The 57,671-nt window shown below is 63.5% G+C and carries 55 protein-coding genes (1 of these 55 running past the window's edge); 29 read left to right on the forward strand and 26 right to left on the reverse strand.

The window, feature by feature from the left end:
- Nucleotides 1-191: 191 nt before the first annotated feature.
- Entirely contained in the window at nt 192-581 is a 390-nt protein-coding gene (locus P3L18_RS23320) for a helix-turn-helix domain-containing protein (protein ID WP_253193980.1), read from the reverse strand.
- A 43-nt stretch (nt 582-624) separates the two neighbouring features.
- On the opposite strand from P3L18_RS23320, the gene P3L18_RS23325 reads away from it, so the two are divergent.
- Nucleotides 625-1,017, forward strand: coding sequence for a VOC family protein (locus P3L18_RS23325; protein WP_276115377.1), 393 nt, complete (start codon nt 625-627; stop codon nt 1,015-1,017).
- A gap of 189 nt (nt 1,018-1,206) precedes the next feature.
- Here P3L18_RS23325 and P3L18_RS23330 read toward each other — a convergent pair whose 3' ends face one another.
- The 3 genes from P3L18_RS23330 to P3L18_RS23340 all read right to left on the reverse strand — a co-directional run bounded on the left by P3L18_RS23330 (nt 1,207) and on the right by P3L18_RS23340 (nt 3,100).
- Entirely contained in the window at nt 1,207-1,707 is a 501-nt protein-coding gene (locus P3L18_RS23330; RefSeq protein ID WP_276115378.1) for a flavin reductase family protein, read from the reverse strand.
- Complete coding sequence (locus P3L18_RS23335) at nt 1,704-2,216, reverse strand: NAD(P)H-dependent oxidoreductase (RefSeq protein WP_276115379.1); 513 nt, start codon at nt 2,214-2,216, stop codon at nt 1,704-1,706. Before P3L18_RS23335 ends, P3L18_RS23330 begins: the two co-directional genes overlap by 4 nt.
- 194 nt (nt 2,217-2,410) lie before the next feature.
- Nucleotides 2,411-3,100 (reverse strand): GntR family transcriptional regulator, encoded by a 690-nt coding sequence (locus P3L18_RS23340; RefSeq protein WP_276115380.1) that lies wholly within the window; start codon nt 3,098-3,100, stop codon nt 2,411-2,413.
- 339 nt (nt 3,101-3,439) lie between these two features.
- Between P3L18_RS23340 and P3L18_RS23345 the strand changes: the two genes are divergently transcribed.
- The 7 genes from P3L18_RS23345 (at nt 3,440) to P3L18_RS23375 (ending at nt 11,251) form a co-directional block, all read left to right on the forward strand.
- Entirely contained in the window at nt 3,440-4,552 is a 1,113-nt protein-coding gene (locus P3L18_RS23345) for an ABC transporter permease (protein WP_276115381.1), read from the forward strand.
- Complete coding sequence (locus tag P3L18_RS23350; protein ID WP_079929992.1) at nt 4,552-5,469, forward strand: ABC transporter permease; 918 nt, start codon at nt 4,552-4,554, stop codon at nt 5,467-5,469. Before P3L18_RS23345 ends, P3L18_RS23350 begins: the two co-directional genes overlap by 1 nt.
- Before the next feature lie 74 nt (nt 5,470-5,543).
- Nucleotides 5,544-7,157: an ABC transporter substrate-binding protein gene (locus P3L18_RS23355; protein WP_276115382.1), complete on the forward strand. Its 1,614-nt coding sequence runs from the start codon at nt 5,544-5,546 to the stop codon at nt 7,155-7,157.
- The gene (locus P3L18_RS23360; RefSeq protein WP_276115383.1) at nt 7,154-8,071 is read left to right on the forward strand and encodes an ABC transporter ATP-binding protein; all 918 of its coding nucleotides are present in this window, start codon (nt 7,154-7,156) and stop codon (nt 8,069-8,071) included. Before P3L18_RS23355 ends, P3L18_RS23360 begins: the two co-directional genes overlap by 4 nt.
- The gene (locus P3L18_RS23365; protein WP_276115384.1) at nt 8,068-8,841 is read left to right on the forward strand and encodes an ATP-binding cassette domain-containing protein; all 774 of its coding nucleotides are present in this window, start codon (nt 8,068-8,070) and stop codon (nt 8,839-8,841) included. Before P3L18_RS23360 ends, P3L18_RS23365 begins: the two co-directional genes overlap by 4 nt.
- Before the next feature lie 58 nt (nt 8,842-8,899).
- The gene (locus tag P3L18_RS23370) at nt 8,900-10,234 is read left to right on the forward strand and encodes an NtaA/DmoA family FMN-dependent monooxygenase (protein ID WP_079929985.1); all 1,335 of its coding nucleotides are present in this window, start codon (nt 8,900-8,902) and stop codon (nt 10,232-10,234) included.
- Nucleotides 10,235-10,276: 42 nt separating this feature from the next.
- Entirely contained in the window at nt 10,277-11,251 is a 975-nt protein-coding gene (locus P3L18_RS23375) for a hypothetical protein (RefSeq protein ID WP_276115385.1), read from the forward strand.
- Between the two features lie 402 nt (nt 11,252-11,653).
- Here the strand turns inward: P3L18_RS23375 and P3L18_RS23380 are convergent, their stop codons facing one another.
- Nucleotides 11,654-12,970 (reverse strand): aminotransferase class III-fold pyridoxal phosphate-dependent enzyme, encoded by a 1,317-nt coding sequence (locus P3L18_RS23380; RefSeq protein ID WP_276115386.1) that lies wholly within the window; start codon nt 12,968-12,970, stop codon nt 11,654-11,656.
- Between the two features lie 41 nt (nt 12,971-13,011).
- Nucleotides 13,012-14,583, reverse strand: coding sequence for an APC family permease (locus P3L18_RS23385; protein ID WP_276115387.1), 1,572 nt, complete (start codon nt 14,581-14,583; stop codon nt 13,012-13,014).
- 319 nt (nt 14,584-14,902) lie between these two features.
- Here P3L18_RS23385 and P3L18_RS23390 point away from each other — a divergent pair, with 319 nt between their 5' ends.
- The 4 genes from P3L18_RS23390 to P3L18_RS23405 are packed head-to-tail and all read left to right on the forward strand — an operon-like array spanning nt 14,903 to nt 19,241.
- Entirely contained in the window at nt 14,903-15,907 is a 1,005-nt protein-coding gene (locus tag P3L18_RS23390) for a phosphotransferase (RefSeq protein ID WP_276115388.1), read from the forward strand.
- Nucleotides 15,908-15,960: 53 nt separating this feature from the next.
- Complete coding sequence (gene fabG, locus P3L18_RS23395; RefSeq protein WP_276115389.1) at nt 15,961-16,755, forward strand: 3-oxoacyl-ACP reductase FabG; 795 nt, start codon at nt 15,961-15,963, stop codon at nt 16,753-16,755.
- On the forward strand, nt 16,755-17,537 hold the full coding sequence (locus P3L18_RS23400) for a GntR family transcriptional regulator (protein ID WP_276115390.1): 783 nt from the start codon (nt 16,755-16,757) through the stop codon (nt 17,535-17,537). Before fabG ends, P3L18_RS23400 begins: the two co-directional genes overlap by 1 nt.
- Nucleotides 17,538-17,582: 45 nt before the next feature.
- Nucleotides 17,583-19,241 (forward strand): hypothetical protein, encoded by a 1,659-nt coding sequence (locus P3L18_RS23405; protein WP_276115391.1) that lies wholly within the window; start codon nt 17,583-17,585, stop codon nt 19,239-19,241.
- Between the two features lie 399 nt (nt 19,242-19,640).
- Here P3L18_RS23405 and P3L18_RS23410 read toward each other — a convergent pair whose 3' ends face one another.
- The 6 genes from P3L18_RS23410 to P3L18_RS23435 form a co-directional block, all read right to left on the reverse strand.
- Complete coding sequence (locus P3L18_RS23410) at nt 19,641-20,708, reverse strand: PrsW family glutamic-type intramembrane protease (RefSeq protein WP_276115392.1); 1,068 nt, start codon at nt 20,706-20,708, stop codon at nt 19,641-19,643.
- Nucleotides 20,709-20,858: 150 nt separating this feature from the next.
- Entirely contained in the window at nt 20,859-21,050 is a 192-nt protein-coding gene (locus tag P3L18_RS23415; protein ID WP_276115393.1) for a hypothetical protein, read from the reverse strand.
- A gap of 65 nt (nt 21,051-21,115) precedes the next feature.
- Complete coding sequence (locus P3L18_RS23420) at nt 21,116-21,523, reverse strand: type II toxin-antitoxin system VapC family toxin (RefSeq protein ID WP_276115394.1); 408 nt, start codon at nt 21,521-21,523, stop codon at nt 21,116-21,118.
- Nucleotides 21,520-21,759, reverse strand: coding sequence for a type II toxin-antitoxin system Phd/YefM family antitoxin (locus P3L18_RS23425; RefSeq protein WP_276115432.1), 240 nt, complete (start codon nt 21,757-21,759; stop codon nt 21,520-21,522). The genes P3L18_RS23420 and P3L18_RS23425 overlap by 4 nt, the downstream gene beginning before the upstream one ends.
- Nucleotides 21,760-21,849: 90 nt before the next feature.
- Complete coding sequence (locus tag P3L18_RS23430) at nt 21,850-24,141, reverse strand: hypothetical protein (RefSeq protein WP_276115395.1); 2,292 nt, start codon at nt 24,139-24,141, stop codon at nt 21,850-21,852.
- Nucleotides 24,138-24,476 carry a hypothetical protein gene (locus tag P3L18_RS23435; protein WP_079929973.1) on the reverse strand — a complete coding sequence of 113 codons (339 nt, stop codon included), beginning with the start codon at nt 24,474-24,476 and terminating at the stop codon, nt 24,138-24,140. Before P3L18_RS23435 ends, P3L18_RS23430 begins: the two co-directional genes overlap by 4 nt.
- Nucleotides 24,477-24,762: 286 nt before the next feature.
- On the opposite strand from P3L18_RS23435, the gene P3L18_RS23440 reads away from it, so the two are divergent.
- The 5 genes from P3L18_RS23440 to P3L18_RS23460 all read left to right on the forward strand — a co-directional run bounded on the left by P3L18_RS23440 (nt 24,763) and on the right by P3L18_RS23460 (nt 30,366).
- Nucleotides 24,763-25,023 (forward strand): type II toxin-antitoxin system prevent-host-death family antitoxin, encoded by a 261-nt coding sequence (locus P3L18_RS23440; protein ID WP_014359059.1) that lies wholly within the window; start codon nt 24,763-24,765, stop codon nt 25,021-25,023.
- Nucleotides 25,024-25,278, forward strand: a complete 255-nt coding sequence (locus P3L18_RS23445; RefSeq protein ID WP_079929972.1) for a Txe/YoeB family addiction module toxin — start codon at nt 25,024-25,026, stop codon at nt 25,276-25,278. It begins immediately after the preceding gene.
- Nucleotides 25,279-25,399: 121 nt separating this feature from the next.
- The gene (locus tag P3L18_RS23450) at nt 25,400-26,896 is read left to right on the forward strand and encodes an arylsulfotransferase family protein (RefSeq protein WP_276115397.1); all 1,497 of its coding nucleotides are present in this window, start codon (nt 25,400-25,402) and stop codon (nt 26,894-26,896) included.
- Nucleotides 26,897-27,270: 374 nt separating this feature from the next.
- Entirely contained in the window at nt 27,271-28,437 is a 1,167-nt protein-coding gene (locus P3L18_RS23455) for a PIN domain-containing protein (RefSeq protein WP_276115398.1), read from the forward strand.
- 603 nt (nt 28,438-29,040) lie between these two features.
- A complete protein-coding gene (locus P3L18_RS23460; protein ID WP_276115399.1) occupies nt 29,041-30,366 on the forward strand; it encodes an alpha/beta hydrolase-fold protein in 1,326 nt (441 codons plus the stop codon).
- A gap of 27 nt (nt 30,367-30,393) precedes the next feature.
- On the opposite strand, the gene P3L18_RS23465 is transcribed toward P3L18_RS23460, so the two are convergent.
- Nucleotides 30,394-31,464, reverse strand: a complete 1,071-nt coding sequence (locus P3L18_RS23465; RefSeq protein ID WP_276115400.1) for a phospholipase D-like domain-containing protein — start codon at nt 31,462-31,464, stop codon at nt 30,394-30,396.
- Between the two features lie 88 nt (nt 31,465-31,552).
- Here P3L18_RS23465 and P3L18_RS23470 point away from each other — a divergent pair, with 88 nt between their 5' ends.
- Together P3L18_RS23470 and P3L18_RS23475 are read left to right on the forward strand one after the other, a co-directional pair.
- Nucleotides 31,553-32,164, forward strand: coding sequence for a DUF2510 domain-containing protein (locus tag P3L18_RS23470; protein ID WP_276115401.1), 612 nt, complete (start codon nt 31,553-31,555; stop codon nt 32,162-32,164).
- A 70-nt stretch (nt 32,165-32,234) separates the two neighbouring features.
- Nucleotides 32,235-32,699, forward strand: coding sequence for a hypothetical protein (locus P3L18_RS23475; RefSeq protein WP_276115402.1), 465 nt, complete (start codon nt 32,235-32,237; stop codon nt 32,697-32,699).
- Between the two features lie 275 nt (nt 32,700-32,974).
- Here P3L18_RS23475 and P3L18_RS23480 read toward each other — a convergent pair whose 3' ends face one another.
- Both P3L18_RS23480 and P3L18_RS23485 read right to left on the reverse strand, forming a co-directional pair.
- Nucleotides 32,975-33,388 (reverse strand): hypothetical protein, encoded by a 414-nt coding sequence (locus P3L18_RS23480; RefSeq protein ID WP_276115403.1) that lies wholly within the window; start codon nt 33,386-33,388, stop codon nt 32,975-32,977.
- Entirely contained in the window at nt 33,385-33,951 is a 567-nt protein-coding gene (locus P3L18_RS23485) for an ImmA/IrrE family metallo-endopeptidase (protein WP_276115433.1), read from the reverse strand. Before P3L18_RS23485 ends, P3L18_RS23480 begins: the two co-directional genes overlap by 4 nt.
- Nucleotides 33,952-34,039: 88 nt before the next feature.
- Here P3L18_RS23485 and P3L18_RS23490 point away from each other — a divergent pair, with 88 nt between their 5' ends.
- Entirely contained in the window at nt 34,040-34,606 is a 567-nt protein-coding gene (locus P3L18_RS23490) for a hypothetical protein (protein WP_276115404.1), read from the forward strand.
- Nucleotides 34,607-34,769: 163 nt separating this feature from the next.
- Complete coding sequence (locus P3L18_RS23495) at nt 34,770-36,545, forward strand: HNH endonuclease signature motif containing protein (protein ID WP_276115405.1); 1,776 nt, start codon at nt 34,770-34,772, stop codon at nt 36,543-36,545.
- Between the two features lie 22 nt (nt 36,546-36,567).
- On the opposite strand, the gene P3L18_RS23500 is transcribed toward P3L18_RS23495, so the two are convergent.
- The 3 genes from P3L18_RS23500 to P3L18_RS23510 form a co-directional block, all read right to left on the reverse strand.
- Entirely contained in the window at nt 36,568-38,205 is a 1,638-nt protein-coding gene (locus P3L18_RS23500) for a hypothetical protein (protein ID WP_276115406.1), read from the reverse strand.
- 119 nt (nt 38,206-38,324) lie between these two features.
- Complete coding sequence (locus tag P3L18_RS23505; RefSeq protein ID WP_276115407.1) at nt 38,325-38,735, reverse strand: hypothetical protein; 411 nt, start codon at nt 38,733-38,735, stop codon at nt 38,325-38,327.
- Nucleotides 38,736-38,782: 47 nt separating this feature from the next.
- The gene (locus P3L18_RS23510) at nt 38,783-39,418 is read right to left on the reverse strand and encodes a hypothetical protein (protein ID WP_276115408.1); all 636 of its coding nucleotides are present in this window, start codon (nt 39,416-39,418) and stop codon (nt 38,783-38,785) included.
- A gap of 139 nt (nt 39,419-39,557) precedes the next feature.
- Between P3L18_RS23510 and P3L18_RS23515 the strand changes: the two genes are divergently transcribed.
- Entirely contained in the window at nt 39,558-39,965 is a 408-nt protein-coding gene (locus P3L18_RS23515; RefSeq protein WP_276115409.1) for a hypothetical protein, read from the forward strand.
- Between the two features lie 9 nt (nt 39,966-39,974).
- On the opposite strand, the gene P3L18_RS23520 is transcribed toward P3L18_RS23515, so the two are convergent.
- The 4 genes from P3L18_RS23520 to P3L18_RS23535 all read right to left on the reverse strand — a co-directional run bounded on the left by P3L18_RS23520 (nt 39,975) and on the right by P3L18_RS23535 (nt 44,724).
- On the reverse strand, nt 39,975-40,235 hold the full coding sequence (locus tag P3L18_RS23520; RefSeq protein WP_276115410.1) for a hypothetical protein: 261 nt from the start codon (nt 40,233-40,235) through the stop codon (nt 39,975-39,977).
- A gap of 15 nt (nt 40,236-40,250) precedes the next feature.
- Nucleotides 40,251-40,478, reverse strand: a complete 228-nt coding sequence (locus P3L18_RS23525; RefSeq protein ID WP_276115412.1) for a hypothetical protein — start codon at nt 40,476-40,478, stop codon at nt 40,251-40,253.
- Entirely contained in the window at nt 40,475-41,455 is a 981-nt protein-coding gene (locus P3L18_RS23530) for a ParB N-terminal domain-containing protein (RefSeq protein WP_276115413.1), read from the reverse strand. Before P3L18_RS23530 ends, P3L18_RS23525 begins: the two co-directional genes overlap by 4 nt.
- 101 nt (nt 41,456-41,556) lie before the next feature.
- Nucleotides 41,557-44,724, reverse strand: coding sequence for an FtsK/SpoIIIE domain-containing protein (locus P3L18_RS23535; RefSeq protein ID WP_276115414.1), 3,168 nt, complete (start codon nt 44,722-44,724; stop codon nt 41,557-41,559).
- 721 nt (nt 44,725-45,445) lie between these two features.
- Between P3L18_RS23535 and P3L18_RS23540 the strand changes: the two genes are divergently transcribed.
- Nucleotides 45,446-45,820, forward strand: coding sequence for a hypothetical protein (locus tag P3L18_RS23540; protein ID WP_276115415.1), 375 nt, complete (start codon nt 45,446-45,448; stop codon nt 45,818-45,820).
- 40 nt (nt 45,821-45,860) lie between these two features.
- Here P3L18_RS23540 and P3L18_RS23545 read toward each other — a convergent pair whose 3' ends face one another.
- The 4 genes from P3L18_RS23545 to P3L18_RS23560 form a co-directional block, all read right to left on the reverse strand.
- The gene (locus tag P3L18_RS23545; protein WP_276115416.1) at nt 45,861-46,535 is read right to left on the reverse strand and encodes a TerD family protein; all 675 of its coding nucleotides are present in this window, start codon (nt 46,533-46,535) and stop codon (nt 45,861-45,863) included.
- Between the two features lie 1,025 nt (nt 46,536-47,560).
- Nucleotides 47,561-48,271, reverse strand: coding sequence for a TetR/AcrR family transcriptional regulator (locus P3L18_RS23550; protein ID WP_276115418.1), 711 nt, complete (start codon nt 48,269-48,271; stop codon nt 47,561-47,563).
- A 230-nt stretch (nt 48,272-48,501) separates the two neighbouring features.
- Nucleotides 48,502-49,200, reverse strand: coding sequence for a TetR/AcrR family transcriptional regulator (locus P3L18_RS23555; protein ID WP_276115420.1), 699 nt, complete (start codon nt 49,198-49,200; stop codon nt 48,502-48,504).
- 36 nt (nt 49,201-49,236) lie between these two features.
- Nucleotides 49,237-49,851 (reverse strand): DUF4916 domain-containing protein, encoded by a 615-nt coding sequence (locus P3L18_RS23560; RefSeq protein ID WP_276115421.1) that lies wholly within the window; start codon nt 49,849-49,851, stop codon nt 49,237-49,239.
- A 161-nt stretch (nt 49,852-50,012) separates the two neighbouring features.
- Here P3L18_RS23560 and P3L18_RS23565 point away from each other — a divergent pair, with 161 nt between their 5' ends.
- The 6 genes from P3L18_RS23565 to P3L18_RS23590 form a co-directional block, all read left to right on the forward strand.
- Nucleotides 50,013-50,987: a GDP-L-fucose synthase gene (locus P3L18_RS23565; protein WP_276115423.1), complete on the forward strand. Its 975-nt coding sequence runs from the start codon at nt 50,013-50,015 to the stop codon at nt 50,985-50,987.
- A 578-nt stretch (nt 50,988-51,565) separates the two neighbouring features.
- A complete protein-coding gene (locus P3L18_RS23570) occupies nt 51,566-53,068 on the forward strand; it encodes a sugar transferase (RefSeq protein WP_276115424.1) in 1,503 nt (500 codons plus the stop codon).
- On the forward strand, nt 53,068-54,369 hold the full coding sequence (locus P3L18_RS23575) for a UDP-glucose/GDP-mannose dehydrogenase family protein (protein ID WP_276115425.1): 1,302 nt from the start codon (nt 53,068-53,070) through the stop codon (nt 54,367-54,369). Before P3L18_RS23570 ends, P3L18_RS23575 begins: the two co-directional genes overlap by 1 nt.
- Before the next feature lie 1,766 nt (nt 54,370-56,135).
- Nucleotides 56,136-56,735, forward strand: a complete 600-nt coding sequence (locus tag P3L18_RS23580) for an SGNH/GDSL hydrolase family protein (RefSeq protein WP_276115434.1) — start codon at nt 56,136-56,138, stop codon at nt 56,733-56,735.
- 134 nt (nt 56,736-56,869) lie between these two features.
- Entirely contained in the window at nt 56,870-57,619 is a 750-nt protein-coding gene (locus P3L18_RS23585; RefSeq protein WP_276115435.1) for a WecB/TagA/CpsF family glycosyltransferase, read from the forward strand.
- A 42-nt stretch (nt 57,620-57,661) separates the two neighbouring features.
- A protein-coding gene (locus P3L18_RS23590; RefSeq protein ID WP_276115436.1) for a serine acetyltransferase crosses the window boundary here: on the forward strand, nt 57,662-57,671 show its 5' portion. The gene runs 479 nt beyond the window's last position; 10 of the gene's 489 nt are visible here — the first part of the coding sequence; its start codon is at nt 57,662-57,664; the stop codon falls past the right edge of the window.

Genomic DNA, 57,671 nt, shown 5'->3' on the forward strand with positions numbered 1-57,671 from the left:
CCAGCATCGGCACAGGCGGTCTCGAGGCTCGCCGCACGCGGCTCGCACCTCGACCGTCGGATGATGGCGGTTCCCCCGATGGTCGAGGTGCCCGAGCCCGCCAGGGCGAGGGCCTCGAGACCCGGTGAGACGATGGGAATCGGAACCACGTCAACTCCGGCGAATCCAGCGTGCTTCGTTCGGCATCAACGTCAGACGTCACGTGATGCGTGAGCCGCGCCGCCCTCGATCAATTCATCGAGATGTGCCCTGGACCAGGCGCACATGGTGTGCAGAAGGACGAGCAGCTCGGCGCCGGCGGTGGTGAGCGAGTAGTCGACGTGCGGACTGGCACACCCATGATCCCGCCGCGTGACCAGGCCGGAGTGCTCAAGCGTGCGCAGAGTCTGAGTCATCACCTTGTGGCTGACCGGACCGACCGATCGGCATACATCGGCGAAGCGTTTGGGCGGACCGTCGAGGTATTCGAGGGTTCGCAGGCCCCATTTGGTGGAGACGGCGGCGAACACCTCGCGGGCAATCGTCTGGGCGGCGAGCACGTCGGGGTTACTTTCGACGTCTGTAAGTGTGGTTACTTTCAAGTGCGTACTTCCCGGTGGGTGGCCGTGTTCCTAACCTCAGAGTATGTCGATTCTGAAAACCTATGCACGATGCTTCGTTGACGATTTGGACTCGGCGCTTTCGTTGTACGAGACGCTCGTCGGGCAGACCGCCGACCTTCGCTTTGAGTTCGAGGGAGCGTCGCTCGCCGCCGTGGGAGATCTCCTGCTGATCGGCGGTCCGCCTGAGGTGACGGATCGCTTCCGCGATACGGTCGGTCCGCTGGTTGTTGATGACCTGACCGAGACGATGGATCGCCTGCGAGGCTTGGGCTCGCAAGTGGTAGGCGGACCGTCGCGGAGCGCGACGGGCACGTTCGCTTATGTTCGTCACCCCGACGGAGCCGTGATCGAGTACGTGCAGTGGGATGCGGAGATCTTGGACAAGGTCAGGCTCAACGAGCGCGTCTGTCGGTAGAGTAACCGCTCCAACGAAACCAGCATCGGCACAGGCGGTCTCGAGGCTCGCCGCACGCGGCTCGCACCTCGACCATCGGATGATGGTCCCCGATCGCGGTGCCGATCTCTCCCCCCGATGGTCGAGGTGCCCGAGCCCGCTAGGGCGAGGGCCTCGAGACCCGCTGAGCTAACCAGTGTCGTTGCGCACTCAGGCAACGATCCTCGTGCACGACGACATGTGCCAGATGATCGGACGGATGCTGTGGTCACTGCCGACGCTGACGATCCGCAGCACGACGATGTCGTGGTCCCCAGCGCGATGAATGTTCTCGATGGTGCACTCGAAGTGCACCGGTGTTGCATCGAGAAGGATTGCGCCGGTGGGCAACACGCGAGTGCTCACGCCGGCGAGGCGAGCCGCCTTGTCCTTCGATGACAACTGCCGGATCGCGCCGGCCTGCTGCTCGCCGAGCACCGACACTCCCAGCGCCGGCGCCTCGCGCAGAACGGGCCAGGTGGTCGAGGAGTGCTGCACGGCGAACATGACCAGCGGCGGGTCCTGGGAGACGCCGACGGCGAACGAGGATGCCACGAGCACGGTGGGTTCGCCGTCGACGGTTCCGGCCAGTGCGACCACACCGGTGGGGAAGGCCGAGAAAGCTTTTCGCAGTTCGGTGGCGTCGAGGTCGGTGGTGGGGATCATGCTCATCGTCCTTCCGTGGCGAGGGTGGTGGCAGAGCGCAGGACGACCTGGCCCCAGCGTTCGATCCAGGTGGCAAACGCGTCGGCCTGGTCGTAGGACTTGTCCATCACGTAAAGCCCGGCCGCGGGGGTGATGGCACCCAATTCCACGAGAACGGGTTTGAGCAGCAGTTCCGGTGCCATGAAGTGCGCCGGGCCGGCGCCGAGCATCAGTGGGATGGCGGTGACCCCGCGCAGGCCGTCGGCGGTGGAGAACTGGTCGAGGAACAGCTTCAACAGCCCGGTGTAGGTGGCCTTGAATGTCGGGGACGCGATCACCACCAGATCGCTGGAGGCGAGGGTGCTCACCGCCTCGGCGACAGCGGGATCTCCCCACCCGAGCAGCCCCGGCCCCAGGTCCACCACGTCGATGACGTGGTCCGGCTGCTGCCCGGTGAGCTCGGTGGCCAGTCGGGTGGCCGCGTGCAGGGTGCGCGAGGCCGGTTTCGGATTCCCCGCGACTACGGTGACGATCACGTGGCATCTCTCCAATCTTCGTGACGGACAACTACTCCGAGACGAAGAGTGCGAGGCGACGATTAACCGTCGGTCACCTGATCGTTACGCCCCCATTGCGCGACTTCGCGCCGAGGACACCTCCGCCGACACCGATGACGGCGCTGGTCACCGCGTCAACGACGTCGGCGCCGACCCGATTGCGCCGCGGGCGATCACGCCACACCCCGATGATCGTGGCGGGTTTCGAACCGAACGAAGTCCGCGCGGAATCGATCGAACACGATCTGGAACGGCGCGCCGTCACTGGTGGTGTAGGTGATCTCGCGCATCAGCAGGGTGCTGCCGGCCGCGACGCCGAGTATCTGTCCGGTCCGCTCATCGCAGCGCTCGGCGCCGATCGACACCCAGGCGTCGCCGGGGTCGGTGCCGAAGAACTCGGCCGCGGTGCGTTCCATGGTCAGCGGTATGCCGGCGAGTTCGGTGGGATCGGCATCGTAGGACGCCGAGAAATAGGCACTGCGCAAACCGATGGTTTCACCGAATGCGTGAAATGTGTTCTCCACCAGCCGAACGTGGTCGTCGTGGATGTTCAGTCGGGTGCGGACCAGGGGGAGGTTGGGTACCAGTCGTTGTTCGCGGATCACGATCTCCACCGATTCTCCGCCGATCCCGGAGATCGCGGTGAGCTCCAGGCCCAGGTCACGGCGATGAACCCGCGTCCCGAGCCGCGGCCTGCGCACCAGGAATCCGGCATCGCTGAGCTCGTTGAGGGCGTCGCGGACCGCTGCTCGACTGGAGTTGAACATGCGGATGAGGTCCTCCTCGACGAGTTGGGTGTCGAGGTCGAGGGTGCCTTCGCGAATCGAGGCCAGGACGAGGTCGCGTACGCGTCGGGACGACACCTGTCGACCTCGGGCGGACCCGCCGCGGGCGCGTGGATGGTATTCGGTCGATCGTGTCATGACAGTCCCTCGAAAGCTCTGGACTCCGGTCCGGTTGTGCTGGCCCCTTGCAGGGAGTTTAGGGCCGAACCCGAGTCCTTGCGTTGTCAAGTAGTCGGGGTCACAGTCGGCGGAATTGCGCTCAGGTTTCCCACAGAAACACTCTGAACTGCACCGATGTGCGCCGACGCCGATGTGTCAGCGGCGCAATAGCCGAGTCACGAAAGCGCGCAGGAACCGAAACAAAGCGCCCCGAAGATCGTCGCATCGTCCTTGGCAACATCAATCGGGAGGGTGCCGGTGACCGCCGAAACCACCATAGTCATCACTGAGACGCAGGAGAATGCGCCGTCGCGCCACGTCTCCGGAGCAGTCATCGCACGCCTGCGCGCCAACCTGTGGATCGCACGTGCGGCGGGCACGGCGATCGTCAACTTCCTCATCTTCGTCGTCCTCGCGTTCTTTCTCGTCAAGATGATCCCGGGCGATCCGCTCGTGTCCGCCTCGGGTGGTCAGCTGTCCGGGGCGGCACTGGAGGCCGCACGAGACAGCTACGGCCTCAACGATTCCTGGATTTCGCAGTTCGGGACCTACCTGCACGGACTCGCCACCTTCGATCTCGGGAGCTCGATCGCCACCGGCCGCCCGGTCGCCGACGACATGGCCACCCGCGTACCGGCGACCATCGAACTCGTCGGATCAGGCTTGTTCTTCGGGGCGCTGGTGAGCCTTGCACTCTCGTATTTCGTTGTCACACGGCCCAAGAACCTCATCGCCGGTGCCGTGCGGAGCTACGCCCGGGCAGCCGGAGCGGTTCCCGAATACGTCATCGGCATCGCGTTCCTGTTCATCTTCTTCGCGACGTTGCACTGGGTGCCCGCGCCGTCGGGACGGCTCGACCCGTTGTTGATGCCACCGCCGCAGGTCACCGGCTTCCCGATCCTCGACGCCCTCATCGCCGGTGACATGCCGGCCGCGAGTTCCTATGTGGCACATCTGTTCCTACCGGTCGTCGTGATGGTCGTCGCGCACTCGGCGATCCTCGTCAAGACCTTGATCCTGGCCCTGGACAAGGAGATCGACAGCCCGGCAACACGTTTCCGCATCGCCTCCGGTGCCCCGCGCCGGACGGTACTGCTCAGCATCTATCGTCGCGCCCTGCCGACCGCGGTCGCGATGCTGGGCATGGTCTTCGGGCTCCTGCTGGGCGGGGCGGTGGTGCTCGAATCGCTGTTCGGTCTCGGTGGGCTCGGCCAGTACGCCGTCGACGCGGTGAAGGCCTCCGACGTCTACGCCCTTCGCTCGTTCCTCGTCGTCACCGCGGGGTTGTGTCTGGCCGCCTACTTCCTCACCGACATCGCCACCGGCCTCCTCGACCCGCGCCGCCGTTCCGCCCGAAAGCAGGAGATCTGATGACCGCCGCCGACCCCACTGTCACACCCGCGACCGGCACCCACGCCACCACCGATATCGCCATCCCGGTCGCCGGCGAAAGCCGACGTCCCACCGCGGCCGCCAGGGGAATCCTGCGTCGCTACTGGGGATTTCTGCCCTTCGGCGTCCTGGTGCTGCTGGCCGTGATCGGGCCGCTGCTCGCACCGCAATCGGCGACGATGGTCGTCGGCCCACCCTCGGTCGGTCCGTCGGGAGCGCACCTGTTCGGCACCGACTCCAACGGTTTCGACGTGTTCTCCCGCACCCTGACCGCCTTCCGCCTCGATGTCCTGATCGCCATCGCGGTCACCGTCCTCGCGACCGCCGTGGCGGTGCTCATCGGCACCTTCTCGGGGATGTACGCGACCTCGGCGGGCGTCCGCGGATTCCTCGCCTCGACGGTGGGACGTCTCATCGATCTCATCCAGGCGCTGCCGGTGATGATCGCGGGACTGGTGATCGTGTCGTTCTTCGGCCGCAACGCCGTGGTCATCACGATCGCACTGAGCATCGTGGTGATGCCGTTCCAGGCGCGGCTCATGCGCACCGAGGTGATGCGCACCCGCACCGACGGTTACGTCACCGCCGCCCGCATGAGCGGCGAAACCGAACTGCGCGTGGTGCTCCGACACGTGATCCCCAACTCGTGGGGGCCGATGCTGGAGAACAGTTCGGCGATCTTCGGCATGGCGATCATCTTCTGCGCCGGGCTCGGCTTCCTCGGCGTCGGGATCCCACTCCCCGAGGCGGAATGGGGCAACATGCTCTCCTCCGGCGCACCCGACGCCGCCGTCGGCCGCTGGTGGCCCGCCCTGTTCCCGGCGCTGGCCCTCGCCTACGCCGTATGGGCCGCCTCGACGTTCACCACCGCGGCAGGCGCCCTTCGCCGCCGCTGATCTCCCACACCGACAAGAGTCCACGAATCACGTTGCGTCATATCCCTGTTGAGAGAAAGCGAAGTAGTTCTGAGATGAAGATTCCCAAGAAGGTCGTACTCGGCCTGACCGCCATGCTCGCCTCGGCGATGGTGCTCACCGCGTGCGGTGGTGGGTCCTCGGAGGAGAGCGGCCTGGTCCTGGTGACGGCCGCGCAGCCGCAGAGCTTCAGCTACGAGACCAGTGCCACCGGTTATGAGTCGGCGGAGTTCTTCATGAACACCGGTGCCACGCTGATTCGCAACCCCTACGTCGCCGGCGACAACGGGATGGCAGCCCACCAGCAGCTGTTCAAGTTCGAGCCCGAGCTGGCCAAAAGTTATGACGTCAGTGCCGACAAGAAGGTCTACACCTTCCATCTCAACACCGCGGCAAAGAGCGTGGCGGGCAATGCCCTCGACGCCGACGACGTCATCTTCTCCTTGCAGCGCAAGTTCAAGGTCGACACCAGCATCATCCCGTTCATCAGCAAACCCGTCCTCACCGACCCCGACACCCAGGTCCGCAAGATCGACGACGCCACCGTCGAGATCTCGATCGCCGACCCCGGTTTCGGTTTCACGCTGCTCTCACTGCTCGCCAACACCCCGTACACCATCTACGACGCCAAGGTCCTCAAGTCGCACGCCACCGCCGCCGACCCGTACGGCGTCGAATGGTCGAAGACGAACGCCGACTTCGGTTTCGGGGCCTACAAGCTCACCGACTACACCCCGGGCCAGCAGATGGTCTATGAAGCCAATCCGGGATTCGCGCTCGGCGCACCCAAGGTCAAGCGCATCGTGCAACGCGTCGTCGCCGACCCGGGCCAGCGCAGCAACCTCGTCAAGAGCGGCGGCGCCTCCATCGCGACGCAGCTGCGGCCGGCCGATCAGGTCGCGCTCCAGCAGGCCAACGCCGCGCAGGTGTTCACCGTGCCCACCAACGCCTACGTCTACATCCCGCTGCTCACCACCAAGGCGCCGTTCGACAATCCGGCGGTGCGGCGGGCGTTCGCCTCGGCGGTGCCGTACGAGTCGATCATGAAGAACGTCTATCACGGTCGCCTGGGCCCGCTGACGTCGATCCTCAACGGCACACTGCCCGGCTACAACGCATCCGGATTGCAGCCCAACAGCACCGACCCGCAACGGTCCCTGCAACTGTTGCGGGACGCGGGAATCAGCACACCGGTCAAGTTCGCACTGACCGTCAACAACGCCGTGCCCGACCTGAAGGAGACCGCGGTCCAGATCCAGACCGCAGCCGCCAGTGCCGGATTCGAGGTCACCATCAACGAGGTCAACTCCGCGGTGTTCCAGGAGGGCTTGGCCAACAAGACCTTCCAGGCGTCCATGGGTCGTGACTACGCCGTTGTCCAGTCGCCGCCGTATGTGCTGTCGCTGTTCTACACCCCCGGATCGCCGATCAACTGGCCCGACTTCGACTACGCACCGCTCAACGACGCCATCGCCGCCGGCAACGCCGCCGGGGACCCGCTCTCCACGGCGGCGTGGACCCAATGGAACACCGCCACCCGCATCCTCGCCGACCAGATGCCGACGGTCTACGTCGGATACGTCCAGCCGCTGAACGCATTCGCCAACAACCTCAAGGGCTATGTGTTCCGCACCGACAACGTCATCGACTACTCGGAGCTCGAACAATGACACTCGATCACGCACCCCGGCTCGCCGCCAACATGCCGCACACCGACTCCGGCGCAACGCATACGGCCGATGCCCGACCCGACATGCCCGTCCTCGAGGTCGCCGACCTCACCGTCGCCTACCACGGTGCGGTCAAGGTGGAGCCGACCAGCTTCACCGTCCGGCGCGGTGAACGCCTCGCCATCGTCGGCGAGTCGGGATCGGGAAAGTCCAGCATCGCCAACGCGATCGGCGGATTCATCAGCCCGGAGGCGGGCACCGTCAGCGCGACCACGCTGACCTGCATGGGCCGTTCGCTGCTCGACGCTCCCGCCAAGCGCATTCCGGCGCGCCGGGAGGGGATCTCGATGATCTTCCAGGATGCGATGAGCAGCCTCGACCCGGTGTGGAGTGTGGGTAGCCAGCTCCTGGCCGTACTGCCGTCGGCGAGGCACGGGTCGCGGCGAGCGCGCCGCGGCATCGCCGAGGAGCGGCTGCGACAGGTCGGGATCACCGATCCGAGGCGCGTCATGGGTGCTCTGCCCGAACAACTCTCGGGCGGCATGCGTCAGCGGGTGATGATGGCGATCGCCCTGGCCGGTGAGCCGGAACTGCTCATCGCCGACGAGCCGACCAGTGCGCTCGACGTGACCCTGGCGATCACCGTGATGGAGTTGCTGACCGGTCTGGCCGCCGACGAAGGAGCCGCGCTGGTCTTCATCTCCCACGATCTGCCGCTGTCCCGCAAGTATTGCGACCGGATGCTGGTGATGCGTGCCGGGCGGATCGTCGAACACCTCGATCCCGAGCACGTCACCGACGCAACCGACCCGTATACCCGCGGGCTGTTCGCGTGCATGCCGACGCTCCAGTCGTGCGACCGTGACCGGCTGCCCACCGTCGACGACCTCACCCGCGCGGAGATGGTCGCATGAGCACCACCATCGAACTGGTGGGAGTCACCAAACGCTACGGCGGGGTGAGCGCACTCGACGGTGTCGACGCGCGGTTCGCCTCCGGAGTCGCCACCGGGATCGTCGGCGAAAGTGGTTCGGGAAAGTCCACATTGGGCCGGATGATCGTCGGCCTGTCCAAGCCGAGTGCCGGTCAGGTGCTCGTCGACGGCAACGATCTCGCCGAACTGCTGAAGTGGCGCACCCGTCGCACGGAGTATCTGCAGACCGTTCAGCTCGTCGCGCAGGACACCACCACGACGTTCGATCCGCGACACCGCGTGCGCAGCGCGGTCCGGCGGCCGGCTGAACTGCTTGGTGGGATGGACCGGCGGGCCGCCGATGCCGCGGTGGAGGAGATCGTCGACGAACTCGGTATCGACGCCGAACTCCTGGACCGCTATCCCGATCAGCTCTCCGGTGGTCAGCGCCAACGACTGTCGATCGCGCGGGCACTGGTGGTGCGCCCGCAGATCCTGGTGTGCGACGAGGCCGTCAGCGCACTCGACATCTCCGCGCAGGCGGTGGTGCTGAACCTCCTCAAAGGCTACGTGCGCACCCATTCGCTCGGTCTGGTGTTCATCTCTCACGGCTTGCCGGCGACCGGTTTCCTCACCGAGCAGCTGCTCGTGATGAACGCCGGGACGATCGTCGAATCCGGTTCGACCGCCACGGTTCTGAATCACCCGCAGCACCCGTACACCCAACAACTCGTCGAGTCCTACCGGCGGATCGACATGAGCGCCGCATGATCTCGCTCGTCGCCTCGACCGGGCACCACCACACACCGCAGAAGTAAAGGAGTAGACAATGTTTCATCTCGGATGGTTCCTCGGAGACGGATTCGGAATCCACGCGTGGAGTCCCGCCAACGGCGATGGCCCGTGGATCGGCTCCAACGCGACCGACTGGATGCGGCCCGACATCTACATCGACATGGCGCGCAGCCTCGAACGCGCCGGCTTCGACTACATCCTCATCGAGGACACGTCCATGGTCGAGGACTCCTACAAGCAGTCCGCGGAGACCTCGCTGCGACGCGGGTTCATGGCGCCGAAGAACGACCCAATGCCGTTGGTGCCGTTGATGACCCAGGCCACCCGGCACATCGGGATCATTCCCACCGTGTCGACGATCCAGTATCCGCCGTACCTCGCGGCCCGTGCCTTCACCACTCTCGATCACCTCACCGAGGGCCGCGTCGGCATGAACGTGGTGACCAGCGTGACCGACCGGGTCGCCCAGAACTTCGGATACGAGCGGCATCTCGAGCACGACGAACGCTACGACATGGCGATGGAGTGGATCGACGTCGTCCAGCAGTTGCAGGAGTCGTGGGAGCCCGACGCGGTCATCGCCGACCCGTACGGCGGCGTCTACGCCGATCACACCAAGGTCACGCCGATCGAGTTCGTGGGCAAGTACTTCAAGTGCCGCGGACCACTGAACACCATTCCCGGCCCGCAGCGCACCACCCCGGTGTGCTCGGCCGGTAGCTCACCCGCCGGCCGCGCGTTGGCCGCAGCCTACGACGACACCCAGATCGCGATCGTCCGCGACGCCGAGGCCGCACGAAAGTACCGCGAGGACATGCGGTCTCGGGTGACGGCACTGGGACGCAACCCCGACGACGTCAAGTTCTTGTTCATCGCCACACCCACCATCGCCGCCTCCGACGCCGAAGCGCAGGAACAGTATGCGGCGTATCAGGCGGCCCGGGCGTCGGACAAGGCGATCGAATACAACCTGTGGAACATGTCCTACACGTCCGGTGGGCGTATCGATTTCGGTGGGATCGATCCCGACACCAAGATCCGCGACATCGATCTGTCGAAGCAGAACGGGGAGTACACCTCGATCAAGGAACTCTTCGAGGGGCACGAGGACGAGACGCTGCGCGAGGTGGTCGCCAAGAGCCACCAGGTCAAGGACATGGGGTTGATCGGCTCGCCGGCGACGGTCGCGGCGAAGATGGGCGAGATCATGGAAGAGGCCGGCGGCGACGGATTCCTGTTCTACCTGCCGACCACCCGCCACAACTTCGCGTTGGTCGCCGACGGTCTCGCACCCGAGCTGCGGCGCCGCGGACTGATCCGGGAGGAATACACCGGCTCCACGCTCAAGGAGAATCTGCGCGCGTTCTGAGCCGGTCGGCGGTGGTCCAGCCGCTGTGAGGAGGGAGAGGGAATGGATGTCGGGCAGAACGCGGTTGTGGTCGTCGCCGACGACGACGCCACCGGCGGCGGTCATCTCGTCGTCGATGCCGGTGAGGTGTCGGCGCAGACGCTGATGGGTGTCGGTGCCGTGGGGGCCGGCAGCGTCAGCGTCGTGGTGACCGATGCGCGGTGGCAGCAGATCATGTCCGCAGTGGCCGGCGTCCATTCCCTCGATATCGCCGGCGTCATGATCGATCTCGTGCAGTCGGGGGAGACCGATACCGTGCGAGGCCGGGCCGCGACGATCAGCGCCATCGCCGGCGGCGGGAGCGACGTGCGGTTCTCGACACACGGTTACGTGAGGGTTCGTCACGGCGAGCGCCACGACGGTCCGTGGTCCGACCGTGCCGCCCTGATCGTCGGTCGCCGACGCTGGAAATCCGATGCGGTCGTCGTGAGCAGGCTCGGCAGTAGCAGGTATCCGGGAGAGCCGGCCCGGGGGAGCGAACTCCGCGAGATCGCAGGCGATCTCGGCTGCGACGTGTGCGTTGTCGACGACGATGTGCTGACAGCTGCGGATGACGACGTGGTGGGAACCGCGGTGCACGTGCGGCTTCCGCTGCCGCACGGCGAGTTCCGCGGCATCGGCTTCACCCTGGGCGCCGGCCGTGCCGAACACCTCGCGCTTGCCTGCGGTGCGCGCGCAGACAATGCCGGTCCGATGAGGGTGGTGGTGCACCGCGAATGCCCGATGGCCGATACCTTCGGCGCGCTCGGCTGTGACTGCCGCGACCGGCTCGACGCCGCCTTGATCAGCACGATCGCCGGCGACACCGACGTCGTTCTATACCTGCGCGACGCCGATTGGCGCTCGCTCACCCACTCCGTTCGACCAACCTGGACTCCCGACCACGTGGCCTCGATCCTGCGTCAGCTGGATATGTCCGCCGAGCACGGCGTTGTCATCACCGAACCAATCAGCCCGCCCGCCTGCCGCTCCGCATAGGCCACCCCTTCCCCCGATCGCCCCCCGGTGAGTCGAGAGGTTTCGCAACCCCCGTGGAACTGCGAAACCAGCGTCGGCGCAGATGGTCTCGAGGATCGCCGCACGCGGCTCGCACCTCGACCATCGGATGATGATCCCCCGATCGCGGTGCTGGCCCTTCCCCCTGATCGTCCCCCCCGATGGTCGAGGTGCGCGAGCCCGCTAGGGCGAGGGCCTCGAGACCCGGTGAGTCGAATGTTTCCGCAACCGCGTGGACCGACGAAAACTGCGTCGGTGCAAGCGGTCTCGAGGCTCGCCGCACGCGGCTCGCACCTCGACCATCGGATGATGATCCCCCGGTGGTCGAGGTGCCCGAGCCCGCCAGGGCGAGGGCCTCGAGACCCGGTGAGACGAAAACGCCACTCACCCCAGCACCTTCCCCAGCCCTGCACACAGCCGGTCGACATCGGCGGACGAGAACACCAGTGGTGGGCGGATTTTCAGCACGTTCGAGTCCGCCCCGCACACGGAGATCAGGATGCCTTCGCGCCGAAGGTCGTTGACGAGACGTCGGGCGAGTGTGTGGTCCGGACGGCGGGTGTGCTCGTCGGTGACGATCTCGACGCCGATGTACAGTCCGCTGCCGCGCACGTCACCCACCCTGTCGTCGTCGCGGGTGACGTCGAGGATGCCATCGAGGAGTTCGCCGCCGACGGTGGCTGCGTTCTCGATGAGCTTGTCCTCCTCGATGATGTCGAGCACCGCGGTGGCGGCCGCTGCCGCCACCGGACTCCCACCGAAGGTGTTGAAGTAGGGGACCTCCGTCGCGAAGGGCGCGAGCACCGTCGACGATGCGGCCATCGCCGCCACCGGAATGCCGTTGCCCATGGGTTTGCCCATGGTGACGAGGTCGGGGACCACCGCGTGCCGGTCGAAGCCCCACATTCCTGCGCCGGTCCGTCCGAATCCGGGCTGTACCTCGTCGGCGATGAACACACCGCCGGCGGCACGGACCGCTGCCACCGCGGGTCCGAGTAAGCGCGGGTCGACGAAGATCCCGTCGGAGGAGAACAGCGTGTCGACGATCAGCGCGCTCACGCCGAAGCCGGCCCGCTGTAGATCTGCGGCGGCCGCGGCAACGCTCGCGGCAAAGTACTGTGCCGCATCCACCGGTGTGAGCACATGGGTGTCGGGGATGGGCACGGTCCGGACGTGCTCGCCGACGCCGATGGTCGAGCTCAGCGACGGGGAGATCTCGGTCACCGCAGCGGTGTTGCCGTGGTAGGCATTGGCGGTGATGATCACCCCACGTGCGCCTGTGTACTGTGCGGCCACCCGCAGGGCGAGGTCGTTGGCCTCGGAACCGGTGCAACAGAACATGATCTGATCGATCCCGCCGGGCAACGTTTCCAGCAGCCTGATCGAATAGTCGACGATCCCCGAATGCAGGTAACGCGTGTGGGTGTTCAGCGTACCGATCTGCTCGGCGACGGCGCTGGCGACCCGTGGATGGGCGTGCCCCACGCAGGCAACGTTGTTGTAGGCGTCGAGATACTCGCGGCCGTCGGCATCGAACAGCCGGGTGCCCTGACCGCGGACGAGATGCACCGGGTCGTCGTAGAAGAGCCGGTAGGCGGGTCCGAGGACTCGCTCGCGGTCGGTGATGAGCTCGGCGATCGTGGGATCGACGGGTTGGGTTCCGTCAAAACTGTTGGAATTCATGATATTCGAGTAGCCCACGATCGCCGTGCCTTTCGGGTGTTGGAGTGGTTGGCTGGTGTTCAGCGTTCGTGGGCTTCGTGCAGGACGACCCGCCCGAGTTGGGAGTATCGGCGCGGAGAGCGGACCCGTAGGATCACCGCCAGCGCTATCCCGCCGATACCCACGACGCCGACGATGTACGGGATCGCATGGAACACCCAGTCGGTCGACGCGGTACCGGCGGCGAACGACGCGTTCTTCGCGAGTAGATAGATCACGTACAGCATGCCCAGCCCGCCCAGCAGTGGGGCGACCAGTGTTCGGAACCAGTTGGCGGTCTCCGGATGCTGTTTCTGCACATGGAAATACGAGATGACCGCGAATGCTGCGAGTGCCTGGACGATCATGATGGCAGTTGTCCCGAGCAACGCCATCAAACCATACAACCCGGTGTAGGGGTCGCGGCCGGTGACGGCGAAGAACACCACGATCACGGTGGCGACACCGGTCTGGATGAATCCGGCGATGTGCGGTGAGCCGTGCACCGAGTGCGCCGCGCCCAGCGTCTTGCGCATGCCGGGGATGACGTCCTCACGGCCGATCGCGTAGATGTAGCGGGCCGCGCAGTTGTGAAAGGCCAAGCCGCACGCGAAGGATCCGGTCATCAGCAGGATGTGGAACATGTCCACGGCCCACACCCCGAGGTGCTCACGCACCGGTAGGAAGAAGATCTCGCCGGCCGTGTTCGAATCCTGAGCCAGGGCAACGGCATTGTCGGGTCCGGTGCCGACGATGGCCAACCAGGACACCAGCACATAGAACACGCCGATGCCGATCACCGAACTGAGCACCGCGATCGGGATGATCTTCTTCGGATCCTTGGACTCCTCGCCATACATCGCGCTCGACTCGAAGCCCACCCACGACCAGAACGCGAAGAAGAGTCCGACGCCGGCCGATCCGGCCACGGCGATCGGTGATCCGCCGGCGCCGGTGACCGTGCCGCTCAGGCTGTGAAAGCCGTTGAGCGGGTTGAGCGATCCCCATGACCAGCCTTGTGGTCCGCCGCCGGTGGCGAGCACCGACACCGCGAGTAGCGTCAGCATGGCGATCTCGGTGATCAGTAGGACGCCAAGCACCTTGGCGGCCAGGTTGATGTCGAAGTAGCTGAGGATGGCGTTCACGGCGAGCATCGCCAACGCCAGGATGATCCACGGGATGTGCACACCGAAGAACGTGTTGAGCAGATCCTCCCCGAAGAACGAGAAGATGCCCACCAACGATGCCTCGAACACCATGTACGCCAACGCCGTCAGGAATCCCGCACCCAGTCCGACGATCCGTCCGAGCCCGTGCGAGATGTAGCCGTAGAACGCGCCGGTGGCGGTGATGTGACGTGACATGGCCGCATAGCCGACCGCGAACAGGGTCAACACGATGGTGGCGACCATGTATCCGGCCGGGGCGTAGGCGCCGTTGCCGAATCCGACCGAGATCGGCACGTTGCCGACCATCGCGGTGATCGGTGCGGCGGTCGCGACCGCCATGAACAGCACGCCGACGAGCCCGACGGCGTTGGGTTTGAGTCGCTGGACGGCGCTCGCGTCGGCGGGTGTCGTGGAGGTGGGCGGGGAATCGACGGTGTCGCTCATCGGAAGATCCTTCGCAACTGGCCTGCCTGGTGGCAGGGCGAGGGCTGGGAGTCGAATTGGTCTGGTTAGCGACTGTGGTGACCGGACCGATTGGAGGTGTCGTGCACGAGGTCAATCGACACGATCAGGAATTATCGGCACAGGAGTCGGCGCTGGTCAAGTGGTGAGAGCACCGCGGCGACAACATGTATTACGTGCAGATTGCCGATGTCGGGTTCGTGAAACGATTCGGTGAAGTGCTCGCTATTTGGTCTGTTCTCCGGTTGTCGAAGACCGCGTGCTCGCTCATCCTGAGCCGATGCAGGAGGCGACGGCTCAGATGAGCGTGCGGACCGAACTCGCCGACGGCTACCGTGCGTTCGCGGTGGCGGCGGCACCGCGGTACGGGTTCAATCGGGCGGATGTGCAGCTGCTCAGCATCAGCGAGAACGGCACCTTTCTCCTCGAACAGGACGGCCGGCGGCTGGTGATGCGCGTGCACCGACCGGGCTATCACTCGCGTGAGGCCATCGAGTCGGAGCTGGCGTGGATGGCCGCGCTTGCCGAATCGACGACGATCTCCACACCGGGAGTCGTTGCTGCGCTCGATGGTTCGCTGTTGACGCCGATTCGGCTCGCTGACGAGCGGCGCTTCGTCAGTGCCTTCGAGTTCGTCGAGGGCGTCAACGGCGAGGACCCGACCGCCGACGTCGGCTTCCGGGATCTCGGGGTGATCACCGCCCAGTTGCACGAGCACGTCGAAACCTGGCGGATGCCGCCCGGATTCACCAGATTCCGGTGGGATCTCGACGCCACGCTCGGCCCGCAAGCGCGCTGGGGTGACTGGCGTGCCGCACCGGGTCTCACCCGCGATCAACAGGTTCGGATCGGCCGCGCGGTCGACACGCTCTCGGCCCGGCTCGACACCTACGGTATGGGCCGCGATCGCTTCGGACTCGTGCACGCCGATCTCCGGCTCGCCAACCTCATGGTGCACGACGCAACGATCACCGTCATCGATTTCGACGACTCCGGATGGTCCTGGTATCTCGCCGATCTCGGCGCGGTGGTCTCCTTCGTCGAACACACGCCGCAGGCCGAGACGATGATCGGCGAGTGGGTGTGCGGCTACCGGTCGGTGCGGGCACTCGACGCCGAGCATCGCGCGATGATCCCGACCTTCGTGATGCTGCGGCGCGTCATGCTCACCGCGTGGATCGGCAGTCACCCGGAGGCGGACTCCGCTCTGGCCGCCGGTGCCGACTTCGTCTCGGGCACAGCTGAGATCGCCGACCGCTACTGCCGGGATCGTATGTGGTTGGCCGAGCCGTGCCAGCTGGTATGACGATCATTTTCTCGAACAACCCTCGCCTGGGTGGCGAGCGAAAGGAGTAGCCGATGTTCGCGCTCGAGGGTAAGTCCGTGGTGGTCACCGGGGCCAGCAAAGGGATCGGGAAGGGGATTGCGTCGGTATTCGCCCGTGCCGGCGCAAATGTCGCCGTCGTCGCCCGCAACGACGAGCAGGTCGCTGCCTGCGCCGCCGAACTCGACGTGCTCGGCACCGGACGAGTGATCGGCGCGGTAGCCGATGTGTGCGATCCGGAGTCCTGTACAGCGATGGCGCGCACGGTGATCGATGCGTTCGGTGGCATCGACGTGGTGTGCGCCAACGCCGGGATCTTTCCGGAAGCGCCGCTGGCGACGATGACCCCGCAGCAACTCGACGAGGTTCTCGACGTCAACGTCAAGGGCACTGTCTACACGGTGCAGTCCTGTCTCGACGGCTTACGGGTCTCGTCGGCCGGCCGGATCATTCTCACCTCGTCGATCACCGGTCCGCTCACCGGTTTTCCGGGATGGTCGCATTACGGCGCGTCCAAGGCCGCGCAACTCGGCTTCATGCGCACCGCCGCCGTTGAACTTGCCCCGCACGGCATCACCGTCAATGCCGTTCTGCCGGGTAACATCCTGACCGAAGGACTCGTCGAGATGGGGGAGGACTACATCGCGTCGATGACCCGCAGTATTCCGGCGGGCACCCTTGGCCGTCCTGACGACATCGGTTATCTCGCCGCGTTTCTGGCGACCGACGAGGCCGCGTACATCACCGGTCAGGCAATCAGCGTCGACGGCGGACAGGTGCTGCCCGAAACCCCGGAAGCGGTGCTGCCACTCGACGCTGCGACGTCCTGATGGAGGAAACGAAAGGCGGCCCGGTCGCCGAGGACGTCCGACGGCGCATCCTGGCGATGCTCGGTCGCGGTGAGATCGGCCCCGGGTCGCGGCTCGGGTCCGAACGTGATCTGGCCGAGGCATTTTCGGTATCGCGGTCGACGCTGCGCAGTGCGCTACTCACGCTTGCACAAGCGGGCATCGTCGAACGCCGTCCAGGCCGCAGCGGAGGGATCTTCGTGCGCGCCGGAGTGGTCGAACGCGCCGCGGGAGAGTTGAGTAGCCTCCCCGAGCGGTTACTCACCGGCGGACACACGAGCAGATCACAGGTGCTGGCCACCGAACGCCGCCCGGCAACTGTGGTCGAGGCGCGGTCACTCGAGATCGGCGAGCGCGAGGAGGTCCTTGTCGTGCGGCGGTTGCGCTTCGCCGACGGTGTTCCGCTGTCGGTCGACACCGCATGTCTCGTCGCCCAGCAGGTGCCCGACCTGCTCGACCAGCCCCTCGGCGGATCGCTGTACTCGCTACTCGAGGAACGCTATGGGTTCCGTCCGACCACCGCATGCGAGACCATCGAGGTGGTGATGGCCAATCCGCGCGAGGCGCAGTGGTTGCAGATCCCCCGAAACCGGCCGCTGCTCGCAGTCAGCCGGGTCACCCGCGATCAGCGCGGGCGCCCCTTCGAGTACGGCAACGACCTGTTCCGCGCCGACCGCGTGCGGCTGGTCGCCGCCACCAACACCGTCCTCGGTCGCGAGAGCCTGGCCGCCGACGGCGTGGTGGAGCGGGTGGTCAGCGTCTGACGAGCGTGACGCACAACGAGGCCGACGAATGACGAGGAGCGACCGATGGACGACTACTACGATCTCGGTACCTACTCCCGGCAGGTGAGTACCACCTCTCCGTTGGCCCAACTGTGGTTCGATCGCGGACTGATCTGGAGCTACGGATTCAACCATGAGGAGTCGGCCGCCTGTTTCGAGCGTGCCCTCGCGGCCGACCCGCACTGCGCGATCGCCCACTGGGGAGTCGCCTACGCGCTCGGTCCGAACTACAACAAACCCTGGGAGTTCTTCGAGCCGGACGAGCTCACCGACTCCGTCGGGCGGGCGCACGCTGCCGTCGGTCGTGCACGAGAACTCGCGGCATCACCGGTCGAGGCGGCTCTGATCGGCGCCCTACAGTTCCGCTATCCCGCCGCCACTCCCGACGGTCCGGCCGGTGACCCCGACACCTGCAGCGTGTGGAATCACGAGTACGCCGCCGCAATGCGGGAGGTCCACCAACGCTTCCCCGACGACCTCGACGTCGCGACCCTGTTCGCCGACGCTCTGATGAACCTCACCCCATGGCAGCTGTGGGACATCCGCACCGGGGCGCCGGCACGCGGTTCGCATGCCGTCGAGGCGCAGCAGGTGCTCGACGTCGCACTCCGATTGGCAGGTGGCCCAGAGCATCCGGGTCTGTTGCACATGTACATCCATCTGGTGGAGATGTCGGCGAGCCCGGAGTCGGGGCTCGTGCACGCCGACGGCCTGCGCGATCTCGTGCCCGATGCCGGACATCTGCAGCACATGCCCACCCACCTCGACGTGCTCTGCGGTGACTACCGCCGCGTCGTCGCCTCCAATGCGCGTGCCGTCGTCGCCGACGAGAAGTTCATGCGCCGGGAGGGGCCGATGAACTTCTATACCCTGTACCGCTGCCACAACCACCACTTCCGGGTATACGGCGCGATGTTCTCCGCGCAGTCACAGGTGGCCCTCGACGCCGCTGCCGGGCTCGAGGCGGCGATTCCCGAACAGCTCTTGCGCGAGGAGAATCCACCGATGGCCGACTGGCTCGAGGGATTCCTGTCGGTAGGCGTCCACGTCGATGTCCGCTTCGGCAGATGGCAGCATCTCATCGACATGGCGTTGCCCACCGACGCCGACCTCTACTGCGCGACAACCGCGATGATCCACTACGGCAAGGGCGTTGCGCACTCGGCGCTCGGCCACATCGACGACGCCGAGCGTGAACGTGACCTGTTCACCGCGGCGCTGGCCCGCGTCGCTCCCACCCGCACCCTGTTCAACAACACCTGTCTCGACATCCTGGGCGTTGCCGCAGCGATGCTCGACGGTGAATTAGAGTATCGCAGAGGGAATCACGACGATGCCTACGCACATCTGCGGCGCGCCATCGAACTCGACGACACCCTTCCCTACGACGAGCCGTGGGGCTGGATGCAGCCCACCCGGCACGCGTACGGGGCGTTGCTACTCGAACAGGGACACGTCGCAGAGGCCGCCGCGGTGTACCGCGCCGACCTCGGTCTCGACGACACCTTGCCGCGTCCGCTGCGTCATCCCGGCAACATCTGGGCGTTGCACGGTTACCACGAATGCCTGACGCGGCTCGGACGCCACGGGGAAGCCGAGATCATCGGTCAGCAACTCGCTTTCGCCCAAGCAGTCGCCGACGTCCCCGTCGTCGCGTCGTGTCTGTGTCGGCGGTCGGTGTAGATGGCGGTACGAAACCAGTATCGGCACAGTCAGTCTCGAGGCTCGCCCTGGCGGGCTCGTACCTCGGCCACCGATTAATGGCGGCCTGCCCGCGGGGCCCAGCCGCCCCCGGATCGCCGACCGGTCCTTCCCCCGATTGCCGGCCGGGCCTTCCCCGGGATCGCCGGCCGGTCCTTCCCCCGGATCGCCGGCCGGTCCTTCCCCCGGATCGCCGGCCGGTCCTCCCCCCCGATGGTCGAGGTGCGCGAGCCCGCTAGGGCGAGCGCCTCGAGACCCGGTGAGATGATAGGTTTCGCAACCACCGTGGGACTGACGAAACCAGCGTCGGCACAGTCGGTCTCGAGGCTCGCCCTAGCGGGCTCGCACCTCGACCATCGAATAGCGGTGACCTCTGACCACTCACCCCGCCGCCGCCGACTCCACCGGAGCCACCCGCCCTTCCGGCACGCCCCACTGCACGAGCCGGGGCCGCCAGCGGGGTGCGTTGGTGGCGATGGCAGTCGGTGGGACGAGCTCCCGTAGTACGTGGCGCAGGATCAGGTAGGAGACGACGGCGACGAGGATGGAGAAGACGTTGAGTATCACGCCTTCCTGCACCACGTCGGTGGGCGTGAAGTCTTGGTCGGTGACGGTGTTCTTCGACCCGTGCTGACCGAACGACCCGATCCCGTCGTGCACCGAATGCAGGAGGGCCGCGGTGAGCCACCCGAGGAAGCCGACCTTGGAGACCACCCGCCCGGATCGGTGCGTCCCGAGCCAGATGGCCGCGGCGGCGATACTCGCCCACAGCGGATGCCCGGTCTCGGCGAGCGGACGCGTGACCGCTTGCAGCAGATGCGAGTTGGTGCCGTTGCCGCCACCCATGTATTGGAGGGCCTCGCCGATGCCGAACACCGACCCGCTGATCAGCACCATGAGCACGCCGCGGCGAGGGTCGCCGAATGCCGAGCGCGCGAAGATCAACAGGATCAGCGGCACCGCGATCTTGCAGGTTTCCTCGATGGGCCCGGACAACCACAGGTCGACCGCGAAGGGGAGGTGCAAATGCGGTTCGAGGAGCCCCTCGATGGCCGTCGCGACGCCGAGGGCCACCGCCCCCGACACCACGCCGACGACGATCGTCAGCGGGAGTCGATTCAGCTCGGTGAACCGCAGGTGTGGGGCGACGAGCGTGACGATGCCCGTCATCACCAGCACGACGCCGATCGCCGCGGGCCATACCCACCAATGCCCGGAACCTGAATTCCCGATGATTCCGAAACCGATGGCCACCACCATTCCGGCGACGATCCACGAGAACCATTGATGTGTCAGAGAACGCCAGGGACGCCGATGCCACGCAGGTGGTGAGGATACCGAAGAATCGGGTGCGGATTCGCCGGTCCATCCCATTCCGTCCCAGCGTGCGGTAGTGGATGCGGCACCGTAGGGATACCATCCCGGCGGCGGGACCAGCGAGTTCGTCATGACATCCTGCTTTCGTCGCACGAGTGAATGCAATTCTCGCACGCTCGTGCACGATCTGCGGAGGTATTCCACCGAACGTGGGAATGACCAGCACCGGCGGAATTCTGCTATTCGGCAATCGCGACAAGAATGTCTATCGCGTGCATGTATTCACGACGTCTCGTCGTTTTGGTTGACCAGCCCCCGCAGGTTGCTCATCATGCGCCACGTCATCACCGCGCTGATGACGCTGGTGACGTCGATCATGGCCCGGGTGGCGCAGCTGTTGTTGACGTCACGCTGCAGCAGATACAAGCGGGGCGCGGATGATCCGGTCGTATTGGTGGGGAGCCGGCAGGGCACCGTGGATCCGTGCCGAGGTTTCCAGGCTCTCGACATCGTGGCCGTGGCCTCATTGGCCGGCCCGGTCACCGGCGGCGGCTCCGAGCGTCGAGGGTGGGCGTCAGTGCACCGGCCAGTACCTGGTGGTCGCTGGTGGCGATAGTGAGTCCGCGTCGCGCTGCTTGGGCCACGAGTATCCGGTCGAACGGGTCCTTGTGTTCCCACGGCAGGCGTCCGGCCATTGCGGCGTCTGCGGAATCGATCGGGAGATCGGTGGCGTTCATGGCCGTCAGGATCTCATTCCATGCCGACAGCAAGGGTTCGCCGCTGAGGCGTCCGATGCGGGTCTTGATCGCGACTTCCCACGCCGATGCGGCGGAAACGATGAGTTCGTTGTCCTGGTCGCCGAGGGTCGCTCGAACCTCGGTGGCGACCTTGGTGGGGTTGGATACCAGCCAGAGTAGAACGTTGGTGTCGAGAAGTATTGCGGTCATTCGAGATCGCTCTGTTCCCACACCGATTGCTCGGAAGCCGGCAATGGTTCGTCGAAGTCCTCCGGCACTACCAGCGTCGGGATCTGTCCGAAGGAGCGCGGCAGCGGCGTGATCGGTGAAAGCACTGCGACCGGTCGGCCATGATTGGTGATGGTGACCGAAGCGCCCGACCGTTCGACCTCCGCCAGGATGGCGTTGAGCCGGGTCTTGGCCTCGGTACTGGTGATCGTCCGCATCGCCCCAAGATACACCATTGAGACTAGTTCGATTAGTCTTAATTGACTAGGGGTGACTCTGCTTTCGACGGGCCGTTCGTGCTCACCCATCTAATCGACGATCGCCTTTCCGTACCCGGCCCGGAAGTCGGTGATCGCGTCCTCACCGGCGAGCGCTCGCATCATCGCCGTCAGCCCACGGGTGACGGCAACGTCGTTCTCGCCGTTCGCGATCGCCGCATACGGCTTGATGCACCCGCTCACGGGATCGACGAAGTCTGCGTAAACCGCGGCCACGTGCGCAGGCAGCGGACCGACTCCGCTGAGCACGTTGTAGAAGGCGGTGTTGCTGTTGTCGCCGTGGAGATGGGCCACGGTCCCGTCGGCGTTGATCGCGACTGACGTATCGGTCGGTGGACCGATCAGCAGGTCCTTGAGTCGCCCGGTGAGGCCGGTGGCGTCGGCCAGACCGGTGGCGTCCTCGCCGAACGGCGCATACCCACCCGCGGTGGACAGCAACGTGAACATCTGGTCAACGGACTCGGACTTGCGTTGATAGGCTTCGGCTGCGGCCTCGCGGCCGTATTCGTCGAGGGTGGCCAGCTTGATCCCACGATCGACGATTCCTTCCACACGCCCTGCGGTGATGAGCTTTTCGTTGGCGTCGGGGTGTTGGCCGAAGTCGCGTTCGAGCTCGAGCTGGGTCAGCATGGCGCGGCTGTTGATGGTCTGCCCGGCCTGCGCATCGGTGTTCAATGTGGCGATAATGTTCGACGCGCCACGCAGCGTGTCTCGATCGAGGCTCTTGACGTCGAACCCTGGATGCTCATCTGCGCCAACGAGATCGGGCAGGTACTCACCCATGCTGAGTGCCAGGCCGCGCACCAGTTCCGGGTTCACCTCGCCGACGGATTGCCCGTCGGTGCTCGGGACCGCCGACATCAATTGCCAGGAAGCATCACTGGCGGTGGCGCGGGCCACCGACTCCATGATGTCGCCGGCCCGGGTTGCGCGGATCACGTCAAGCGGATCGCCGGCGTTCTCGACGCGCATCTCGGTGTCGGCGAAGGTGAACATCAGTGCGGCATTACGGCCGTCGTCATCCCACTGGTGGGTCAGGACGTCGGTGACGAACTGCATGCCCGTCTGCGGGTCGGCGACAGCGGCGTTGATGGCGATCGTGTCGGACGACAGCGCCCCGATCATTCCCGTGGTGAGTGAATCATCGCGCATGCGGCCATGGCCGTCGACGGTGTAGGACGGATTGTTCGGATCCTGTTCGGCGAGAACCTGTCCGTGCAGATAGGTCTTCGTGGCGTGCATCAGCGCGTGGTCGAGGTCGGTGCCCATCGCGTACTGCCGCTCGCCCATGCCGACGATGCGGCTGATCGCCTGATTGTCGGCGACCCCGTTCAGGCTGTAGGAGTTGCCGCCCACACTGGAACCCGGGGCTCCGGGAGTGCTCTTCGTCCCGACGACGAGAAGATCCTTGCGCGTGAGCGAGGCACGCATCCGCGCGGGGAGGACGGCCAGGCCGCCGGTCGTCGGAACCTCCGGATCGCCGGTGACACTTGCCGTCACATCGTGATGCGACGAGATCTGCATGATGTTGACCAACCCGCTCTGGGCCTCCGGGGGAAGGGCACCCAGGATGGCTTCGATCTCTTGTGGCGACTTCCCGTCGAGTCCCCGCAACAGGGTGTTCATGTACTCCATGTGTGACGCCGAAATGGTCACCGGCGCTCCGGCTTCGAGTGCGGCGACTTGTTGCGGATGGAGCCTTCCGGCCTCGACCAGTCGGCGCAACGCCTCCGGCGACAGCGTCGACGGATCGGTCGCGAGCGCTCGGCCGTCGACGCCGCCCTCGGGGCTGCCGATCGAGTCGGCACTGGTGAATCCGGCGATCAGACCGGATCGCATGCCCGCGAGTCTGTTTCGGACGTCGGTATCGGCGGTGATCACATCGGCGACGGCGCCGGTGATCGCCTGGGTGTGGGCAACGATCGCATCCCGGATCGCCACTGTCATCGGACCGGCGGCGCGTGGGTGCGCCGTGAGGTACTCGTCGACCGTGAACCCGGAAGCCTCGGCGGTCGCGATCGCGGCGCGCGCACGCCGGAGCGGGGCGTCGATACTCCAATACCCCTGTGTCGCTTGATCGGCCAGATCGGTCAACGTCTGCGCGACGGTACGCGAAGCCCGCAGATCGGACTCGGCGCGAGCGACCGCGGCATCGGCAGCAGCTCCGGTCCAGTGGGTGCCGTTGTTCATCGCGACCGTGGACCGGTAGCGGGTGAACAGGTCCTCGATCCCCGTGCCCATCGCCGTCCAGGCCGCGGCTAGATCGAGCAATGCCGACGCGTCGTAGGCGATGACCTCGGATTTCGTCAGCGAGCAGATCATGCCGGGTCCGTCATATCCCACTCGCCGGTCGCCGCGGTGTAGAGCGCCGCGATCTGTTCCGCGTTCTGCTCATCGGAGGCCTCGAACTGCCGCGCCACGTTGATCATCACGTCACCGGTTTCGCTGAGCCGCTCCCGGATTCCCGGAATCAGCACACCGGAGACGACGGCGTGAGCGATGTCGAGCGCCTCGTCGACGGCCTTGACCAGACCCGGGCGGGCCGCGCTGACGGCGTCCTGCCCGGACGTGGCCGGCAACATCATCGCCGCACCCGCCAGACCGTGTAATTCACCTCCGAGCGACCGCAATCTGTCGAGATCTGCTGCCACAGTCATGTCGTCCCCCCGCTGCCGAGCAATGCGTGCCGGGAGCCTATAACGCGCACACCGGCCATCGGCGGGTCGCGACGAAGCCTGTGGATAACTCTGGCCACCAACCTGTTTCGTCAATGACGTACGCCCTCGGTGCACCACCCGGCAAGCGCTGATAGGACCGCAAGGGTGCTGGCGTCTCGAATGAGATCCTCGGGATGTCGGACCAGTCCGCTTGACTCAGCGCCTCTCACGCTGGGAGCAATACTGGTACCGTATTCTTGTACCACCCAATCAGGAGGGGCGTGTCATGTCTATCAGTGCGAGTGAGGCGCGGAAGTTGCTGTTTCCGCTGATCGAGCAGGTCAACGACGATCGGAGTGCGATCGAAATCGTGTCTCGGAAGGGCAATGCGGTGCTGATGTCGGCTGACGAGTACGCGGCGTGGCAGGAGACGGCCTACCTGTTCAGGTCGCCGGCCAACGCCCGCAGACTGTTGGAGTCCTACACACGTGTCTCTGTGGGGCAGACCGAGGTGCATGACCTCGACCGGACCGACGAGGACGGCTGAGTGCGTCTGGTCTGGGACCAATCGGCATGGGAAGACTATGTGCACTGGCAAACCGCTGACCGGCGACTACTGAAGCGGATCAACACCCTGCTCGACGCGTGCCTGCGCGATGCATTCACCGGCATCGGAAAACCCGAACCGCTCAAGTACGGAGTCCCGGGCGCCTGGTCGCGGCGCATCTCCGACGAACACCGGCTCGTCTACCTCGTCGATGGCGATGACGCGATCATTCTGCAGGCTCGGTACCATTACTGACTCACGGCAATTGCCGGGCGCCCAGCAGCTTCGATTCCAGTCGAGGCCGGTGTGGAATCACCATTCCCAGCCCGCAGCGAACTCCCAGCTCTCTGACAGCGGACCGTCCTACCCTGACCCCATGGCGTCACACCGGTGTCGGGGTCTGCTGTCCATCGCGGGGGTCGCAGTGCTGGGGTCGGTGATCGCCGCCTGCGGCTCGCCGGGAACATCGGGTTCGACGTCGTCATCGGCGGCGTCGGCGGCAGCGTCGGCGGCCGCCCCCACCTACAACGTCAACGTCAACGACGCCGCGGGCGCCACCGGCGGCTACGTGTTCTTCAACGAGGGCACCTCGCCGGCGAGCGCAGTGGTCGGGCAGCGCTCGCACGACGAGCGGCGTGCGAGTTCCCGGGTCGTGATCGCCGACAAGAAGGGTCGCGTCGTGTGGTCGCGGACCGCCCCGCCCGGTCAGTCGATGGCCGACCTGCAGGTGCAACAGTTCCACGGCAAGCCGGTGCTCACCTGGTGGCAGGGCAACCTGGCGTCGGGGCAGAGCGGGGTGGACTACATCGCCGACGAGCACTACCAGATCATCGCGACGATCCCGGCCGGACCGGCCGGCGCCAACATCCACGAGTTCCGACTCACCGACAACGGCGAGCACGCGTGGATCACCATTTTTCAGCCGATCACCGCCGACCTGACCGCGGTCGGCGGCGCCAAGGACGGCACCATGTACGACGCGGTGGTCCAGGAGATCGACGTCGCCACCAAGAAGGTGCTCTTCGATTGGCATGCCTCCCAGCATGTTCCGATCACCGACTCCTTCATCTCACCCAAAGACACCGTCGACAACTCGGGCGGTATCTACGACCCGTACCACGTCAACGCGATCTCACTGGCCCCCGACGGTCACGTGGTCGTCTCGATGCGCCACACCTCGACCGTCTACAACCTCGACCCCACCACCGGCGCCATCGACTGGCAGATCGGCGGGAAACACTCCTCGTTCGCCCTCGGCAAGGGCGTGCAGTTCTCCTTCCAGCACGACGCCGAGATGCCCGACGCCACCACACTTCGGTTGTTCAACAACAACTCCGACGGTCAGACCACCAACGGTGCGTCGAGTATCGAGTGGATTCACCTCGACACCGCCACCCACACCACCACGCTCATCCGCAACCGGACCCACCCCGGCAACGTGCGGGCCACCGCGATGGGCAACGCGCAGATGCTGCCCAACGGCGACGTGTTCGGCAGCTGGGGGACCGGCAATCACATCGCCGAGTTCACCCCGACCGGACAGATGGTCTACGACGTCTCCCTGGCCCCGACGGGCAGCTACCGCGCCTACTACCAACCGTGGACCGGTGAGCCGACCGGCGTGCCCGAGGCCGTCATCGGCCACGACGGCATGACGATCCGCGCCGCCTGGAACGGCGCGACCCGCGTTGCGCAGTGGCGGGTGCTGCACGGCAGCACCGCAGCCAACCTGACACCGCTGACGACCGCGGCGTGGAACGGCGCATCGACGCCGATCACGCTGCCGCAGAAAGCTTCCGGCTACTACCAGATCGAGGCGCTCGACTCGGCGGGGAAGGTGATCGGGCGGTCGGTGCCGTTGTCGGCGGGGTGAGACTACCCGCGACGCAACCGTCTGGGACGAGAACTCACATGACGACCAGGTTATGAATCTGGACTGGTCGGCCCGTTAATCCCCTTGAAGGCTTCGAGATAGTCACATTGCGCTGTGACTGTCTCGTGGCTCTACACTTTGGCAAGCCAAGTGCGTCTGGTCCCACGAGGACGCTGGCTACAACCGATGGCGGTCGGGTAATGTAGCCCGGGCTGAGCCGTTGAAAACCTGCTTTGAGCGGGACTTTCAGCTAGGCGGAGGTCCATGTGTGCTTGTCCGTTTATACTGCTTAGCATCGACGTGCTCATCAGGATTAATGGCGTTTGCTACAGGTAGCGCCGACGCGGAATGGAAATCAGATCAAATTGAACGACATGTTCGAGAACTTGGTACCCAAGCGGAGTGTAATAGTCGTTGATACGAATGTGCTGTGGTCAAATGACAAAGAGCTGCGAAGCACTGTCACGTGGAAGACGCTCCTGGAAATCGCGCGCTATAACGTAAATCGGGCTGTCGTGATACCGGAGATCGTCGTTCGTGAGTTGGCCCGGCACGAGAGGAATCGGGTTAGGCGTTTGCTCAGGGCGGGAGCCAACGAATGGTCCGATGCTTTGCAGAAACTCAGGTCAGCCGGGTTCCGTTTCGCTGATGACCTGCCCGCTCCGGCGGAAATCCGTGCACACCCGGTCCTGACGATTGAGGAATTGGCCGATGAACTGCGCGCGGAGCTGGCTTCCTCCGGGGTGTTCGTATCCGAGATCCCATCTGTGGACCATTCCGAGCTGGTTTGGTGGTCACTCAGGGAGCATCCGCCATTTGATCAATCAGACAAAGGATATCGAGACGCGTTAATATGGCACTCGGTGCAAGAAGTGGCTTTGACAATGCTAGAGGGCACCGTTGTGGTATTCGTTACGGCAGACAACGACTGTCGGCGGAGCGGCTCTGACGAGCTGCATGCGCTTCTGGCCGAGGAGCTGCTGAAGGTCGGTGCGAACACGGTTACTCTATCCAGGACCTTAGGTGATGCAGTCAGATTCACTTCGACTTCGGTCCAGCCGGTGCTCCACGAGGGAGGGGATGAGGCTTTGGCGTTGTCTGCCGAATCTCTCGAAGAGATAATTAGAAGGAGAGTTGAACAGCTGTGCAGCGAACTCGAGGGTGTGTCGTTGGAAAGCAATACTGCAGTTCTCGGATCTTTGACACCGGTATTTGATTATTGCATAGATGACGCGATTGAGGGCCCGGTAGTTTCAAGCGTCTCACCGGATTGGAGTACTCTGTTTATACAGCCGCATGAAACGTACACGGGCAGCACTGAGATTGGCAGTTTGACGATCCAGGCGGGGGTGGAATACGAAGGTCTTATTTCTAAAGAAGACTACGCAGACCTCTCTGACTTAAACTTCGATGAGGTATACGATTGGGACGATCGTTTCTTGTCAGTGAACGGTTCTTTTCGTGTAGAGCTGACCTGTGATTATGCTGCTAACATAGACGGGATACAAGCATTCGATTTCGAGTTGGCTTCAGTGCTCTGACCCCGGCATGAATAAACCACTCGGCGCAGCGACGACTTCGACGCATTAACTGAGTTAACCGGGGCCGCCAGTCAAGACTGTCATCCGCCAGCGAACTCAAGATCGGGCCACTGCGCCAGAGCGCGGCGATGTAGGGCCTGTCGACGGTGGCGTTCTCTTCGGTTGTCGCGGCGTGGTTTTCGATCAGCAGGTCGCGCTTGAACTCCGCTTCGGCCTACATGTCGTCGACCGCCGACACCCGTGTGACGAACAGTCTTGACGGTCGGGGCCATTGGTGGACCTGGTGGGTCTGCCCGTCGGGCGACTCATCGATGTTGGGCAGGGCGACGGTCGAAGATGTCGCAGAGTTCGCGGACCCGGGCGATCGTCAGCGGTGTGGCCCGTTGCTTCCAGTCGGCGAGGCACGAGCGCGCTTCGTCGACCGTGTAGGGCTGTCAGTCATTACGACGGCTTCCACCCACCGGACTCCCGACACCTCTGATCAAGGAATCCGCTCGCCGAGGGCCACCTTGCTCTGCGGAGACGCTACGCATCCCACATTCCACACCTTCCCGGTCCGAAGGCCCGTACGGTGGAGTTGATGCGACAAGTGAGGGGCTCCGCATGAGGCGACACGCCACGACCAAGCGATCCACGTCGCGCCGAGTAGCCGCCGCGGTGCTTGCCGTGTGTCTCGCCTCGAGCGGAGCGGCCGTCGTGGGTGCCGGAGCGGCGCACGCGGTCGACCCCGACCGGCTGCGACCAGGATGCGTGTGGCGCACGGCCGAGGATCAGGCAAATCATGTGCAGACCTGTAGCTGGCACTCGGAGTCGCTGGGCCGCGAGGTCACCGTGCAGGTACGGCCGTCCGATCAGCAACCCGGCCAGACCGAGCGAGGGGTGTACTTCCTCGACGGGCTCGGCTCCACCCCGGCCTACAGCTCGTGGTCGTTGCCGATCGCTGGTGCGGTCGAGAATTACAGTCCCGCAGACAATCTGGTGATGCCGACGGGCGGGTCGGGGGAGTGGATGACCAACTGGCGCACCGCGCCGACCGGTGCCGCGTCTGCTCCGCAGTGGGAGACCTTCCTCAGCTCCGAACTGCCGTCTTACCTGTACTCGAATTTCGATGTCGGACAGCGCAACAACGCGATCGTCGGGGTGTCGATGTCGGCGGCACCGGCGATCATCACCGGACTCGACCACCCCGAGACGTTCTCGGTGATGCGCGCCTACTCCGGCTACTACGAGACCGACAACCCACTCGGGTGGCTTGCGATCCCACTCATCCAGATCAGCCGATCGGGCATCACCAACGGGCTCTGGGGAATGTGGGGTAACCCGTTGAGCCCCGGCAACAACTGGGCGCACAACAGCGTGGCGCGCCGACTCGTCACCGAGCCCACCCCACCCCAGACGATCATCGTCTCGACCGGAAACGGCACCCTCTCACCGGCCGAGATCGACGCGCAGAACGCTGCGATGGCTACCATCTGGCGTGAGCATCCCGAACAACTCCCGGCATTCCTGCTCTCCTCGGCCGACGGAGTGATCGTCGGCGGAGCTCTCGAATCCGCGGCGTTCGGCTCCACCCTGCTGCTGCAGGCAGCGACCACCGCTGTCGGGCTTCCGGTGCGCTACCGCTATTCGAGCGGCGGCCACAACTGGCTCGCGTGGGGCGACGACGCACACGCCGACGCGCAGGAGGTCGACGCCGCGCTGGATGCGGCAGCCGCCGGTACCTCGACGGCATCGACGCAATCCCCGTCAGTCGCACCGACCTCGCCCACGCCGGCGAGTCCGGTGAGCCCGACCAACGTCGAGCGCGAGCTCTCGTCGTTGCCGACGACGCTTCCCGCACCCGTGCGCGACGCGGTCGACACTGCGGCCACGGCCATCGGGTCGTTGGCTCCGCATCTGGCGCCGGCGTTCACTTCTGCGCATCGCTGAGCCGGTCGGGGTCACCAGCGAAGACTGTTATCCGGCAACGAATTCCAGATCCGGCCACTGCGCCAGGAGGGCGTCGATGACGCTGCGGCGCAGGTACCCGATGTCGTCGTCGAGCGTGACGCCGATGGCGTCGAGTCCGTCGGCGATGTCGCCGTAGGCCACCTCCGCCGTCGAACGCGGCACGAGAACGTAGTAGTACGTGCGCTCGGGTGAGGCGCCGTAGTCGATCCACTTGTGGATCACCTGCCCGGGTTCGGATGCGATGCAGCGCCGTTTTGCCCGACCGCGGACCTTCCACACCAGCACCACGTGGTTGCCCTCGGCGTAGACGTCCTGAGCCGTCTTGCGGTCGCCGTCATTGCAGAACACAGCGATGTAGGGCTTGCCGACGGTGGCATTCTCTTCGGTTGTCGCGCCATGCTTTTCGATCAGCAGGTCGCGCTCGAACTCGGCTTCGGCAGACATGTCGTCGACCGCCGACACCTGCGTGACGAACAGCTTCGACGGGCGAGGCCATTGGTGGACCTCGTGGGTCTGCTCCTCGGGCGCCTGCTCGTCCGGCAACTCCTCGTCGTCCGGCAGAGTCACGGTCGACTGATCGAAGATGTCGCACAGCTCGCGGACCCGGGCGATCGTCAGCTGTGTGGCACGTTGTCTCCAGTCGACGAGGCACGAGCGCGCTTCGTCGACCGTGTCGGGACTGTCGGTCAGTACGACGGCCTCCTGCAGCATCGCCTGCGACCGCTGCGAGACGTTGGCCGACCCGACGGCCACGAAGGCATCGGAGTCGTCGGTGGCCTCACAAAGGAGCATCTTGGCGTGCAGATGCGGCAGCGAATAGACCCGCACGTCGGCCTTGAGCCACGCCATCAGCGAATGGGGGTTGGTCGACTTCTGTTCCACGGCCCGGACCGTGGCGTCGACGATGATCGACGATCCGGATCGCAGTGGAAGGTGGGTGTGCGCGTCGGCGCCCACGTGGGCGATGGCCGCGGTCACCGAGTGCTGTCGAGCGGCGATGACTGGAGTGAGTTGGGTCCACACCGAACCGGTGAGGAGTCGGGCCGTGCGGTTGGTGCCAAGTCCGAGGGTGTCCACAAGGATTCACAGTAGAGGGCCGTCGCCTTGCTTCACCAGAGCGCGAGATGCGGGGCATAATGTCTGGCTTCCCCACTACGATCCATCCATGTCTCTGACAAGGCCCGGCTGGTACCCCGACCCCGCCGACCCCTGGACTCAGCGATGGCACGACGGCACTCAATGGACCGGTCAGACACAACCCAATCCTTTTCCGCAGAAGAAGCGTCGACGAAAGTGGCCGTGGATCATCGGTGCGCTCGTCGGCGCCTTGGTCCTTTACATCGGGATCAGCGCGGCTACAGGGTTTCAGACGAAAGGGTCTGACGATGCGAGGCCAGCCGCGCCCACCTCGAGCGTCGAGACGACATTCGAGGGGCCAGGCGTGACCGCGACCACCGCGAGACCAAGCTCCTGCGAGCCTGCACCAGACCAGGTTATCGCCATTATCGAAGGAAGCCTGCGTGATTCGACGCTCACCCTCGCCAACACCGCAATGGTGAGTGTGCCTGGGAACCTCAACTACATAGGCGCGAACATTATGCGCGGCTTGGAGAAGGTGTCATCCGCTGACGTACGGGCGCAGAAGGAAGCAGCGATCTTCTCGCTATCGGGATCCGCACGCGAATATTCGCTGCTCCCTGATGGCCGACACATCCTCGATATCAGCGCCGGCGACGATTACGGTACGGCGGTGCAGGACTGCGTGACCGCCCGGTGACCGATCCCGGACGAGTTGCTCAGCCCATCTGGCACAGGAGACGGCGATGTTCGGCGTAACGTGATTGTCCATGATTCGTCGCGCAGTCACCGCCTCGGGAGTAGTCCTTGCAGCGATATTGCTCGGCGGTTGCGGCGCCTCGATCACGACGTCGACGAGCACCCTCGTGTCGTCTGTCGCCGCGGCACCGACGACGGACCCCCATGCCTCAGGCGCATTGTCGAGACCGACATTTTCCACGGAGTCGGAGACATCCTCGGCGGACTGCACGAACGCCGATTACGAGAACCCGGCGAAGAATCCAACGATCATCCTGTGGGAGCAGTGGCCTAACACGCCTGCCGATGCGATCGAGGTCGGTTCCATGGACAAGACGACGTGCGAGCCGTCGATCGAGTCAGTCGAGGCAACGCTACCGACCGCGCCCGGATATTGCACCAAACTTGCTTGGGCAACTGACAATCCTGGCTATGACGTCGACATGAAACCTGCGGCACCGCTGAAGGAGGTAATCGATACTGTTGGCGACTGCTGACGAAGACGAACGACGAAACGGACGGCGAAGTAGTGGCCGACCGCGATCTCCTCCGCGCTGCCGCCCCGTGACATCCGCTCGCTGATGAAGCGTCGTCAGGCCAATGAGTAAGCTGCGGCGATCGAGGTCGACCCATGGGCTTCGGTCGGCCTGGACCCGGAGCTCGATGTACTGGTGGTCGGAACCGACGAGGTGACGTTCGGCAAGCGGGCCGAGATGCCGGGACTGGCGGTGCGGATCGCGGCAAGTTGGGGGATGGCTGGGAGTCGTGATCGTCAGTCGTCGGGAACGTCACGATCCGGCCGGTGTGCACCAGAGTTCGGGAACAGATATTGCGAGATGACGTACAGGATTCCGATCGATTCCACGACAACGGACGTGAAGTAGGCAATCACCACGCTGGCTTCGACATGGTGCCATTGCGATCCCATGTAAACGCCCATGAACGCAGTGGCGGCGAAAACGAGACCTCCCACGGTGATGAGTGTGAACGTGACGATCTTCTTGCGGTAGCCCCGCGCGTCACGCAACTCCTCGATGCGCTCCTCGTCTATCCGCTCCTGTGTTGACCTGCCGTCGGGATCGGCCTCACCGGCTGGGGTGGTCTCAAGTTCGGATGCCGCGGCGGTGTAGAAGCGAAAAAGCCTCTCGTCTGCCCGGCTCTCCTCCTCGCCATCGTCGCCGCTCACTGGTGAAGCTCGTCAGCTTTCTTGATTCGGTCGAGCCGCTTGACCATCGCAGGTACCGAGACGCCGAAGTGCGAAGCCATCTGCACATTCGTCTCGCCGCGGGCCCGCAGTCGCTGAATCTCGCTCCGTGGCATTAGCAGATTGCCGGCAAACTCGTCGGCGTAGAACTCGTGCAGGTCGTACTTGGTTCCACGTTCATCAATGAACGCGAAGTCCGCCTTGCCCTGGTTGCTGCGCTCGACGAAGTGTCCCAGCTCGTGGGCGATGGTGAAGCGTTGACGCGCCGGGTTCTCATCGCGATCAACGTAGATCGTGGGGATCTCGTCCGGTCGGGCACGGACCATCCCCGATACGCCCTCACGGAGGTAGGTGTACTCGATGCGCAAACCCATACCTCGCGCGATTGCCTCGATGTCCACGGGGAACCGACCCGGCTGCCAGTAGTCATCCGCTACCTCTTGCGCAGCCTTGCGCGCGACATCGATAACGAGCGGCCCCATACACCTCTCCTCCTTCACGATCAAGCGTAGTCGCGACGACGTGGCGAGGATACGGCCCTGCACCGACAAACAACGGACCCCGTCTGCGGCGATGTGGTCCCGCTGCCATTGCGGCCTGACCGAACAGCAGCTTTCATGGCATCCTTCGTTGATGCAGTGGGAAGCTGACGAAATTGTCGAGTGGTTGCCGAACTATGACGCTCGGTACGTCACCCTAGTCGTGCCCGGTTTGAAACCAGTATCGCTGTATCCGCCGGCGCGTACCCTCATTTCAAACGATCGGTTTCGCTCCGACGTCGAAGCGGGGGTGCTCGCGTTCGAGGAGAAGACGGGCATAGAGATCCTTGTCCAGGAGTCAGGTTGGCAAGCTGACCTTGGTGGCGCGGAATGCGTCATGACATATGTGCTCGATGCGGCGGTATCCGGAATTATCGGCGCATACGCAACAGACCTACGTGACAGCGTCGTGCGCGCACTCAAGTCACGATCACCACGCGCACCTATCACCGAGCAACGCGTCAAACATCACGCGAAGATTCTCGTCAGTGTTCGGCACAACGTCAGCGCGGCTGAACTGACCGTACGAGCAGTGACGCTGCGCGGGACTTCGGCCAGTGTCTCCCTGTCGGGTAGTGATGGGTCATCGTTCCTGGCAGAGCTGCAGTTTAATGAGGACGGGACCGCTTCACTCACATCCTCAACGCACACGTTCCCCTAGCGCGACCTCGGTCCGTGTAAAACCGCGAGCAAGACTCTGCGCACGCCACATTCTGGGTTATGTGCGGCCATCACCGCCCCCTCCGCCCGGCACATGAATGCCCTAAACCACCCCCCGACCTGCGCCGATCCATTTTGTCAGACCTCGAAGGTATGTTCCATTCATGTCCTCCGAGATCCCGCTTGATCGCGATGCCGACGCCGATGCCGTCGGCGTGCCGAGCGCGACGGATCTGTGGCTTGCGGGCGCGCATGACGAGCAGCCAAAGTCGTTCTTGGAGCAAATCCCCGAGGATGAGGACCTCTCGAAGACCGATTTGGTGGAGGTTATCGCGCATAGCGCCGCGTCGATCTCGGCGGCGCACTACCGGATGCTGCAGGGCATCTCGCTGCTTCATGAGGCGCACGAGGAGGAGTACGGATGCGAGGTCGCCGAGAAGACCTCGGGTGAGTCGAGTCTTGCGGAAATCGCCGAGTCGGCGGCGAAGGCGGTGTGCGGAGTCGATCCGCGCGAGCAGTTCGGTCCGGACGGCTTGGACCGGACGGTCGCCGACGTCGGGGCCGTGTTGTCGATGTCTCCGGCCGCCGCCAAGGAGATGATCAAGCTGGCCGAGGTCGCCCGCTATCGGCTGCCGTCGACCGGCGCGATGCTCGGGCTCGGTCGAATTGACCCGCAACGTTTCAAGATTGTGGCTGCTGCGACCGAACTGTGTGATCCGGAGCTGCTTCCGGAGATCGACGTGAAGTTGTCCGACATGATCGGTTCCCGTGATCAGATGTCGACGCAACGGTTCACCAACATGGTCAAGCGGGTGGTTTCCAAGGTCGACCGGTCGGTGTCTCGGCGTCATCGGGAGCGGGCACAATCTGACCGGGGGGTCGCGATCGGGCCCGATCGGTTCCGGCCGGGCCAGGCGCGGATGACCGCGCAGTTGCCCACCGCCGACGGCGCTCTGGTCGGCTCGCAACTCGACGCGATGGCCGAGGGCGTTCACAAGGGTGACCCGCGGACCAAGAAGCAGCGGCGCGCTGACGCGTTGATCGCCCTGACACAGGGACGCGATCGCCTCGCCTGCGAATGCGAGGACTGCACCGCGGTCGCTGATGACAGCGACAGTGACGGCGCACCCGACGATTCAGCGGTGCTCGATGCCCAAGCGCCGCAGAATGATCCGGATACCGATGAGGTGCAACCTCCAGAAGCGGAACAGCTCGCAGAGCACGAACAAACCCCAGAGGACGCGCACACGGAGTGCACCTGCGAGTGTGCCGACCATCGCCACGAGCCGGCGGGCCCTCGAGGGACGATCTTCGTTGTGGCCAACGAGTCGACGCTGGCCGGCGAGGACGACGATGACGCGCTCATCGACGGATACGGTCCGATTGACGCCGACTCCGTACGTCAACTCGCCGAGGCAGAGTTCACCCGCAAGGTCGGGATCTCACGGGTGTCGGCGCTCAAGGGCATCGACGGGCTGAAGTATCGACCGGGTAAGCGTCTGCAGGCCTTCATTCGGGTGGGTGAGCTGTGCTGTACGTGGCCGGGCTGCAACGAGCCGGTCTGGAAGACCGATCTCGACCACAGCGAGCCGTTCGACCACCAACACCCCGAGCGTGGTGGTCCGACCGAAGCGTGGAACATCAAGCCGCTATGCCGTTTTCACCATCGGATGAAGACCTTCGGCCGGTGGCGAGACTTTCAGGACACCATGATGACCGCGATGTTCCAGTCGCCGACCGGGCATTGGTTTGTCGGCAACGCCTTCCGTGGTGTCGACATGTTCCCCGGGCTGAAGGGCGCCCACAAACTGAGGTACCTCAAGAACAAACCACCCGATCATCCCGCCCGCAAAGCGATCGACGCGCGCCACGCCAAGGCACGCGCCGCGGACCAACGTGCCCTGAAGCGTTGGGATGACGCGCATCCGCCGCCGTACTGAGAGCGGTTGTCTCGCTGGTTGTCTAGTAGGTGAGTGGCGGTCGTTCGTGTCGAAGGGCAACCAATTCGATGGCATAGGCGATCCACGCGGTCGCGGCGAAGATGGCTGATACGCCGGTGAGATAGATCGCGGTAGTGACGGTGGTGACCTCCACGAAGGTCTGAGCGGACTCAGAACCAAGCATGCCAAGCTGCTGATTGAGGTTTGCGGTGACCACAGCAACGATGAACCCGCTGACGATCGCGAGACCTGCAGTCGCGCGAACGCGGCGATGCCCAAGAAGCCACGCAGCGACAAAGGCGCTCGCTGACAGGAAGTCTCCGAGGAACAGGTATGGGCCCGCATCTGCCGCGGCGACCGATCCAGTCGTGATCGCTTGAGCGACGGCAGCACCGAGTTGAGCGAGAAATGCGACGGCCACCAGGGCTCGAATCCATCCCTGCGGCACCCAGATGTCCCGGCGTGAGCGTAGGACGGTCATTGCTGCGAGCACGGAAGGAACAAGCGAGAGCAATGCCAGGCAAAGCATCAGGATGAGCGCGGTGTCCGGGGACAGAGAAGCAGTGAAACGTGTGTTCCCGGTTTGGATTTGCGCGTTCACGCCCAGGGCGATGGTGTTGAGGACCGGATACAGAATCAGTGTGGCGATCGCCAACAGCGATCCACGGGGCGCCGGGCGCGAATGTGGGACTTGCACGGTGGACAAGGGCGGCGGTGGGACAGCGTCGGCGACGCCAGGGAGTGGGCCCGTCACGGGATGCCTCTGCCGGTCGACCGGCGCCGACTCCTCGGAGCAGAGTTTCTTGAAGTCGATGCCCCCGGCGAGCGTCAGAACCACCAGAGCCAGCGGAACCACTCCGAGGCCGGCGAATAAGAATATCCAGGACGTTGCCGTCTCAACGAGTGCGCGACCGACAAGAACTGATAAGGCGGTGAACGTCGTGACGGCCACCACCGGGAGCGCCTGACGCCACCTGTGAACACGGGCCGCCCGAACACTCTCCACAATGCATCCACCGATCGGCATGTCGTACTTGATCGCGAAGTACGCCGCCCACCGAAGCGGGACGAACATCATCGCGGCGACGAGAGCCGCAACAAGTCCCACAAGGCCGACGATGGTGTTGCCGGTTGGTTGTTGCTCCCAGGCGATTTGGAGGTCAAAGAGGGACGCATACACGTCGAGCACCAGATACGCGGCCACCGACGGACAGACGATCGCAATGAATGAGCACATCAACGCCTTCGGCCAGCCCCGAGACGGAATGAACGCCGACGCCGACAGCGGCCTCCCATCGAGCTCAGCAAGTGACCCGGCGATCAGGGGAGGCACAAACACCGTGTAGACGAGCACCAACGTGACATACAGAGCTGTTGACGACAGCACTCCAGAAATCGTGTAGAACGCAAACAATGTGGTCGCGCCGACCAAGAGCACCGTTCCGGCAGCGAGAATCCACGTATGCACCGAGAACATGATCCGCCAGACGGCCTCGCCGAGCGCGCGGATCCCCGGTGTACCCGAAGGTCGCGGAGGAGTGACCAGCCTCCAGCGCATCACTTGTGCGAGGTAAGGATCGACGCTGGAACCGCTCGACGCTGCCGGCATGCCCGCGAGCAGCAGAGCGGTGTAGAGCAAGGTCAGTGCCGCGACGACCATCCCCGCGATCGGTGTCCACAAGAAGCCCACGAGAACAGCTGATGCGAAGCCGAGAGGCCCGGCGATCGTGGCCGCAATACTGGGTCGTGCCGGCCGGGGAGCCGCCCCATGGGCGGGTATCACCGGCACACCACCCGGACGTCGCGGGTGTTGGAATACCAGGTTTCTATGCTGACGGCGCCCGATGAGACGGCCGTACCAATATTGCGGGCACCCCACTGGATGCTCTCGGCCGGGTAAAGACGCGCAACGTCGACGTAGTAGCTGATCGCGTTCAGTCCAGTGGCGAAGTTGACCGTATTTCGCTCATCGAAGTAGTCGCGGGCCTCATCGAAGGCACTGCACAGTTCGGCGGTACTGGAGACGGGCTGTCCCGTGCCGGGACGGCCGAATTCAGGTATCGAGATTCCGTCATTGGTCACGCGCGAAGCCGAATCCGCCCTCGCGGCATCGACAATCGCGAGGAGCACCGCGGTCACCACGAGTCCGATCACCATCGCAGGGATGGCCGGTACGCCGCGTCGTGCCACAGGAGGACGATCAGCGGTTGGCGGCGGACTTGCCACTGTGAGCTCCTTCAGCGGGGCGCTGTACTCGAGCGCGGGTAGTACGTCTTGATATTGCATACTTTCCACTCGCCGCCGTCTCGGTGGACCACCATCAGGTGAGGGTCTCCGATTTCCGAGGCGTTCAACCACACGAAGATGTTGCCGACCCCCTTGATCTCTGAGTGGTCGATCGAAGGGTTGACGCGCTGCACGATATCCAGCGACGTCTGACTGCGCAGGAGATCGTCGTTGATCCCCAAACCCGGCCCGGAGTCGTCGTCGGGGTCGGGTGAAGGCTGTTGCGGCGGAGGATTGAACCATTGCTGGATCGGGTCATCTGTGTAAGCGCCACCGACGTTGCTGATGACGTCGTGCTCGATGCCGCACGTGGCCGCCAGCGCAGCATCGCGATCCCGAGAATTGTAGGCATCGTAGAACCCTCTGACGGCTTGCTCGGCCGATTCCTTGCTGACGCCCAGCGCGAAGAGCACCATCGGGGGGCCGCCCAGCACGAGGACCAGCGTCAGCGTGACGACCACCGGAATCCATCCGCTTCGAGGTCGGCGCTGGCGTACCCGCGGTGCGTGTGCGGTCATGGTCGACGGCAGAGGCTTGTAGAACGGGGGCGTGCTCGACGCCGGCCCCTCGTAAAGCTCGCTGTCCATAGCGGTAAAGAGTAGAGCCGAATCGGGGAAAGTCGTCGCCCCAGAACGTCTCTGCGACTTTTTCATCTCTTCGGGTTACAGACTCGATGCACCGCGATGGCGTCAAATGGGTCCACTGTCAACCGAAGGGACGGTTCCGATGCGCACCGACCGAGATGCTCCGGCGTATATCCGGGCTACTCCCGAAGCTGCGGCCCTCGCGCGTGACCCACACACGCCTGACTTCGTGCTGGCCCAGATCGCCTTGCACACCCCGGAACTCCGGCCGGTGATCCAGCAGAACCCCGCGACACGAACGGAACTGTCGCAGTGGATATCGAAGCGCTCGGCGGCGGAGTCGGGTGTCGCTCGCGCCAAGCAACAGGGAACATCCAAAGGTGTTCTAGCCCTCATCGTTTCAAGCATTGCACTCTTGGTGTCGATCGTCGCGCTGTCCATCTTCATGATCTGGGAGTGGCCTTTGCCTGCTGCGATCACCGGTGCGGTCAGTCTGGCCATCGCGCTGCTCGCCGCAGCTGTCGCGAAGGGCAAATTCAGAACAGGGTGAGTGTGGAAGTTACCGCCCCATATACGCCCGGATCTGCTGCTCCTTGGACTTGAGCATGCGGGCGCCTTCGTTCGACATCTGGCCAATCGTGCGTGCGTTGCGTTCGATGTTGCCGAGGAGGTCCTCGAAGTTCTTGCGTACCGGATCGTTCCACTGGGTGCCGTTGAGTTGGGTGCGGACGCGCCGCGTTGCCTCCTGCACCGACTTCTCCAGTCGGTTGAGCTCCTGCGCCATTCGTGCGAGTGCGGCGGGATCGGTGTTGATGGCCATGGGTTGTGGTCCTGTCTATGTGAGATTTTGATGCTTGATGGTGTCGAGCTGGGTCTTGGCCTTGTTGTTGATGTTTTGGAGTTCGCGCAGCCGCTGACCGTACAGTCGTTCCTCCATGACGACCTGATTCAGGACGTCACGGGAGATCGCCTGGAAAACAACGTCATTCCACCTCGTTCCCATTCGGCGTTCGGCGCGCTGACGTTCGTTGACGGCCTGTTCGTGGTCGTTGACCGAACTCATGAGTTCCTCCTTCGCACGGTCGCCGGCAAATGTGTGACACCGAGTTGCTGTGCCGCCCAGATACGATGCGCACCGTTGATGACCTCGTACGAGCCATCAGCGAGCTCGGTCACCTTGATGGCTTGATCGCCGAAGAACCCGACATATGTCGCGTGCAAACTGCGATTGCCACTGTTGCCGCGTCCGTTATCGGTGTCGTGAAGGCGTTGGAGAACATCACCACCGCGACCCATGCGAGGAATCACATCCTTGTACAGGGATTGCACCGCCCAGATCAGGTCGTCGGATGTTCCTTTGCCGCTGTTGAAGTCCGCCGAAGAGCGCACCCGGCCCTCGTCTACACAACGGCCGAGCGGTACCAGCACGATTCCCGCGGGCAGACAGTCAACGCTCACTTCGCCGTGATCGGCAAATCGTCCGGTTGAGGGGTCATGAACTGCCGGCGTCCCGGCAACGGCTCCGGTGGTGGACGACGAGCCGTCGCCGCCGGCATGCCCGGTAGTCGACCCGGCGCCGGGTCCGCTCGTCGTCGATGCTGCACCGCTCCATCCCGCATCGCCGGATGTCACTGCGCCCCAGGATGAGCCGCCGCCAAGCGACGATCCGCCCGTTCCCATGGCCCGCCACGTCGTAGTGGCCGAACGTGCTTGCATGTTCTGATTCTTCTCGTACTTGATCACGTCCTCGCGGGCGCCGCGCATGCGTGCGGTGCCCTTTTCTGCCAGCGGCTTCATCGCATTGGTGTAGCGACGCTGGTGTCCGCGAAACGTGGCGTGGTCGCGGGCCACCGATGCCTCGAGCCGACGGGTGTCGGAGTGCTTGCGTAGCCAGCCGGCGAGCTGACGTTCCTTCTCCCTGATCGCACTGAGGTTGGGCTCTTCTTCCTGCCGCAGTACCTCGAGTGCGTTCTCCAGACTGCGGATGTTCTTCTGGCACTCCTGCACGAAAGAAGCGATCTCTTCGCTGATCTTGGCCATCTCGCGTTCCGCTGCGGCGGCAGTGGGCTCCACCCGATCGGCATACGCCGACAAGGCCTTCTTGACCGTTGCGATTGCCTCGGCATCGGTACGTGCTTTGCTCACGGAACCAGCTGTCCGAGCAAATCGGGTTCGGGCATGCCGTACGCGAGAACCCGGGCGGTGACCCCACGCTCGTGATCGTCGAAGACGGCCTGGTTGCGTTTGAGGGTGGCACCGGCGTCGCTGTCGAGTAGTGATTGCGAATCCTCCGGCGAGCAGGGGCCAACCAACCTCAGTCCGAACTCGCGCAGAGACTTATGTGACATACGCCTGTTGAGAATTGCTCCCCGGTCCGACCAGGCCAGGACATGCACCCCGACCTCGGACCCGTCACGCAGGATCTTCGTCAGTCTCGAGTTCGCCGACTCCTCGTCATAATCGTTGTCGGCATCGAGATCACGTGCGCGGTGGAGGCCGAACAGCACCAGGTACTCGGCGGGATTGTTGTAGTCCTCGAACTCGACGCGCTCCTCCACGACGGTCGCCACCTCACCGATCACGTCGTCGAGCCCGCGCCGACCGACAATGCTGACGTTGTTGCAGCGCTCGAGATCAGTGCGCATCGAGGACCAGTCGTCATCGCCGATGACGAAGTCAATGATCCTGATTCGCGCGCCGGTCCGCATGAGTGCCAACATCGAGGCGAGTATCGGGCCGTAGTTCTCGTTGACGACGAGCAGGTGAGCCCCACCCTCCCGTCGGAGTTCGTAACTCAGGGCCGGGGCCAGCGAGACCGGAAGTCCGATGGGCAATCCGCCGGCACTGATGACATCAAGAGTCAGTGCGGCGTTGGTGTCTCCGGCGTACACCCGGGGCTCGGCGGCGACGCCCATCTCGTCGGACTTGGCCCGAATCGCGGCCAGCACGTCCTCGGCATCTGTGCCTTCGCCAGGACGGTCGGGACGGTCATGCCACAAGGTGGTCTGGAACCGCTCGTTGGCGTCGGGATGACCTTGTTTGATGTTGATGATGCCCTCACCGGCACGAGTGAGTTCTCGTGCATCGGTGTTGCTTTCGCCGAGAATCAATTCGGAGTCGCCTGCGCTCATTCGCAGTGCGATGCGCGTGGGTACCAGCGACAGAACGTGCCGGTCGAGACCCTGCATGCCCTGGATCGTCTGCGATGCCAGGACGATGTGCAGGCCGAAAGCACGTCCTTCGCGCAGAATTCGCTCGATCAGGTGTGAGGCTTGTTGCGCGATCTTGTCATCGCGTTCGAACAGCTTCTGGAACTCGTCGATGATCGCGATCTGCCGAGCGAGTACTTCACCTGTCGCGTTGCGGTAGTCGTCGAGCTTGGTGATGTTGGACGAGAAACTCTTGAAGAGTTCGCCGCGGCGCTCGATCTCGGAGACCATGCCTTCGAGGACGGCGACACCGAACTCGCGCTCCGCGTCGATCGCAACGGCTTTCGCGTGCGGGAGGCGATGGTCGGCGTATCGCTTGAACTCCACACCTTCTTTGAAGTCGATGAGGTAGAGCTCGAGGTCGCGCGGTGAATACTCGATGACCAAGCTCATGATGAGCGCGTGCATGAGCACCGACTTTCCGGAGCCTGGGCGTCCACCGATCAACGCGCCCACACCACCGTCCTCGGAGTGCAGCCGCACGTGAGCGATCTTCGTGGCGCCCAACTGACCGATACCCGCGGCGACGCCCTTGGCCGAGCTGTTGCGCCACCAGGTGTCGGGACGGTACGGATGGGCGGTCCTCGGGTCGTCGGAGAGCGCGGCGACCCAGCCAGGTCGGATGACGGTTCCGGTGCTGCTCTGGAAGTTCTGCTTGATGCGGGCGAGGAGCTGTTCACGGCGCGCTGGTTGGTCGTCGTCCTTGGTGACCACCGGCGACCAGCTGACCTCCAACTCCGACGAGCCGAGCCGAGCGTAGGTGGCCTTCGGACGAAATCCGGGGTTGCCCCGCTTCTTCATGGTCTGCAAGCGAATTGTCATGTCGCTCGGTGTCGTTCCGACGAGGTAGCTCTGTGATTGACCATCCAGGATGAGCCCGTGGCCGTAGCAGGGCAGCGAGTCGATGTAGCTTCGGACGCTCCCTCCGCCGGTTGAAGGGGTTGTCGGTCCTGGCCCGATGATCGCGTCGTCGGAGACGACGATGGTGAACACTCCGGCACGCGAGCCGCCATCAATGATCTTGGCCAGGCGTTCGAGCCGATCGTGGTCGAGGTGGTTCTGTTTCTGGAAGCCGGCCGGGAAGCCGTAGAGCAGGAGAATGCGGTACGGCTCGGTGACCATCTTGGCGGCAATGTTGTAGTCGGTGAGCGTTGCGTGTTCGCCTTGCAGATACTTCTGCGTCACACGAGTGATGTGCTCCTCGGTCTCCTGGAGCAACTCGTCGATCTCGCGATCGGTGGTCTTGACCTTGTCGCCGATGACACGATCCATCACGTCATCGAGTCCATACAGAAACGCAGCAGAGTCGCCGAGCTTGAGGGGGTCGAAGACTCGAATCGTCAACTGATCGGCGGGCAAGCTGGCGAGCAACTGCAAGATCACTCGTTCGGCCATCAGCGGGGCAGTGGTGCGGAACCCACCGGCGCGTCCCAGATCGAGGATCGCTGGGTACGCGGCAGCCGAGGTGGCCAGCGAGAGTGACTGCTCGGACTTGCCGTCGCCCGCCTCCAGCGTCAAATCGACTTCGGTCGCCGCCAGTTTCCCGCCGAGGGAGATCATCAGCGGCCCGAGGCCCGGACGGAGCTGGGAGAGAGCCCGCGGCAATTCGTTCGACCAAAGATCGGCTGCGGGGAAAGCGTTCAGCTCGGGGCCGGCGACCACGTTGTGTTGCAGGCCGGACGCGGCCCGCACCAGACGAAGCGCCTCGGCGAAGGCACGCTTGTGCAGGTCGTCCTGGATCGGCTGGAAGTTGCAGGACAGTCCCTTGTATCTGGCGGAGAACTGCTGCCAATCTTTCTCTCGCCCACCAGAGGTCATCGGAACCCGACGAGTCTGCAGATCGGTGATCAGGGACCTGACCGCCTGTACCCACACCTCGGCCGGGGGCATCGGGCCGCCCGCCGAATGATAGAGATTGCCGAACTTGTCGGGGAACCGTCCTGCCATCAACTGCTTCATGTGCTCGTTGACCGCTGTCACCTCCTCGACCACGGCGGAGATGTCCGGGAAGCCGGCCAGCAATTGCTCACACTCGGCCGCGAGGTGGCGGCGGTACTGTTCGATGTGATTGCGCATGCCGGGCACGTAGCGGCGCACCACCTCTGCAGATTCCGCAAGAGTCGACGTCTCGCCGGTACTGGTGGACGATTCTGCCCGCGAGTCGATCTGCCGGGGAACTTCCTGGCCCCGCGAAACCCGGGGAATAGAGGGTTGCGCGCCGGACGGAGCGGGCGGGGAGGCTTGAGCCGGTGGCACGGATCCATCTCGCGACGCAGGGCCTGGCTTGACGTAGCGCGGGGGAGAGCTCACGGGCCCCGGCGGTGTCGGGGGAGTGGTGTTCGGCGCAGGTGCGCTCGTCGTCCGATCAGATGAATTTCGTTCGGGCCGAGAGTAATTGATTGGCGTTCCGCTTGTGGGCGCGGCCTGCGGTGCTGACGACGGGCGAGGGTCCGATGGTGGCGTGGCGGCGGGACGACGATGGCGATCGGGGCGTGTGTAATTGATCCCACCCGAGGTGGCCTCTGCGGTCGGCTGCGCGGCCGGGGACGAATTACTATCGGCAACAGCGGTTTCCGTCGATGCCAGCGGTTCACTATTGCTGCTGTTGGCAGGACGCCGGTTCGGGCGCGTGTAGTCAATTGGCACGGAACTCTCCAACTTTGGTCGATGTCTGATGCCGGTGGAAGTGGTCGTCATCGGGTGGCGTCGATGCCGGAATGTGGTTCTCGGGACCCCGGGGTGGGAAAACTCTGTCTATTATGATCGCGAACCAACACTGTTGCACGACAATAGGTGTCGTGGATGCGAAAGGGTCGATCGGATGGACACATTTATCACAATCGTCGTGCTGGCGGGTCTGGTGTGGGCCGCGTTCTTCGCGTATCAGCTGATACTGGGTAAGCAACTGAACGAGCCGGTGCAGCGAACGGTGGCTGCTCATCCCACCATTGCGATCCAGCAGTTGGTTTCGGCCGCAGCGGATCGTGGCTGGGGTACCGAGCTGCGTGGAACGACTGTGGTTGCCAAGCACGGCAGTGGTGCCTCGGTGTTGGTGGACGTGGCTCCATCTGGTCAGGGGAGTGCGATGACTGCGAGCATCAGCGGTGTACGCACAGGTTCTCTTGCTGCAGTGAAGACGCACAAGGGCGGACAGGCGTTGCTGCGCAAGCGTACTGCGATCATGGCTGCCGTGTAACCGGTGTTCGCTCGGCGTGGCTGACGCGACGGTGTTCACGTCAGCCCACGTCGACACCGTAGTCGGTGGCTATGCCGGCGAGGCCGCTGGCATAGCCCTGTCCTATGGCCCGGATCTTCCACATGTCATTGCGGCGGTAGATCTCGCAGAAGACCATGGCGCTCTCGGTGGCATCGGGGAGATTGTCGATCACGAAAGTTGCGACCGGCCGGCGTGGACTTCCGACGGCGATCCGGGCGAATGCGGTAGGGACGAGACCGAACGAGTGGCCACGTTGCTCCGGCTCGTAGATCGATACCGGAAACACAATGGAATGGACGTGGCCGGCGAGTCGGTCGAGCGAGACGGACACGGTGGTCACCGCGTACCCCAGCGAGTCGAGGCGGCGCTGCGGGTCGAGTTCGACTGCCCCGTCGGGCGAGTGGGGATTGTTGAAGAACACGAAATCCTCGTCTGCAGCGACTCGTCCGGTGTGATCCAAGAGTATTGCGCTCGCGTCGAGTTCGACGGCGTCAACCGAAGTGAACCATCCCAGCTCCACCACGAGGCCGGCGCTCTGCGCGTCGGGAGGCAGGGCGGTGTTGGCACCACGGGTCAATAGTTGGCCCTCGAGCGTCGGCACTGCCGGCGCTCGACGTATCGGCGGACGCGCAACTGGGGACGCCGGTGGATGCGCCATCGGGTTGGCCGGAGTGAACTCCGGTGGGGGAGCCATCGGTGGGGCCTGTGGTGGCGCGGCAGGTGGGGGTGGTGGCGGTGGGGGTGTGACAGGCGGACGCGGAGGTGCTGCGTGATCAAGTGTCGGTACAGAAGCGAGCCGAGGTCCGGCAGTGACGGGTTCCGCGTGATCGGGGACGAATGACGTTGCTGGCGGCCGAATGTCACCTCCGCTGAGAAGGAGATCCATCGGCACCGACTGAGCCCCGCGCATCGCCGCAACAACGTCCTCGTCCGCGCTGCCCTGCGAGGCGATCGAGGATTTCAGCCCACTCGCGTTGGTCATCTCTTTGAAGGGATTGATGACAGTGCGCAGCAACTCCATGCTGAAGTTGCCTTCGAACCGAGTCAGAATGAAGATCGCTACACTTTCGCGGCCGTTGGAGAAAACCGACCACGCCATATCGAATGTCAGCGTCTCGACCTGGGCAAGACCGTCCTCGGGGCGAACATGGGTGTCTCCCAAGAACGGCGCGCATCTCAGTAGGTTGGCGAACAGTTCTCTGGGGCCGATCGTGCCGCAGACCGTGGGCGCAAGGCCTGCGGCCCCGACAAGTTTGGTGAACAACTCCACGAGGTGGTCGTGGGTCTGCATCTCCATCGGGATCATGAACCCTGCGTGCCTCTCTCGCGTGAATAGGCCATCACCGTGTGTGACGAATCAGGGCGCGCGCCAGCGTGTCTTGACAGTCACGGATGTGCACGACCCTCGCCCAGCGCAAGCTGGATCACGAGCGGGATACTACGCAGGATTCGAGATGAGTGACCTTCGAGGAAGCCCGAATTGCGGACTTTCGTCCATTCGGACTACAGGTTGTGCGTCGCTCTCACCTATGGGGTCGGCTGCTGCGGGAGGCGGTCAGGTGGGCGCGCTGGGCGAAGCGCCGCCGGCGGGGGCGGTGACCCGACAGGGCACACAACGAATCGCCGCCACCTGACGACTCTGCCAACCCGAGTGGGTGGCGCGCGTTCCTGACGTGGCTGCGGTGATCAGGTCAACAGGCAATCGGCTGACCTGTCTCCTCAGGCCGACGCCACTTCCGCCGACCCACTGACCTTCCGCCCCGCCTGCGCGCGAATCGCCTTACGGGTGGTGGCCGGAACCGTGGCGCGCGCGTTGGCGATGGCGCCGTCGATGAGCGCGGCGAGGTAGGGGACGACGCTGTATCCCTCGGACAACGATTCCCATTGCCCGAAGACGCGTGCCGCCGACGGGTGGGCGTCTTTGTCTGCGTCGGTGAATTCGGGTGCCGGCATGTGATCGCCGCGGCGCACGCGTGCCTCGCCGTTCCACTGCAGTTCCGAGGAGATGACGAACCACGTCGTGCGCCACAACCCGAAGGCTTCGTCGTCGTCGAATCCCAGGTCGTAGCAGGCGGACAGAAAGTTCTCGGCCTGGGACAGTGAGGGAATGCCGACGCTGGTGCCCTCGTGCAGCACGTCGGAGATCCACGGGATGTCGCTCAGCTTGTCGTAGAGGTCCACCGACTGGCTGAGCAGTCGCTCTCGCGGGGGACCTGAGTAGCGCGACCACACGACGCGCTGGACGACTTCACCGAGCACCATCGTGAGCAGACTGCTCTTGTTGGGCACGTAGTAGTACACGGCCATCGGTCGCAGATGTAACTCGGCGGCGAGGTGGCGCATGTTGAGGGCGTCGACCCCGCCCTCGTTGAGAATGCGGATCGCCACGTCCACGATGTGCTGCCGTCGTTCGATGTTCGCGCCGTCCATCTTTGCCATTCTTAACGACACTTCGGTCAATAGCGAGTAGGACCAAGGTCCCGATACTGTTCATTTGACTAAGGAAATGCATATCAACCTGCAACTATCTCGGACGAATCCAGTCGGTATCGCACAGAGGCTCATGCGGAAGCGCGAAACAAATTCTCCGGAATGAATTCGACCACTTTCTCGATACTCGCAACCGCTGAATGATGATGCTGGCGAGCACGATCCGAGAACTACGAGACGTCCAGCTCGTGGATCGGTGGCGTGACACCAGAGATCGGAACCGTGGGGATCGTGACGGCTCCGTTCGCCCGACTCACTGCGCCATCGATCAATGCAGCAATGTGCGGTGCAATGGAGTACGTGTCGCGCAATTCGTCCCACTGCTCCACGAAGTGTGCCGCCAGGGGGCGATCGGTCAATTCCTCGGAGGTGAAGTCTGGTGCTGTGCTTTCACCGGTCGGCGCGCGGTGGGTTTGCGCGCTGCTCATCAACTCCGAGGAGACGAGGAACCAGATGGAGCGCCAGAGCCCGAACGACTCGGCAGCGTCGAGGCCCAATTCGTGGCAGGCCACCAAGAACTGTTCTGCTTGTTCGGGGCTCGGATGTGTCGGCTGTGCGCCGGCGGCCAGCAGGTCGGGAATCCAGGTGATCGACGAGAGTCGGGTGTACAGGTCCATCGACTGGCTCAGCAGTGGCGTCTGTGCCGGCCCGCAATAGGTGCCGCGGTCGAGGCGGTCGAGGGTCTCGGTGAGCACCATCGTCAGAAGTGCAGTCTTGTTGGGGACGTAATAGTAGAGCGTCATCGGTCGTAGGTGGAGGTGGGCGGCGATGCCGCGCATGTTCAGGGAATCGACGCCGCCATCATCGAGGATGTCGATTGCTGCTTTGACGATCTGGTGGATCCGCGACTGATGAGTTGATGGCTCCACGGTCCGATTCTGAACCAGCGCCATACGATCTGCCAGTTATGGGCGATTCTGCAACGGCCACCGCTCGATCGCCTCGATCACCCGCTGCACCAGACTGAAACTGCCGGGCCACATGTCGATGCCGCTGAGTTCGTCGACGTCGAACCACGCGAACGCCGACGCTTCGTCGGCGCTCCCGGGCCGCAGGGACACGCCCGTCGGCATCGTTGCCGCAAAGCAGGTGCTGACGGCGTGCTTGCGGGGATCGCTACCGAACGGGTGGACGGGCGCGGGCTGATCGTGTGCAAGCCCGAGCCTCGGTGGGAACCACTCGCTGACAACGGGATACCGCAACACATCGAAGTCGATGGCCGCTGCGGCGTCGGCCTCGGAGTCGAAGGTGAACGTGTCGTACGCGTGGCGGACAAGGCCGGCGCGTAGTGTCTCGCCGAAACGGACGCGTCCACCGACCTGGCACCACACGTGGGTGGTCCGATCGGGGTCGGGGAACGGGCGACTGATGAGCCCGACGCGCAGCACCTCGCCAGCGGCGGGATCGAGGTCCACTGGAAAGAAGTCGACGCAGCAGATCGGCATCGAGCGCTGGATGGCGTTCCATGTTTCGGGGGACAGCCAGCCGTCGGTGGCCTCTGCGTCGGTCCTGTCGGTCATGTGTCGACTGTATCTGCGTCCTACCTGAACTTGGCTGTGCGGGTTGTGCCGGAATTGCCGTCAACGCCTATCCTTACGCCCAGAAGTTCAGCGGCGCTGTCGAGTTACGACACCGGAAGCGGGAGCCGTTCGGGGTATCACCATCTACGGCGGGATAGAAGATGATCGAGAACACCGTGAACACTGCAGGTCCACTCCACCGGGGTGCGACGACCTACATCGCCGGCCACCGAGGTCTGGTGGGATCGGCGCTGTGGCGTTTGTTCGAGGCGGAGGGGTTCTCTCATCTGGTGGGTCGCACGAGTAGTGAACTCGACCTGACCGATCGAAGTGCGGTCTTCGACTTCTTCGAGGAGGTTCGACCCCACACCGTCATCCTCGCCGCAGCCAAGGTCGGCGGCATCCTCGCCAACAGCACCTACCCCGTCGACTTCCTTTCCCAGAACCTGCAGGTTCAGACCAATGTGCTCGATGCGGCAGTGCAACAAGAGGTTCCACATCTGTTGTTCTTGGGTTCATCGTGCATATATCCCAAGTTCGCCGATCAACCCATCCGCGAGGACTCGCTGTTGACGGGGCCTCTCGAGCCGACCAACGATGCCTACGCGATCGCCAAGATCGCGGGCATCCTGAACATCCAGGCAGTACGGCGTCAGTACGGACTGCCGTGGATCTCGGCGATGCCCACCAACCTGTACGGCCCTGGTGACAACTTTTCGCCGACGGGTTCACACGTGTTGCCTGCTCTGATTCAGCGGTACGACCAGGCACGTCAGGCGGGCGACGAGGTGGTCACCAACTGGGGCACCGGCACACCCCGGCGAGAATTCCTTCATGTAGACGACATGGCGTCGGCATGCCTGCATCTGCTCGATCACTTCGACAGCCCTCAACAGGTGAATGTGGGGACAGGTATCGACCACTCGCTGGCAGAGATCGCCGCCATGGTGGCCGAAGCCACCGGGTTCGAGGGCGAAACACGCTGGGATACAAGCAAGCCCGATGGCACTCCGCGCAAGCTACTCGATGTCAGCACGCTGAGGAGCTCCGGATGGGCGCCGTCGATCGATCTGGGCGATGGTATCGCCCAGACCATCGAGTGGTACCGAGAGAACATTGCTTCCCTGCGCCGCTGAGGCACGAATCACGATGAATCGAAATCCGTTAGCCATGTAAAGAGTTCTGTCCACGGACCCTGCGCGGACTCAAATATTGTGAATTCCGAATTTATCCGACAGAAATGTCGACCAAATCGACTACACGGAAGTTGTAGATGCGTTGTAGTTCGTTCGGGTGAATTTCTTCGCACGAAGCTTGGGGCCATTGTTTCATTCAGATTTCATGCGGTAACAACGGTGTGTGCACGGTTCCTCGTGGTAAGTAGGCGCAGCCGGAGAGGCCGATCAGATTAGCTGTACAGCAACAGGTTTAGAGCGAGAACGCACGTCTTGCTGTCCAGACCAGGAGACGCTCATCACACACTCCTTATGGGCGGGGGTATGACTCCAAATTGTGTGGAACCTGAGAGCAAGCTATCTTTTTCGTACATGTCCGAACCGGACATGACGCTGTTGCAAGAAATCGAGATGACTTTGCAGGGACGTCGGTGTCTGGGGATGGGCTACTTGCCAACGATCGTTCCCCGTTCAACGCGACGGGAGGTGCGCACTGTGTGTACTGTGAGCGCGTTCGGTTGGACTCTTCGGGGGAAGTTGTGACCGCTAATCGCGATCTGAGGATTGGTCGTCGGCCGCTGGCAGCGGGCGACGACAGTGACGTCCGCACGCCACAGTCATGGGTGCTCGGCTACCTGCGTACTGTCGCCTGGGGTGACTTTGCCATCGTGGTCGCATCGATCGTTGTGGCCCAGCTGGTGCGATTCGGCTCCAACGATCCCCTGGAAGCCAACGGCGAGTTGGGTATTCCCGCCGCGTTCGTTTCCGTGGTGCTCGCGGTCGCTTGGCTGGCGGCGCTTCGCGTGTTCCACACGCTCGATCGCCGGGTCATCGGGTCGGGGCCCGACGAGTACAGCCGCGTCGTCACCGCGTGCTTGTCGGTGTTCGGCGTGCTGGCGATGGTGGACCTCTTGTTCCGGCTCAACATCGCACGCGGTTTCCTCCTAATCGCGCTGCCGGTGGGCACCCTCAGCCTTGTCACGGCTCGCTGGTACTGGCGAAAGCGACTCACACGTCAGCGCCAACGGGCTCGCCACCTGGAAAAGCTCCTCGTCGTCGGATCGGTCGGAGCATCCGCCCCCTTGGTCAAGAGACTGCTGAACACACCCACCCTGGGTTACGACGTGATGGGTGTGTGCCTGCCGCCCAGTAGGAGGGGCACACCCGAGGAACTGCGCATCGACGACCGCCATGTCCCCGTGTTCGGCGACTTCGACGACGTGACGTTGGCGGTCAAACACACAGGCGCGACCACCGTGGCGGTGACCTCCACCGAAGCTCTGGGACATCAAGCGATGCAGGACTTGTCGTGGGACCTCGAAGGCATGAACGTCGAGATGCTCGTCTCGCCCGGAGTCACCGATGTGGCCGGCCCGCGCATGATGGTCCGCCCAGTCGCGGGCCTGCCGTTGCTGCATATCGACAAGCCCCGGTACGAGGGTGCCAACCGGTTCCGGAAGGCCGCACTCGACAGAGTGGGGGCACTCGCCGCACTGGTGATGCTTGCTCCGATCATGGTCGCCGTCGCCATTGCCATCAAAGTCGACTCCGCCGGCCCGGTCTTCTATCGGGCCGTGCGCATCGGGCTGAACAACAAGCCGTTCGAGATGTGGAAATTCCGCTCGATGGTGCAGGACGCCGACAAGCGCAAGCACGAGCTGGCCCACCTCGACGAGGGGGCAGGTGTGCTGTTCAAGATGCGCGACGATCCTCGCGTGACGCGGGTGGGCCAGTTCATCCGGCGGTACAGCCTCGACGAGCTCCCGCAACTTCTCAACGTCGTCACGGGCAGCATGAGTCTCGTCGGACCGCGTCCACCGCTGCCGGACGAGGTGGAGAAGTACGACGGGCGAGTCGCGCGCCGGATGCTGGTGAAGCCGGGCATCACTGGTCTCTGGCAAGTCTCCGGTCGATCCGATCTCTCGTGGGAAGAGTCTGTGCGACTCGATCTCTCGTACGTCGAGAACTGGTCGATCATGCAAGACCTCGTCATCCTCTGGCGTACCGCCAAGGCCGTGCTGGCGAAAGAAGGAGCGTACTGATGCGGATGGTTGTGCTGGGCCTCGGCTACCTCGGCGCCACCCATGCAGCGTGCATGGCCGAACTCGGGCACGAGGTACTCGGAGTCGAGGTGGTACCGGAGAAGCGCGAAAGCCTTGCTCGAGGTGAAGTCCCCTTTTACGAGCCGGAACTCCCGGAGCTGCTAAAGAAGCACATCGACTCTGGCAGGTTGCGGGTCACTGGCTCGTACGCCGAGGCAGCCGACTTCGCTGATGTCTTCTTCGTCGCTGTCGGCACGCCTCAGAAGAAGGGGGAGTACAGCGCCGATCTGCGCTACGTCGATGCTGCAGTCGAGGAACTCGTCCCGCTGCTGACGCGAGACGCCTTGATTTTGGGCAAGTCGACGGTTCCGGTGGGAACAGCCCAACGGCTCAGTGAGCGGGCTGACGAGTTGGCCAAGGACCTCGAAGTAGAGATTGCGTGGAACCCAGAGTTCCTACGAGAGGGATACGCGGTCAAGGACACTCTGAATCCAGACCGGATAGTGCTCGGACGGTTCAGCGGTGGCCGAGCCGAGACGGTGTGCAGGGAGATCTACGCACCGCTCCTCGAAGCTGAAACCCCCTTCATCGTCACTGATCCTCCGACTGCGGAGCTGGTGAAGACGTCCGCCAACGCGTTTTTGGCCACAAAGATCTCGTTCATCAACGCAATCGCGGAGGTGTGCGACGCGGCGGGCGCCGACGTCAAGGCCATTGCCGACGCGATCGGCTATGACGCGAGAATCGGCCGCAAGTTTCTCAACGCCGGCCTTGGCTTCGGTGGCGGGTGTCTTCCGAAGGACATCAGGGCCTTCATGGCGAGAGCTGGTGAGTTGGGGGCGGCCGAGGCGCTCTCCTTCCTCCGTGAGGTCGACAACGTCAACATGCGAAGGAGGACCCGCATGGTGGAGCTGACGCGAGAGGTTTGCGGAGGGTCGCTTCTTGGGAAGCGTGTAGCCGTACTAGGGTGCGCGTTCAAACCTGAATCAGACGACGTAAGAGATTCACCTGCACTAAATGTCGCAGGACAGATCCAGCTACAAGGCGCATCAGTCACTGTCTACGATCCGCGAGCGATGGATAACTCGCGCAGGCTCTTCCCTACGCTTGACTATGCGGACAGCGTGCGTGACGCATGCGGCGGAGCCGATGTGGTGCTCGTTCTAACTGAGTGGTCCGAATTTGTTGAACTGGACCCAAACCTAATCCGGAGCACAGTTAGGCAAAGGAATGTAATTGACGGACGGATGTGCCTTAGCTCAGAGCGCTGGTTTAGCGCAGGGTGGATGTACCGCGCGTGAGGCTACATACGATCCGGGAAAACCCTCCGGATACTAAAAGCCCCTTCGCCGCATCCCGGATTCTTGGATAGAAAAGGTGCCGGTCAGATTTATGTCGCGAGATCGTTATACCGACCGGCCCGAACTCGGTGCACTAGATATGAATGCACTCGGGGCGATCGCAAAAGACCGAACGAGATTCTACGGGAGAATCTCGAATCCAATGGGCAAGCTGTCTGTAACTACCGAGGATGGGATCACGTGCTTGATTCCAAGGTAATGAGCGGAAGCAGCAAACGAATAGTTGCAAGAGTAAACGGAAAGATCAGCCACCCATCTGGGCCCAAAGATGACGCTATGAAGCCCACGCACTAAAACCACTCGTATTCAAAGTACACAACTCGAATAGCGACCATCAAAGTCCGGACAGATCAACAAAGCAAGGAAACCTTGCAAATGAAAATAGTAAGCTATTATGCACGGGAATCGACCGCGAACATGGGCGGGGTCAACAAGTCAAGATCCGACTGGATGAATGCCTTAAGCCGGTTGGGACACCAGGTAACAGTTGTGAGCCCAGAGGGCGGATTCAATTCTCGTACCCTATTAGACCCGAAAACAGCCTGCGTAGAACTCAAGCACTACGGGACGGGGCGCGCAAGCTACGTTCCGAGCGTTAGTCTTATCGACGTACTGCGGAACGCGGACCTGCTCTATCTACACGAAGGTTGGACCTTAAGTAACATTGTCGCTGCAACATGCGCTCGGTTGACCAGAACACCATACATTGTCATGCCTCACGGTGTGTACGAAGAAATGATTGTCCAGACGTTGCGCAATATTACTGGTAGGCGCCAGCTTGAACAGCTACTACTCGAGGGTGCAGCAGGAGTACATCTATTCTTCGACTCCGAGCGAGAAGAAGTGGCAAAGATCGCGCCGGCCGCGCGCACTTTCGTAGCGCCTACCGGGTTTGATCCCCGAGAGCTGCCCGGTACAGAACTGCCCGAGGCCCCAATTGCGAGAGAGCCCTACATCGCGTGGCTAGGCAGGTATGACGTGTACCACAAGGGAATCGATATCTTACTCGAGGCACAGGCCTCACTCCCGCGGGAGTGTAGGCCAAGGATAGTGATGGCTGGCCAAGACTATAAGGGAGGAAAGGCCGAAGTTTGCGATCTTGTAGAGATGCTGGACATCGCAGACAGCGTTGATGTACGTGGCGCAGTCACGGCGGAACAAGTCAACTCGTTTCTCGCACAATCCATCGGATTCATCCACTCTCCGCGCTGGGAGTGTCTGGGACGGACAGTAGTGGAGAGTCTCCTGACACAGACACCTACAGCGGTCGCATTGACCGCTCATATCGCGCGACAGATGCAAGCTGACCGCATTGGACTGGTCTTTTCCCTCGATCGAAATTCTGTCGCAGAGGCTCTACTCTCAGTTGGTAAAACGGATCGAGAGAGCGCCAAGCGCGGACGCGATTGGGCTATCGACTACTTCTCTTGGTCGACGTCGGCACGGCGTACGTCCGACTTTCTTGAGTCGGCAGCTAAGCAAGAAAGTGCGATAGGCCGTTGATAAAGGCGAAGCGATGTCGAAACTCGCGTACCCCCCGCATCGTGTACTTCGCCGTGCCCGTCGTGCTCGTGCTCACGCTAAGTTGGTCGCTAATAGAAGTTCGGGATCATGCTTCTCGCCTACCAGCAAACACGTCGAGGGTATCAATGCACTCGATGAGTCCCAGCGACTTTCTACAAGAAAAGGTTTTTCCCCCCCTAAGAATGCCTAGGCCAAATACGGGTGTCGTCTTCTTTGGAGACTCCTGGGTGGAGGGAGTAGGAGCGGACCCAAGAACGTCTGGGTTTGCCTTCGTGGCCGGAGCATCAATAGGTCGCAACCTTCAAGTGTATGGCGCCGGAGGCGTCGGGTATGTCAACCCTGGACCAAACAAGCAAGGCGCGTTCTCAGAGCGTATGGAGAAGCTGGCGAACGATCCGACCGTGAGTTTAGTAATACTTGAGGGCGGGATAAATGATCTACGAAATCCAAGCGGCGTCGGAAAAGGCGTGCGTCAGCTGATAACCGTCACGCATAGCAAGTACCCGAACGCGCAGATTGTTGTGCTGGGCATCGTACCAACTTCTATCGAACAGAATAGTTCGCTAACGCAGTTGTGCGCTGACATCCGCTACGAGGCTGCAATGAGTGGCGCGTACTACGTATCCCCGCTTGATGAGCGCTGGATCACCGCCGCGAATCTGGGAGAGTTTCTTAGCGATGACAACAACCATCCTACGACGGCTGGTCACGCGTACATTGCTCAGCGGCTGGTGCAGTCTTTGCAGGTATTGAGCCGCAAAGGACAAGTAATTAAGCTTTGAAAGCAACCAATAGAGAATAATCTGAAGTACAAGCTCGACCCAATTGACCAAATTCTACGAGGGTAATCACGATGACACTTCCATCCGCGGGACATACCGTATCTCTCGGTAAGGTTAGGTTTGCGGTCTCATCGATGGAAGAAGCAACCGCGACCGTAATAGCTAGCGCAAAACGAAAGAGTTCGCACACGGTCAGGCTATCGAACGCCTACTGTGTAGCTCTGGCGGACACAAGATCAGACTACAGTGCGGTACTGAATGGTCCTGGGCTTACCTATGCCGATGGTGCTCCAGTGGCGCTACTGCTTAGAGTGCTCGCTCCTGACCACTCTGGAGGCGGCCGTGTGCGTGGTCCCTCGCTATTTTGCAACGTACTAAGCGAGGGTCGAGCACATGGGCTTAAGCACTTCCTGCTCGGAACAACTGATGAGACCCTTGGACTTTTGCAAGATGCGCTCTATACGAGGTTCCCGGGATTGGAGATAGTGGGGGCTTACGCTCCTCCCTTCGGAGCGCTTGACTCTGATGACGCAATCGAAGACATGAGGGTTCGGATATCCGCAACCGATGCGGATATAATCTGGGTAAGTTTGGGTACTCCAAAGCAGGACTTCGTCGCCAAGGAAGTGTCGCAACGCACCTTGACCCTAAGCGTGGGCATCGGAGCGGCATTCGACTTCGCCGCGGGTGTGGTCACTGAAGCGCCGAAGTGGGTACAGGCATCCGGCTTTGAGTGGCTCTTCCGACTGTGTCAAGACCCGAGTCGACTATGGAGAAGGTATCTATTTGGAAACGTTCAGTTCATATGGATTGTGTTTAGGACGACTCTTGGTCGAGGAATGAGTGTAGTCCGTCTCCGGTCGAGAACTCAGAGTGTGGAGTGATCTATGAATTCCAGTGGCCGGTCATGTAAAGCGTTGCTCGATATGATCCGCG

The organism is Gordonia sp. N1V, from assembly GCF_029269935.1.
GTDB classification, from domain to species: Bacteria; Actinomycetota; Actinomycetes; order Mycobacteriales; family Mycobacteriaceae; genus Gordonia; species Gordonia polyisoprenivorans.

Excerpts from the sequence above, each read along its gene's own strand:
- P3L18_RS23325 (WP_276115377.1), top strand. The coding sequence starts at position 625 with ATGTCGATTCTGAAAACCTATGCACGATGCTTCGTTGACGATTTGGAC.
- P3L18_RS23330 (WP_276115378.1), bottom strand. The coding sequence starts at position 1,707 with ATGAGCATGATCCCCACCACCGACCTCGACGCCACCGAACTGCGAAAA.
- P3L18_RS23350 (WP_079929992.1), top strand. The coding sequence starts at position 4,552 with ATGACCGCCGCCGACCCCACTGTCACACCCGCGACCGGCACCCACGCC.
- P3L18_RS23355 (WP_276115382.1), top strand. The coding sequence starts at position 5,544 with ATGAAGATTCCCAAGAAGGTCGTACTCGGCCTGACCGCCATGCTCGCC.
- P3L18_RS23360 (WP_276115383.1), top strand. The coding sequence starts at position 7,154 with ATGACACTCGATCACGCACCCCGGCTCGCCGCCAACATGCCGCACACC.
- P3L18_RS23365 (WP_276115384.1), top strand. The coding sequence starts at position 8,068 with ATGAGCACCACCATCGAACTGGTGGGAGTCACCAAACGCTACGGCGGG.
- P3L18_RS23370 (WP_079929985.1), top strand. The coding sequence starts at position 8,900 with ATGTTTCATCTCGGATGGTTCCTCGGAGACGGATTCGGAATCCACGCG.
- P3L18_RS23375 (WP_276115385.1), top strand. The coding sequence starts at position 10,277 with ATGGATGTCGGGCAGAACGCGGTTGTGGTCGTCGCCGACGACGACGCC.
- P3L18_RS23385 (WP_276115387.1), bottom strand. The coding sequence starts at position 14,583 with ATGAGCGACACCGTCGATTCCCCGCCCACCTCCACGACACCCGCCGAC.
- P3L18_RS23390 (WP_276115388.1), top strand. The coding sequence starts at position 14,903 with ATGAGCGTGCGGACCGAACTCGCCGACGGCTACCGTGCGTTCGCGGTG.
- fabG (WP_276115389.1), top strand. The coding sequence starts at position 15,961 with ATGTTCGCGCTCGAGGGTAAGTCCGTGGTGGTCACCGGGGCCAGCAAA.
- P3L18_RS23400 (WP_276115390.1), top strand. The coding sequence starts at position 16,755 with ATGGAGGAAACGAAAGGCGGCCCGGTCGCCGAGGACGTCCGACGGCGC.
- P3L18_RS23405 (WP_276115391.1), top strand. The coding sequence starts at position 17,583 with ATGGACGACTACTACGATCTCGGTACCTACTCCCGGCAGGTGAGTACC.
- P3L18_RS23410 (WP_276115392.1), bottom strand. The coding sequence starts at position 20,708 with ATGACGAACTCGCTGGTCCCGCCGCCGGGATGGTATCCCTACGGTGCC.
- P3L18_RS23420 (WP_276115394.1), bottom strand. The coding sequence starts at position 21,523 with ATGACCGCAATACTTCTCGACACCAACGTTCTACTCTGGCTGGTATCC.
- P3L18_RS23425 (WP_276115432.1), bottom strand. The coding sequence starts at position 21,759 with ATGCGGACGATCACCAGTACCGAGGCCAAGACCCGGCTCAACGCCATC.
- P3L18_RS23430 (WP_276115395.1), bottom strand. The coding sequence starts at position 24,141 with ATGATCTGCTCGCTGACGAAATCCGAGGTCATCGCCTACGACGCGTCG.
- P3L18_RS23435 (WP_079929973.1), bottom strand. The coding sequence starts at position 24,476 with ATGACTGTGGCAGCAGATCTCGACAGATTGCGGTCGCTCGGAGGTGAA.
- P3L18_RS23440 (WP_014359059.1), top strand. The coding sequence starts at position 24,763 with ATGTCTATCAGTGCGAGTGAGGCGCGGAAGTTGCTGTTTCCGCTGATC.
- P3L18_RS23450 (WP_276115397.1), top strand. The coding sequence starts at position 25,400 with ATGGCGTCACACCGGTGTCGGGGTCTGCTGTCCATCGCGGGGGTCGCA.
- P3L18_RS23455 (WP_276115398.1), top strand. The coding sequence starts at position 27,271 with ATGTTCGAGAACTTGGTACCCAAGCGGAGTGTAATAGTCGTTGATACG.
- P3L18_RS23460 (WP_276115399.1), top strand. The coding sequence starts at position 29,041 with ATGAGGCGACACGCCACGACCAAGCGATCCACGTCGCGCCGAGTAGCC.
- P3L18_RS23470 (WP_276115401.1), top strand. The coding sequence starts at position 31,553 with ATGTCTCTGACAAGGCCCGGCTGGTACCCCGACCCCGCCGACCCCTGG.
- P3L18_RS23475 (WP_276115402.1), top strand. The coding sequence starts at position 32,235 with ATGATTCGTCGCGCAGTCACCGCCTCGGGAGTAGTCCTTGCAGCGATA.
- P3L18_RS23490 (WP_276115404.1), top strand. The coding sequence starts at position 34,040 with ATGCAGTGGGAAGCTGACGAAATTGTCGAGTGGTTGCCGAACTATGAC.
- P3L18_RS23495 (WP_276115405.1), top strand. The coding sequence starts at position 34,770 with ATGTCCTCCGAGATCCCGCTTGATCGCGATGCCGACGCCGATGCCGTC.
- P3L18_RS23500 (WP_276115406.1), bottom strand. The coding sequence starts at position 38,205 with ATGGTCGTCGCGGCACTGACCTTGCTCTACACCGCTCTGCTGCTCGCG.
- P3L18_RS23510 (WP_276115408.1), bottom strand. The coding sequence starts at position 39,418 with ATGGACAGCGAGCTTTACGAGGGGCCGGCGTCGAGCACGCCCCCGTTC.
- P3L18_RS23515 (WP_276115409.1), top strand. The coding sequence starts at position 39,558 with ATGCGCACCGACCGAGATGCTCCGGCGTATATCCGGGCTACTCCCGAA.
- P3L18_RS23520 (WP_276115410.1), bottom strand. The coding sequence starts at position 40,235 with ATGGCCATCAACACCGATCCCGCCGCACTCGCACGAATGGCGCAGGAG.
- P3L18_RS23525 (WP_276115412.1), bottom strand. The coding sequence starts at position 40,478 with ATGAGTTCGGTCAACGACCACGAACAGGCCGTCAACGAACGTCAGCGC.
- P3L18_RS23530 (WP_276115413.1), bottom strand. The coding sequence starts at position 41,455 with ATGGCCAAGATCAGCGAAGAGATCGCTTCTTTCGTGCAGGAGTGCCAG.
- P3L18_RS23540 (WP_276115415.1), top strand. The coding sequence starts at position 45,446 with ATGGACACATTTATCACAATCGTCGTGCTGGCGGGTCTGGTGTGGGCC.
- P3L18_RS23545 (WP_276115416.1), bottom strand. The coding sequence starts at position 46,535 with ATGGCTCCCCCACCGGAGTTCACTCCGGCCAACCCGATGGCGCATCCA.
- P3L18_RS23550 (WP_276115418.1), bottom strand. The coding sequence starts at position 48,271 with ATGGACGGCGCGAACATCGAACGACGGCAGCACATCGTGGACGTGGCG.
- P3L18_RS23560 (WP_276115421.1), bottom strand. The coding sequence starts at position 49,851 with ATGACCGACAGGACCGACGCAGAGGCCACCGACGGCTGGCTGTCCCCC.
- P3L18_RS23565 (WP_276115423.1), top strand. The coding sequence starts at position 50,013 with ATGATCGAGAACACCGTGAACACTGCAGGTCCACTCCACCGGGGTGCG.
- P3L18_RS23575 (WP_276115425.1), top strand. The coding sequence starts at position 53,068 with ATGCGGATGGTTGTGCTGGGCCTCGGCTACCTCGGCGCCACCCATGCA.
- P3L18_RS23580 (WP_276115434.1), top strand. The coding sequence starts at position 56,136 with ATGCCTAGGCCAAATACGGGTGTCGTCTTCTTTGGAGACTCCTGGGTG.
- P3L18_RS23585 (WP_276115435.1), top strand. The coding sequence starts at position 56,870 with ATGGAAGAAGCAACCGCGACCGTAATAGCTAGCGCAAAACGAAAGAGT.